The organism is Pacificoceanicola onchidii (genome assembly GCF_004804335.1).
GTDB lineage: Bacteria > Pseudomonadota > Alphaproteobacteria > Rhodobacterales > Rhodobacteraceae > Pacificoceanicola > Pacificoceanicola onchidii.
The window spans coordinates 281,365-338,059 of record NZ_SRXY01000001.1 but is presented as its reverse complement, the minus strand read 5'-3'; the positions used below and the strand labels follow the sequence as shown (position 1 = coordinate 338,059).

Annotated in this window: 48 protein-coding genes (2 of these 48 running past the window's edge); 20 read left to right on the top strand and 28 right to left on the bottom strand. The window is 63.8% G+C overall.

Annotation, left to right across the window (positions count from 1 at the left end; all coding sequences use genetic code 11):
- The 5 genes from E4662_RS01575 to msrA all read left to right on the top strand — a co-directional run.
- Positions 1-1,422 carry the 3' portion of a tetratricopeptide repeat protein gene (locus E4662_RS01575; protein ID WP_136439488.1) on the top strand. 225 nt of this gene lie to the left of the window's left edge, so the window shows 1,422 of its 1,647 coding nt (coding positions 226-1,647); its start codon lies off the left edge, out of view; its stop codon occupies positions 1,420-1,422.
- A 175-nt stretch (positions 1,423-1,597) separates the two neighbouring features.
- Positions 1,598-2,263: an FtsZ-binding protein FzlA gene (gene fzlA / locus E4662_RS01570; protein WP_136439487.1), complete on the top strand. Its 666-nt coding sequence runs from the start codon at positions 1,598-1,600 to the stop codon at positions 2,261-2,263.
- 78 nt (positions 2,264-2,341) lie between these two features.
- Positions 2,342-3,382 carry a tRNA epoxyqueuosine(34) reductase QueG gene (gene queG, locus E4662_RS01565; protein ID WP_240705086.1) on the top strand — a complete coding sequence of 347 codons (1,041 nt, stop codon included), beginning with the start codon at positions 2,342-2,344 and terminating at the stop codon, positions 3,380-3,382.
- A gap of 61 nt (positions 3,383-3,443) precedes the next feature.
- The gene (msrB, locus tag E4662_RS01560; RefSeq protein WP_136439486.1) at positions 3,444-3,893 is read left to right on the top strand and encodes a peptide-methionine (R)-S-oxide reductase MsrB; all 450 of its coding nucleotides are present in this window, start codon (positions 3,444-3,446) and stop codon (positions 3,891-3,893) included.
- Positions 3,893-4,399 (top strand): peptide-methionine (S)-S-oxide reductase MsrA, encoded by a 507-nt coding sequence (gene msrA, locus E4662_RS01555; protein ID WP_136439485.1) that lies wholly within the window; start codon positions 3,893-3,895, stop codon positions 4,397-4,399. Before msrB ends, msrA begins: the two co-directional genes overlap by 1 nt.
- Positions 4,400-4,575: 176 nt before the next feature.
- On the opposite strand, the gene E4662_RS01550 is transcribed toward msrA, so the two are convergent.
- Positions 4,576-6,330 (bottom strand): diflavin oxidoreductase, encoded by a 1,755-nt coding sequence (locus tag E4662_RS01550; RefSeq protein ID WP_136439484.1) that lies wholly within the window; start codon positions 6,328-6,330, stop codon positions 4,576-4,578.
- A 27-nt stretch (positions 6,331-6,357) separates the two neighbouring features.
- Positions 6,358-8,100: a NirA family protein gene (locus tag E4662_RS01545; RefSeq protein ID WP_168797863.1), complete on the bottom strand. Its 1,743-nt coding sequence runs from the start codon at positions 8,098-8,100 to the stop codon at positions 6,358-6,360.
- An 895-nt stretch (positions 8,101-8,995) separates the two neighbouring features.
- Here E4662_RS01545 and E4662_RS01540 point away from each other — a divergent pair.
- The 4 genes from E4662_RS01540 to crcB all read left to right on the top strand — a co-directional run bounded on the left by E4662_RS01540 (position 8,996) and on the right by crcB (position 12,525).
- Positions 8,996-9,823 (top strand): formate/nitrite transporter family protein, encoded by an 828-nt coding sequence (locus E4662_RS01540; protein ID WP_136439482.1) that lies wholly within the window; start codon positions 8,996-8,998, stop codon positions 9,821-9,823.
- A gap of 79 nt (positions 9,824-9,902) precedes the next feature.
- A complete protein-coding gene (locus E4662_RS01535) occupies positions 9,903-11,633 on the top strand; it encodes a bifunctional protein-serine/threonine kinase/phosphatase (protein WP_136439481.1) in 1,731 nt (576 codons plus the stop codon).
- Between the two features lie 34 nt (positions 11,634-11,667).
- Entirely contained in the window at positions 11,668-12,129 is a 462-nt protein-coding gene (gene cynS / locus E4662_RS01530) for a cyanase (RefSeq protein ID WP_206080244.1), read from the top strand.
- Positions 12,130-12,147: 18 nt separating this feature from the next.
- Positions 12,148-12,525 carry a fluoride efflux transporter CrcB gene (crcB, locus tag E4662_RS01525; protein ID WP_136439480.1) on the top strand — a complete coding sequence of 126 codons (378 nt, stop codon included), beginning with the start codon at positions 12,148-12,150 and terminating at the stop codon, positions 12,523-12,525.
- A gap of 125 nt (positions 12,526-12,650) precedes the next feature.
- On the opposite strand, the gene E4662_RS01520 is transcribed toward crcB, so the two are convergent.
- From E4662_RS01520 to pepN, 3 genes are read right to left on the bottom strand one after another with little or no spacing between them, the layout of a single operon-like run.
- On the bottom strand, positions 12,651-13,082 hold the full coding sequence (locus E4662_RS01520) for a hypothetical protein (protein ID WP_136439479.1): 432 nt from the start codon (positions 13,080-13,082) through the stop codon (positions 12,651-12,653).
- Positions 13,079-13,822: an SDR family oxidoreductase gene (locus E4662_RS01515; RefSeq protein ID WP_136439478.1), complete on the bottom strand. Its 744-nt coding sequence runs from the start codon at positions 13,820-13,822 to the stop codon at positions 13,079-13,081. The genes E4662_RS01520 and E4662_RS01515 overlap by 4 nt, the downstream gene beginning before the upstream one ends.
- Entirely contained in the window at positions 13,819-16,368 is a 2,550-nt protein-coding gene (gene pepN / locus E4662_RS01510; protein WP_136439477.1) for an aminopeptidase N, read from the bottom strand. The genes E4662_RS01515 and pepN overlap by 4 nt, the downstream gene beginning before the upstream one ends.
- A 66-nt stretch (positions 16,369-16,434) precedes the next feature.
- Between pepN and E4662_RS01505 the strand changes: the two genes are divergently transcribed.
- Positions 16,435-16,641 (top strand): DUF2256 domain-containing protein, encoded by a 207-nt coding sequence (locus E4662_RS01505; protein ID WP_240705085.1) that lies wholly within the window; start codon positions 16,435-16,437, stop codon positions 16,639-16,641.
- 276 nt (positions 16,642-16,917) lie between these two features.
- On the opposite strand, the gene E4662_RS01495 is transcribed toward E4662_RS01505, so the two are convergent.
- Together E4662_RS01495 and E4662_RS01490 are read right to left on the bottom strand one after the other, a co-directional pair.
- A complete protein-coding gene (locus E4662_RS01495; RefSeq protein WP_136439475.1) occupies positions 16,918-20,778 on the bottom strand; it encodes an efflux RND transporter permease subunit in 3,861 nt (1,286 codons plus the stop codon).
- Positions 20,775-22,607: an efflux RND transporter periplasmic adaptor subunit gene (locus tag E4662_RS01490; RefSeq protein WP_240705084.1), complete on the bottom strand. Its 1,833-nt coding sequence runs from the start codon at positions 22,605-22,607 to the stop codon at positions 20,775-20,777. The genes E4662_RS01495 and E4662_RS01490 overlap by 4 nt, the downstream gene beginning before the upstream one ends.
- Positions 22,608-22,961: 354 nt before the next feature.
- Between E4662_RS01490 and E4662_RS01485 the strand changes: the two genes are divergently transcribed.
- From E4662_RS01485 to der, 3 genes are all read left to right on the top strand, one after another.
- On the top strand, positions 22,962-23,639 hold the full coding sequence (locus E4662_RS01485; RefSeq protein ID WP_136439474.1) for a hypothetical protein: 678 nt from the start codon (positions 22,962-22,964) through the stop codon (positions 23,637-23,639).
- An 80-nt stretch (positions 23,640-23,719) separates the two neighbouring features.
- The gene (locus E4662_RS01480; protein ID WP_136439473.1) at positions 23,720-25,054 is read left to right on the top strand and encodes an outer membrane protein assembly factor BamB family protein; all 1,335 of its coding nucleotides are present in this window, start codon (positions 23,720-23,722) and stop codon (positions 25,052-25,054) included.
- Positions 25,055-25,168: 114 nt separating this feature from the next.
- Positions 25,169-26,653 carry a ribosome biogenesis GTPase Der gene (der, locus tag E4662_RS01475; protein ID WP_136439472.1) on the top strand — a complete coding sequence of 495 codons (1,485 nt, stop codon included), beginning with the start codon at positions 25,169-25,171 and terminating at the stop codon, positions 26,651-26,653.
- A 4-nt stretch (positions 26,654-26,657) separates the two neighbouring features.
- On the opposite strand, the gene E4662_RS01470 is transcribed toward der, so the two are convergent.
- A complete protein-coding gene (locus E4662_RS01470) occupies positions 26,658-26,990 on the bottom strand; it encodes a hypothetical protein (RefSeq protein ID WP_136439471.1) in 333 nt (110 codons plus the stop codon).
- A 384-nt stretch (positions 26,991-27,374) separates the two neighbouring features.
- Positions 27,375-29,048, bottom strand: coding sequence for a chloride channel protein (locus tag E4662_RS01465; RefSeq protein ID WP_136439470.1), 1,674 nt, complete (start codon positions 29,046-29,048; stop codon positions 27,375-27,377).
- 79 nt (positions 29,049-29,127) lie between these two features.
- Here E4662_RS01465 and E4662_RS01460 point away from each other — a divergent pair, with 79 nt between their 5' ends.
- A complete protein-coding gene (locus tag E4662_RS01460) occupies positions 29,128-30,501 on the top strand; it encodes an FAD-binding oxidoreductase (RefSeq protein WP_136439469.1) in 1,374 nt (457 codons plus the stop codon).
- A gap of 295 nt (positions 30,502-30,796) precedes the next feature.
- Here E4662_RS01460 and E4662_RS01455 read toward each other — a convergent pair whose 3' ends face one another.
- From E4662_RS01455 to E4662_RS01430, 6 genes are all read right to left on the bottom strand, one after another.
- The gene (locus tag E4662_RS01455; RefSeq protein WP_136439468.1) at positions 30,797-31,525 is read right to left on the bottom strand and encodes an amino acid ABC transporter ATP-binding protein; all 729 of its coding nucleotides are present in this window, start codon (positions 31,523-31,525) and stop codon (positions 30,797-30,799) included.
- Positions 31,525-32,343, bottom strand: coding sequence for an amino acid ABC transporter permease (locus E4662_RS01450; RefSeq protein ID WP_136439467.1), 819 nt, complete (start codon positions 32,341-32,343; stop codon positions 31,525-31,527). Before E4662_RS01450 ends, E4662_RS01455 begins: the two co-directional genes overlap by 1 nt.
- Positions 32,344-32,454: 111 nt before the next feature.
- Positions 32,455-33,270: an ABC transporter substrate-binding protein gene (locus tag E4662_RS01445; protein ID WP_136439466.1), complete on the bottom strand. Its 816-nt coding sequence runs from the start codon at positions 33,268-33,270 to the stop codon at positions 32,455-32,457.
- A gap of 67 nt (positions 33,271-33,337) precedes the next feature.
- Complete coding sequence (locus E4662_RS01440) at positions 33,338-34,111, bottom strand: OmpA family protein (protein ID WP_168797862.1); 774 nt, start codon at positions 34,109-34,111, stop codon at positions 33,338-33,340.
- A 158-nt stretch (positions 34,112-34,269) separates the two neighbouring features.
- Complete coding sequence (locus E4662_RS01435; protein ID WP_136439464.1) at positions 34,270-36,639, bottom strand: DUF4384 domain-containing protein; 2,370 nt, start codon at positions 36,637-36,639, stop codon at positions 34,270-34,272.
- Between the two features lie 35 nt (positions 36,640-36,674).
- Complete coding sequence (locus E4662_RS01430; RefSeq protein ID WP_136439463.1) at positions 36,675-38,912, bottom strand: SH3 domain-containing protein; 2,238 nt, start codon at positions 38,910-38,912, stop codon at positions 36,675-36,677.
- 841 nt (positions 38,913-39,753) lie between these two features.
- On the opposite strand from E4662_RS01430, the gene E4662_RS01425 reads away from it, so the two are divergent.
- The 4 genes from E4662_RS01425 to E4662_RS01410 all read left to right on the top strand — a co-directional run bounded on the left by E4662_RS01425 (position 39,754) and on the right by E4662_RS01410 (position 43,696).
- The gene (locus tag E4662_RS01425; protein ID WP_206080243.1) at positions 39,754-40,410 is read left to right on the top strand and encodes a dihydroxy-acid dehydratase; all 657 of its coding nucleotides are present in this window, start codon (positions 39,754-39,756) and stop codon (positions 40,408-40,410) included.
- A gap of 50 nt (positions 40,411-40,460) precedes the next feature.
- Positions 40,461-41,246, top strand: a complete 786-nt coding sequence (locus E4662_RS01420) for a DUF6478 family protein (RefSeq protein WP_240705083.1) — start codon at positions 40,461-40,463, stop codon at positions 41,244-41,246.
- Between the two features lie 16 nt (positions 41,247-41,262).
- The gene (locus tag E4662_RS01415; protein ID WP_136439462.1) at positions 41,263-41,637 is read left to right on the top strand and encodes a hypothetical protein; all 375 of its coding nucleotides are present in this window, start codon (positions 41,263-41,265) and stop codon (positions 41,635-41,637) included.
- Between the two features lie 391 nt (positions 41,638-42,028).
- A complete protein-coding gene (locus E4662_RS01410; protein WP_136439461.1) occupies positions 42,029-43,696 on the top strand; it encodes a Y-family DNA polymerase in 1,668 nt (555 codons plus the stop codon).
- A gap of 114 nt (positions 43,697-43,810) precedes the next feature.
- Here E4662_RS01410 and E4662_RS01405 read toward each other — a convergent pair whose 3' ends face one another.
- The 3 genes from E4662_RS01405 to glyA form a co-directional block, all read right to left on the bottom strand.
- Positions 43,811-45,769, bottom strand: coding sequence for a bifunctional 2',3'-cyclic-nucleotide 2'-phosphodiesterase/3'-nucleotidase (locus tag E4662_RS01405; RefSeq protein WP_136439460.1), 1,959 nt, complete (start codon positions 45,767-45,769; stop codon positions 43,811-43,813).
- A gap of 198 nt (positions 45,770-45,967) precedes the next feature.
- Complete coding sequence (locus tag E4662_RS01400; protein ID WP_136439459.1) at positions 45,968-46,573, bottom strand: class I SAM-dependent methyltransferase; 606 nt, start codon at positions 46,571-46,573, stop codon at positions 45,968-45,970.
- Positions 46,574-46,694: 121 nt separating this feature from the next.
- A complete protein-coding gene (glyA, locus tag E4662_RS01395) occupies positions 46,695-47,990 on the bottom strand; it encodes a serine hydroxymethyltransferase (RefSeq protein WP_136439458.1) in 1,296 nt (431 codons plus the stop codon).
- 166 nt (positions 47,991-48,156) lie between these two features.
- Between glyA and E4662_RS01390 the strand changes: the two genes are divergently transcribed.
- A complete protein-coding gene (locus E4662_RS01390) occupies positions 48,157-48,918 on the top strand; it encodes an NAD kinase (RefSeq protein ID WP_136439457.1) in 762 nt (253 codons plus the stop codon).
- 54 nt (positions 48,919-48,972) lie between these two features.
- Here E4662_RS01390 and E4662_RS01385 read toward each other — a convergent pair whose 3' ends face one another.
- The 8 genes from E4662_RS01385 to E4662_RS01350 form a co-directional block, all read right to left on the bottom strand.
- Positions 48,973-50,154, bottom strand: coding sequence for an MFS transporter (locus E4662_RS01385; protein ID WP_136439456.1), 1,182 nt, complete (start codon positions 50,152-50,154; stop codon positions 48,973-48,975).
- Positions 50,151-50,909, bottom strand: coding sequence for a DeoR/GlpR family DNA-binding transcription regulator (locus E4662_RS01380; protein WP_136439455.1), 759 nt, complete (start codon positions 50,907-50,909; stop codon positions 50,151-50,153). The genes E4662_RS01385 and E4662_RS01380 overlap by 4 nt, the downstream gene beginning before the upstream one ends.
- A gap of 138 nt (positions 50,910-51,047) precedes the next feature.
- A complete protein-coding gene (locus E4662_RS01375; protein WP_136439454.1) occupies positions 51,048-51,527 on the bottom strand; it encodes an enoyl-CoA hydratase in 480 nt (159 codons plus the stop codon).
- Between the two features lie 10 nt (positions 51,528-51,537).
- Entirely contained in the window at positions 51,538-51,726 is a 189-nt protein-coding gene (locus tag E4662_RS01370; protein WP_136439453.1) for a hypothetical protein, read from the bottom strand.
- Positions 51,727-51,738: 12 nt separating this feature from the next.
- Positions 51,739-52,140: a hypothetical protein gene (locus E4662_RS01365; protein ID WP_136439452.1), complete on the bottom strand. Its 402-nt coding sequence runs from the start codon at positions 52,138-52,140 to the stop codon at positions 51,739-51,741.
- 21 nt (positions 52,141-52,161) lie between these two features.
- A complete protein-coding gene (locus E4662_RS01360) occupies positions 52,162-52,623 on the bottom strand; it encodes an anthrone oxygenase family protein (protein WP_136439451.1) in 462 nt (153 codons plus the stop codon).
- Positions 52,624-52,629: 6 nt separating this feature from the next.
- Positions 52,630-53,892, bottom strand: a complete 1,263-nt coding sequence (locus E4662_RS01355) for a ferredoxin reductase family protein (protein WP_168797861.1) — start codon at positions 53,890-53,892, stop codon at positions 52,630-52,632.
- Between the two features lie 25 nt (positions 53,893-53,917).
- The gene (locus tag E4662_RS01350; protein WP_136439449.1) at positions 53,918-54,409 is read right to left on the bottom strand and encodes an EF-hand domain-containing protein; all 492 of its coding nucleotides are present in this window, start codon (positions 54,407-54,409) and stop codon (positions 53,918-53,920) included.
- A gap of 166 nt (positions 54,410-54,575) precedes the next feature.
- On the opposite strand from E4662_RS01350, the gene E4662_RS01345 reads away from it, so the two are divergent.
- A complete protein-coding gene (locus E4662_RS01345) occupies positions 54,576-55,016 on the top strand; it encodes a MarR family winged helix-turn-helix transcriptional regulator (protein WP_168797860.1) in 441 nt (146 codons plus the stop codon).
- A gap of 64 nt (positions 55,017-55,080) precedes the next feature.
- Here E4662_RS01345 and E4662_RS01340 read toward each other — a convergent pair whose 3' ends face one another.
- Together E4662_RS01340 and prpE are read right to left on the bottom strand one after the other, a co-directional pair.
- Positions 55,081-55,776: a Crp/Fnr family transcriptional regulator gene (locus E4662_RS01340; protein WP_136439447.1), complete on the bottom strand. Its 696-nt coding sequence runs from the start codon at positions 55,774-55,776 to the stop codon at positions 55,081-55,083.
- Between the two features lie 474 nt (positions 55,777-56,250).
- A protein-coding gene (gene prpE, locus E4662_RS01335) for a propionate-CoA ligase PrpE (RefSeq protein ID WP_136439446.1) crosses the window boundary here: on the bottom strand, positions 56,251-56,695 show its final stretch. 1,448 nt of this gene lie beyond the right edge of the window; only the last 445 of its 1,893 coding nucleotides appear in the window; its start codon lies off the right edge, out of view; it ends in the stop codon at positions 56,251-56,253.

Sequence of the window (56,695 nt, the reverse complement as noted above, 5' to 3'; positions counted from 1 at the left end):
CACCTGACCGGGTTTTCCTTTGGCGTTCAGGCCGCATTTGCCACGGCGCAGGCGCTGCTCCGGCGCGGGCAGGCCGTGGGGGTTCTGGCGATGATCGACGACGACGCCGATCTGCACCGCCGCCGCTTTGGTGCTTTGGACAATGCACCGCCCGGCCCGGAGGCCTCCGTCGCCGCGATCGAGGCGCTCGATGCCAAGCTGCTGGAGTGCTATCCCGGACGCATCCTCGCCTTTCGCGCCGATATCTGGCCGGGGTTGCGCAGGCCGGGGGAGGGGCTCGATTGGGAGTATTTTGCTGAAGGCGGCATGGACGTTCTGGCGCTGCCCTGCGCGCATATGGAGCTGGTCGAAGACCGCTGGATCAAACGCTGGGCCCCGGTTCTCAACGCCGCCCTGCACGGTCGCAGGCTGCGCGGGGTGCGCGATTTGCCGTCCCGCGTGGACGCGGTGCCCATGGCCGCATTGGAGGCTTTCGAGGCGAACAAGCGGGGGCAGCTGGAGGCGGAAATCCGGCTCTATCGCGCGGCGCTGGACGAGAACCCGGATAGCCCGGACTGGATCTGGATCAACCTGGCGCAGGCGCTGAACCAGAGCGGCGCCGTAACGGAAGCCATTGATCTGTTGCAGAAGGGCGCGGCGCGCTGGCCGGGCCTGTGCAACGGGCATGTGGAGCTGGTGCGCATGCTCAAGGCGGCGGGCCGGGGCGGGGAGGTGCGCGCGCTCGCGCAGGGCTGGGAGCGGCTGAAGGTCTTTTCGGCCACGGACTGGCACCTGCGCGGGGTGCTGTTTCAGGAGGCGGGAATGCCGCTCCGGGCGGATCAGTCTTTCCGCAAGGCGCTGCGCAAGTGTCCGGAGCTGACCAGTAGCCGCGGGCGGCTGGTGCGCGTGGTGATGAGTGCGGGGCGCTTTGATGAGGCGTTGGGCCTGATCCGCGCGGGGTTGAAGGTCACACCCGGCTCGCTGTTTTTGCAGGTGCTGGAGGGCGAGGTGCTGACCCGGATGGGGCAGCGGCGCGAAGCCGAGGCGATCCTGCGCGCCGTGGTGGCGCGCGATCCGTTGCAATGGCGGGCGCTTTCGCTGCTGGCGGAAATGCAAAGCGGGCCGGAGGGGCTGGAGGCGCTGCTGCCCCGCATCGAGGAAGGTTGCGCGCGCGCACCAAGCAACCACGGCATGTTCCTTGTTCAGGGGGAAGTGCTGGCACGGCTGGGCCGGGCGGAAGCGGCGGAAGCGGCGTTCCGGCAGTCGCTCGACAAGCAAAGACGCGATCTGCGCGGCTGGCTGGGGCTGAGCCGAGCGCTGGAGGCGCAGGGGCGGTACGCGGTGGCGCTGGACTGCCTGTGCGGCGCACCGCAGGCGCTGCGCGCAACGGCCGAATTGCGCCGCCGGTTGGGCGAGATCGTGCTGGCGGCGCGCGGCTTGTAAGAGTTTACCTTCGCGCGGTGGCGGGTCGGAGCCCCGCCCTACAGGTATGTCTGCGCGGGTCCTTGCCGTTTCACGCAGAGAGCCGGTAGGGCGGGGCTTTGCCCCGCTTGCCTGCTTGAATCCGGCGCGCTTTCGCTGCAATTAGGGAGGGCATTCATTCTCCCGCAGGTTCCAAATGGCCGAGCTTTACCACGTTCCCCTGTCTCCCTTTTGCCGCAAGGTGCGCCTGAGCCTTGCCGAGAAGAAGATCGAGTGCAAACTGCACGAGGAGCGGTACTGGGAAAAAGACGCGGATTTCCTGCGCCGCAACCCGGCGGCGAAAGTGCCGGTGCTGAAGATCGACGGCAAGACCATGGCCGAAAGCGCCGCCATTTGCGAATGGATCGAGGAGAAATACCCCGAGCCGCCCTTGATGCCGAAAAGTGCCGATGCGCGCTACGAGGTGCGGCGGCTGGTGGGCTGGTTCGACGACAAGTTCCACAATGAGGTCACGTCGAAGCTGCTCTACGAGCGGGTGAACAAGAAGGTGATGAAGGCCGGGTTCCCGGACAGCGGCAACGTCAAATCGGGCGCGCGTGCGATCAAGTATCATCTCGATTACATGGCCTGGCTCCTGGATCACCGGCGCTGGCTGGCTGGGGACAGCATGACGCTGGCGGATTTCGCCGCTGCGGCGCATCTGTCTGCTTTGGACTACATCAGCGATGTGGACTGGAACCGCTCAGAGGTGGTCAAGGATTGGTACGCCAAGATCAAATCGCGCCCTGCCTTCCGGTCCATTCTGGCCGACCAGGTTCCGGGTTTCCCGCCGCCTGCGCATTATGCCGATCTGGATTTCTGATGCCTACATGCGGGAACGAGGGGCGCGGCCCCTCGCGCTCCCCGAGGTATTTTTGGCCCAAAGAAGCGGGGGTGTGGCGTGTCTGATCTGGCCACAGCGCTGAAGGCCGAGGCGGCGGCGGTCGGGTTTTCCGATTGCCGTGTGTGCAGGCCCGGGGATGTGCCCCAGGTGGCGGAGCGTTTGGCGCAGTTTGTTGCCCAAGGGTGGCATGGGCAGATGGGCTGGATGGCGGAGCGGATGCATTGGCGGGGCGCGCCGGATGCGCTTTGGCCTGAGGCGCGCTCGGTGATTATGTTGGCAGAGAATTATGGTCCGGAGCATGATCCAAGGGCGATTTTGGCGCAGCCGGATCGGGCGGCGATCAGCGTTTATGCGCAGCACCGCGATTATCATGATGTGGTCAAGAAGCGGCTGAAGCGCCTGGGGCGTTGGCTGATTGAGCAAGCGGGGCCTCAGACCGAGATCAAGGTTTTTATCGATACTGCGCCTGTGATGGAGAAGCCTTTGGGCGCGGCGGCGGGGCTGGGCTGGCAGGGCAAGCACACCAATCTGGTGAGCCGCCGGTTGGGCAGTTGGTTCTTTCTGGGCTGTATCTTCACCACGGTTGATTTGCCGGCGGACGGGGTGGAGGTGGATCATTGCGGGTCGTGCCGGGCCTGTTTGGATGTGTGTCCCACGGATGCTTTTCCTGCGCCTTATCAGCTCGATGCGCGGCGCTGCATTTCTTACCTCACGATTGAGCATCATGGTCCCGTGGCGGAGGACTTGCGTGCGGGTTTGGGCAATCGGATTTACGGCTGTGACGATTGTCTGGCCGCCTGTCCGTGGAACAAGTTTGCGCAAACGGCGGCGGAGGTGAAATACCACGCGCGGGAAGATCTGCTTGCGCCGGAGCTGGCAGAGCTGGCGGGTCTCGATGATGCGGGATTCCGGGCGCGGTTTTCCGGCTCGCCGATCAAGCGGATCGGGCGGGATCGGTTTGTGCGCAATGTCTGTTATGCGATTGGCAACTCGGGGCAGGCGGCTTTGCGCCCGGTGGTGCAGGCTTTGTGCGAGGATGCGGATGAGACGGTGCGCGATGCGGCGCGCTGGGCTGTGGGGCGGCTGACGGCTTTGTGAGGGTGATTGCAATTCGCCTGATTTAACCCATCTAATGGGCATGGACATCAGGAGGACGCGCATGGCCAAGTATGAACGCCGCACCGAGGTGATCGAGAGCCTCAGCCCCGAGCAATACCGGGTGACGCAGGAGAACGGTACGGAACGCCCAGGCACTGGCGCATACCTCGACAACAAGGAAACCGGGATTTACGTCGATATTGTCTCCGGCGAGCCTTTGTTTGCCAGCGCCGCCAAGTACGAGAGCGGCTGTGGCTGGCCCAGTTTCGTCAAACCGATTGAGCCGGACAATATCGTGGAGCTTCGTGATACGACGCACGGGATGATCCGCACCGAGGTGCGCTCGGCCCATGGCGACAGTCATCTGGGGCATGTGTTCCCCGATGGGCCGATGGATCAGGGTGGCTTGCGGTATTGCATCAACTCCGCCTCGCTGCGGTTTATCCCGCGCGAGGAGATGGAGGCCGAGGGCTACGGCCAATATGTGGATCAGGTTGAGGAGGTGAGCTGATGGAGCGGGCTGTTCTGGCAGGAGGTTGTTTCTGGGGCATGCAGGATCTGATCCGCAAGCTTGATGGCGTGGAGAAAACTCGCGTGGGCTATACCGGCGGCGATGTGGCCAATGCCACCTACCGCAACCATGGCACCCACGCGGAAGGGATCGAGATCGTGTTTGACCCGGCGCGGATTTCGTATCGGGACTTGCTGGAGTTCTTCTTCCAGATTCATGATCCGACCACGGTGAACCGGCAGGGCAATGACCGGGGGATGAGCTATCGTTCGGCGATCTACTATGTCGATGACGCGCAGCGGGCCTGCGCTTTGGAGACCATCGCCGATGTCGAGGCCTCCGGGCATTGGCCGGGCAAGGTGGTGACGGAAGTGGAGCCTGTGGGCGATTTCTGGGAAGCGGAGCCGGAGCATCAGGATTACCTGGAGCGTATTCCCAATGGCTACACCTGCCATTTCCCGCGCGCGGATTGGGTTCTGCCGAAGCGTGCGGTCAAGAGCGCGTAAGCGTTTGCGGCGTGGCGTCTGTGGGGCAAGAACGCGGATTTCTTGGGTTTGGCTGCGACCGTTCCCCGTCTCCTCAGGCGCGACTTATACTTCAGCCATGAGGTCCCGGATCAAGTCCGGGACGGGTGTGATCTCCGCCCCCTTCGGACCCAAAGACACCGCCTGAACGCCGCGGCTCAATACACATCCCGCTGATAGCGGTGTGTGGCGGTGAGCTGGTCCATATAGGCAGCGACCTCCACATCGGTTTTGCCGCCGTGCTCTGCGATGATCTCGCGCAGGGTGCGGTCGACATCTGTGGCCATGCGGCTGGCGTCGCCGCAGATATAGACCGCCGCGCCGCTCTCCAGCCATTCGAACACCGCCTTGCCATCCTGTTTCAGCAAAGTCTGCACATAGACCTTGTCCGCAGTGTCCCGTGACCAGGCGAGGCTGGCCTTGTCCAGAACGCCGTTTTCGATCCAGCCTTCGATCTGCTCCCGGTAGAGGTAATCGCAGGCCTCGTGCTGATCGCCGAAGAACAGCCAGTTCCGACCGTCCGCGCCGCGCGCCTCGCGCTCTTCAAGGAAAGCCCGGAACGGGGCGATGCCGGTGCCGGGGCCAATCATGATCAGGGGCACGCTGTCGTCTTCGGGGATATGGAAATGCGCCGATTTCTGCACGTAGACGCCAAGGCTTCCGCCCACGGCGAGCCGCTCGCCCAGGTAGGTTGAGGCCACGCCTTTGCGGTCGCTGTCATGCATCGCATAGCGCACCTCGCCCACGGTCAGATGCACCTCGCCGGGGTGGGCCTTGGGGCTGGAGGAAATCGAGTAGAGACGGGGTTGCAGCGCGCGCATGCCGTCGGCCAGAGCCTGCGCATCAAGGCCCGGACCTGCCTGCAACAGGTCGATGATATGGTCATCGTCGGCCTTTTTCTCCACGCCCCAGGCCTCCAGTGTCTTCGGCGTGACGGTTTGCAGGTCCAGCCGGGTCAGCAGGGCCGCGCGCAGTGGCGCGGGGCCGGTCTTCAGCGTCACGGTTTCCTTGCCGCTCAGCCCCGTCGCGTCCAGAACCTGCTGCACCTCGCGCGGGCAGTTCATCGGCCAGACGCCCAAAGCGTCGCCCACCGCATAGTCCAGATCTTCGCCGCCCCCGGCCAGCGACAGCTCGATATGATTGACGCATTTGGCCGAAGCCGCCCCGCTGAGACGGTCCGAGGCGATCAAGGTCGCCATGAAGGGATGAGTCTTGTCAAAGGCCGGACCGGCGGTGGTAGGCTCGGGCGCGGAAGCGGCCCCGGCGGCGGATTTGAACGGCGTACTGGCAAAGGTGGCGTCGCGCCAGGCGGCGAAGTCATCCTCGAAATCCACATCGCAGAACACCGCGTCTGCCGCCCGCGTTGCGCCCAACTCGCCCAGGCGGCGGTCAATGTCGCGCGCGGTCTGGTTGAAGTCTGCATAGCTGGAATCGCCAAGGCCCAGAACGCTGAAGTTGAGAGTTGCGGGCAGCTCCGGCGCGGCCTCGTCCATCAGGGCGGCATAGAACTTGACCGCATTGTCCGTCGGCTCGCCCACGCCAAAGGTGGCCGCGACGATCAGCAGGTGGTTGATGGCGGACAGGTCCGACACCTGAAGATCGTCCAGCGCGGTGACCGTGGCGTCAAAGCCTTGGGTCTTGGCGAATTTGCGCAGCGCCTTGGAGAGCACTTCGGAATTGCCCGATTGCGACCCATAAAGAATGGTCAGCGCAGTGCCTGTCTCCGCCGCAGGGCCGCCGCTCGCCGAGGCCGAGGCAATCGCGTGGAGCCCGCTGAGCAGGCCATTGAGCCAATGCCGCTGGGCCTCGTCAAAGGGGGCGTCCTCGGGGATGAAGGTGGCCGGAGTTATGCCGTGGGTCTGGCCAATGGCCGTGGCCAGGTTTTCGAGAATTTTCGGGTCTTGGGCGGTCATGATGCAATATCCGGTTGGGTCTGGAGGTCAGCTGGCGATGGCCATGTCCTGCGGGACAAGGCTTTGCAGGGCCTCGTCACTGAGGCTGCGGGTGTAGTCGAGGAAGGTCTGATCAGGTGCGCGTTCGGCTATGTAGCGCCCGATGACATGGTCCAGGATGCCGATGACCGCATCGCCGGGAACCGGGCCGCAGAGAGGGCGGGCCAGCCCCTGATCCATGTCAGAGCCGCCGCCCAGAACGATGCTATAGCCCTCGCCGCCGCCCGGCGTGGCTGTGCCGACAAGGCCGATGTCACCGATATAATGCTGGGCGCAGGAGTTGGGGCAGCCGGTCAGATGGATGTTGATCGGGGTCTCAAGCGTGAACTTGTCTTCCAGATGCCGCACAATCGCAAGCGCGTCAGCCTTGGTATAGGCCTGCGCGAGCTTGCAGGCCCATTTGCCGGTGCAGGCCACCGCGCCCGCCGCAAAGGACGAGGCCTCATCGCTCAATCCAACCGCCGCCAGCGCCGCGCGCAGCGGTGGCAGGTTTTCATCCGAAACGCCAAGGATCAGCGGGTTCTGCCAGACCGTCAAACGCAGGTCATTGTCGCCATAGGTCATCGCGATCCGGCCCAGTTCGCGCATCTGCTCGGCGGACATGCGGCCCAGTTCCAGCGCCACGCCGACGTAATTCAGCCCGTTCTTCTGTTTGTGAATGCCGATATGGGCGCGGCGATCTATCGGGGGGCGCGGCGCGCCCAGACTGTCCGGCAGCCTGTGCAGCGCCACGCCGCGCGCCTGTGCATCGAGCTTTTCCTGGGTCATCTGGCAGAACCACTCGACCCCTTTGCCATCAAGCAGGTATTTCAGCCGCGCCTTGGCCCGGTTGCGGCGGTTGCCGTGTTCGACAAAGACCCGCAGCATCGCCTCGGCCACATCAACCGCCTCCTCCGGGCGGCAGGCCAGCTCGGTGGCCCGTGCGAAATCCTTGTGGCCGGTGATGCCGCCAAGCGCGATGCGCAGCCAGATGCCCGGCTCGATCCCCTGTTCGTTCTCGCCGATCTCTACCGCCTGAAAGCAGATGTCGTTGGTGTCGGAGACGCAGGAGATATGCCCCGCGCCGTCAAAGGAGATGTTGAACTTGCGTGGGATGCCCTGCAATTCGCGGGTGCGCAGGATGCGCAGGCTCAGCCGCGCCACCTGCGGGCGCAGGTCGATCAGTTCCAGCGGATCAACCCCGGCGAGGGGCGAGACGGTCAGGTTCCGGGCGCTGTCGGCCCCGGTGCCCTGTGCTGTCAGGCCAACCGCCTGCATCTTCTCGATGATCGGAATGATGTTGCCGGGCATGATCTCGCGCAGTTGCAGGCTGCCGCGCGTGGTGACGTGGGAATAGCCGCCCGCATGGGCTTCGGCGATTTCGCCCATCACACTCATCTGGTCGCCGCGCAGGATGTTGCCGGGGCAGCGCATCCGCATCATGTAGCCTTCCTGAGCGGGGCGGACGTCAAAAAACCCCAGATGCCGCAGGAGGAAATTGTCGAGACCGGCGGCCTGATGCCCCTCTGCCTCCCATGCCTCGACCATGTGCCACATGTCGAGCGGGTGCATGTTGTATTTCGCAACCTCTTCCTTCGCCAGATCCTCCAGCGGCACGCCGTAGACGGTGGCCTCCTCGGCCGCGCCGGACCCGCCGCCCGCCTGAAACGCCTGGTTCAGATTGAGCTTGGTGAGAACGTCGATCAGGTAGCTTTGCTGTTCGCTGGTAAATCCTGTCGCTGCTTGGGACATGTTCCTGCCTCCGTGATCCACGGGCAGACCGGCAAGGCCGCAAACCCGTGTGTTGCTGGGGACGCGCGTGGGCGCGGGGAGAAAGATGTGCGTGTGGGCCAAGGGGCGCAGAGCCTCTGCCAACACGGGAACCGGACGCCACTGTCCGAAATCAGGGCCGCGCTTTGTGCGCTGCGCCGGGCCTCGTTGCCCGAAGCGCACAAGTGCGCGTCTTGAACAAAGCAAAGCACAGCAATCCGGGGAGGCAAGCGTGGCGCAGGCAAAAACCGGGCTGCTGCGCGGGTTCCGCGGCGGGAAGACTGAATAATATGCAAAAGCGGGCAAAATGCGGGCGGTCTGTGGGTGTTGAGCGCGCGCCCCGCGCCCGCACAAGGCCGGGAACGCGCTCGGATCCCATTCCGATTCTGCGGCGCGGCATAGAATCATTTCTGCGCTGCAGCATCATATTGTGGTGAAATAAGCGCATTGCGTGCCGGAAATTGCCTAAATAGTCATCAATTTCTGTCCAGCCGTCCCTTTTTGCCGGGGGCCTTTATGGAAAACAGTTTGACAAGTTTTATCTCCACCCGCTCTGCTTGAAATGCGACTGGCGATGAAGTCAGCGCCTAACGGCCAAAATCAGGCCCGCGTTTGGTTATACACGGGCCGGGTAAACGACCGCAGCAACGGCGCTGCGTGCCAGAATACTTAGATTTCTGCGATTGCACCTGCGGGTGTGTCTTGTTCCCCCTATGCGATCAATCACCGCGTCATGCGGGTTCTAAATCTGTGTCTTCCGGCACGCATAAATCGTCTCGGATCGTCTGAAATACGGGCTGCCCGTTTTCAGCAATTCCATCCAAGCCTGCTCCCTTTCGTTAGGCCAGGATACTCACAAAAGAGGAACTGAACTGAAATGTCATATGTAACACCTGCGGAGTTCTCTGCTCAAATGGTAGACGCCGGCGCGAAGAAAGCGCTGATGTCCACCAAGGATACGCTGATCCGGTCATATATGGCAGGCGCGATCCTGGCACTGGCCGCGGCCTTTGCTGTCACCATCGCCGTTCAAACCGGTCATTTCATCATAGGCGCGCTGCTGTTCCCGGTCGGCTTCTGTACGCTCTACCTGCTGGGCTATGACCTGCTGACAGGGGTTTTCACGCTGGTTCCTCTGGCGGTCATCGACAAACGCCCCGGCGTGGACATGAAAGCGCTGTGGCGCAACTGGGGCCTTGTTTTCGTCGGCAACTTTGCCGGGGCCTTTACCACGGCGGTGTTCATCACCATCACCCTGACCATGGGCTTCACCACGGAGCCGAACGCGGTCGGACAGAAGCTGATGGACATCGGGCACGCGCGGACCGTGGGCTATGCCGAAGCGGGCGGCGGCGGTATGCTGACGCTCTTCATCCGCGCCGTGATGTGCAACTGGATGGTCTCGACCGGCGTGGTTGCCGCGATGATGTCGACCTCCACCTCCGGCAAGATCATGGCCATGTGGATGCCGATCCTGATCTTCTTCTACATGGGCTTCGAGCACTCCATCGTGAACATGTTCCTGTTCCCGATCGGTATCCTGATGGGCGCGGATTTCACCTGGGGTGATTACCTGCTCTACAACGAGATCCCGACCGTGATCGGCAACCTTGTCGGCGGCCTGACCTTCGTGGGTGCGATGCTCTACTCCACCTACTACAAGACCAGCCCGGCGCGTGAGCCCAAGGGTGTTCCGGCGGAATAAGCCCGAACTCTCGCCAACCGGCCGCACGGATTTCGGTCCGTGCGGCCTCGCTGATCCGGTGCCAATGCAGAGCCTTGCCATGCCCAAAGACGGGACCCCGACATCCGCCCTCTCCGTTCAGATCGGCCAGTTTACGCAGGCCGGGCTGAAGGGTCAGAGGAACCAGGACTTCTTTGGCGCCACCGTCCCGACAGGCCGGGCGCTGCGGCTCAAAGGTGTGACCGTGGCGATTGCCGACGGGATCACCCCCAGCCCGGTCAGCCACGAGGCGGCGGAGCTCGCCGTCAAAAGCCTGATGACCGATTACTACGCCACCTCCGATGCCTGGGGCGTGCAGACCGCCGCCAGCAACGTGATCGCGGCAACCAATGGCTGGCTTTACGGTCTGAACCGCCGTGCCATGCCCGAACGGGCAGAGCTGGGTCATATCTGCACGCTCAGCGCGTTGATTTTAAAAGGGCATTCCGCCCATGTCCTGCATGTCGGCGACAGCCGGATCTGGCGGGTTTCGGGCGCAGGCCTTGAGCCGCTGACACAGGATCACGTTGTACCCGTGCCCGGATCCGGAACGCAATTGAGCCGGGGGCTTGGCCTCGATCAGACCGTTGCGGTGGACTACCGCGAGGTGCCTTTGCAGGTGGGAGACGTGTTTGTTCTGACCACGGACGGGGTGCATGAACACTGGAAACCCGAGGTGGTGGTGACCGCGATCCGCAGCGCGGACACGCTGGACGCCGCCGCCGAGGGCATCGCCAGTGCCGCCCGCGACGCCGGCAGCCGCGATGACCTGACCATTCAGATCCTGCGCGTGGAGGCGCTCCCCGAGGCGGATCCTTTGGCCGAACTGGTGGACGGCGGTCTGCCGCTGCTGCCTTTGCCGGAGCCGGGCGATACGCTCGACGGCTTTCGGATCGTGCGCAAGATCCATGAGAACAACCGCAGCCACATCTTCCTTGCCATTGCGCCGGACGGGCAAAAGGTGGCCCTGAAATTGCCCGCAAGCGAGACCCGATCAGAGCCGCTTTTCCTGCGCCAGTTCCTGATGGAAGAATGGATCGCCCGGCGGCTGTCCTCGCCGCATGTTCTGCGCGCCGCGCCTGCGCCGGAGACGCGTTCCGGCCTCTACGTGGTCACGGAATACATCGAGGGCCTGACGCTGCGGCAATGGATGCGTGACAATCCGGAGCCGACGCTCGATGAGGTGCGCAGCCTTGCCCGTCAGATGATCCAGGGCCTGCGCGCCTTTCACCGAAAGGACATGTTGCATCAGGATTTTCGGCCTGAAAACATTATGATAGATTCCTTAGGCACGCTGAAGATCATTGATCTCGGCGCGACCCGCGTGCAGGGCGTCGAAGAGGGCAAGGCCCGCCCCTCGGACGCCATCCTCGGCACGCTGCAATACACCGCGCCGGAGTATTTCGTCGGCGATCACACCGGTCCGCAGTCGGATCAGTTCTCGCTTGGTGTTGTCCTCTACGAGATGCTGACCGGGCGTCTGCCCTATGGCGCCGATGCTGCCCGCGTCAGCAATCGCCGCGATAGAGCCCGGCTGCGCTATCGCTCTGCAATCGATGGCGAAAACGCCGTGCCTTACTGGATTGACGACACGCTCAGCCGCGCCACGCATCCGCTTGGCCACAGGCGCTTTGCCGCACTGTCCGAGCTGGAAGCGGGCCTGACCGCGCCGCCCGAGGGCAGCCGTGGCCGCGCCAAACGCCCGCTGGCCGAGCGCGATCCGGTGCGCTTCTGGCAAGCAATATCCGCGCTGCTGTTTGGCCTTGTGCTGATCCTGCTGGCGCTCCCCTGACACCTCCCCAATCTCCAACCGAAAGGACAAAATCATGGACATGATCACAACCACGATGACGCGCGAGGACGTGACCGCGATGATCATTCAGGCCAAGAAACAGGGAAGCCTGACCTGGGAAAGCATCGCCGAAGAAATCGGCATGTCGCCGGTCTGGACGCATTCGGCCTGCATGGGCATGAACGCCATGCCCGCCGAGAAAGCTGACGCGCTGGTCAGCACGCTGGGCCTGCCGCCGGAAGCCTCTGCCATCCTGCAGGAAAGCCCGACCAAGATCTGGGAGCAGACCGTCCCGACCGATCCTTGCATCTACCGGTTCTATGAAATCGTCGGGGTTTACGGTCCGACGCTCAAGGCGCTGATCCACGAGAAATTCGGCGACGGCATCATGTCCGCAATCGATTTTGACATGACCGTCACCCGCGTTGAGAACTCCAAGGGTGACCGGGTGAAAGTCGAAATGTCGGGCAAATACCTCGCCTACAACGCCTGGTAATCCGGGTCCCGGCAAGAGATGGTCTCGACTGTCCTGATGGTCGCTGCGGGTGGCGCAACGGGGGCCATGGCGCGCTACGGGGTTGGGCTTTTCATGGCCCAGACCGTGGCGGCCAGCCTCCCGCTGGGCGTCATCGCGGTCAATATCCTCGGCTCTTTTGTAATGGGCGCGTTTGCGAGTTTTGCCGCAACTCGCGACATGCTCCATTTGTCTCCTCTGGTCATGACCGGATTCCTGGGCGGTTTCACAACCTTTTCGGCGTTTTCGCTGGAGGCGGTGACGCTGTTTGAAAAAGGCCAGATAAATCACGCGCTGCTTTATGTGGCGTTGTCCGTTCTTGGATCAATTGGTGCGCTGATCCTTGCTGCAATAATGGCGAGAATGATTTGGGCCTGAGATATCAAATTAAATAGTGTCGTTTATATACGCAGGGCAGAATATAAGAGGTGGTTGGGAAAAGAAATGCACCGGGCAAATCGCAAACTGCCCGGCATAATAAAAGTTGGCGCGTCTCGCGCCCGTCACATCAATGAAAAATAGTGCCGTTTGACAGGCACGCCGCGCGCTTCCAGCTCCGCCTGCAAGTCCTGATGCGGTGGCAGAGCGTCCTGCGGGATCTGCACGCGGCGGGCGGCGGGGCCTTTCAGCACCAAACGCACCCGAACGGACAGATCCAGCCGCGTGTCAAATCGCACATGGTCAATCGCGGAGAGCCGCGCATCTCCCGTATGGCGCCCGCTCCACCAGCGGATCTGCGTCTCGTCCATCTCCAGCCCGGCGGCGCGGTTCCGGATGACGTCCCAGAGCATCGGCAATGTCACCGCAAAGAGGCCGCCAACAATCCAGAGCGAGGCGCTCAGCCACAGCAGGCCCAGCACAAGGCCCCCCCAGATCACGCCGAGTGTCAGAATGGCGGTCAGGTTGCGGCCGGCGCGCTCGAACTTGTAGCTCACCGCCCGCCCGCGACATCAAGGAAAGCGCCGGAGACATAAGACGCCTCATCCGACAGCAGCCACAGTGCAGAGGCGGCGATCTCTTCGGCAGTGCCTGCGCGGCCCAGCGGGATCTTGTCGCCCATGCCCTTGAGCCGGTCCGGCTGGCCGCCCTTGGCGTGAATTTCCGTCTCGATCGGGCCGGGACGCAGGCAGTTGACGCGAATGCCCTCGGGGCCAAGTTCCACGGCCATGCCTGTGGTCATCGTGTCTATCGCCCCTTTGGCGGCGGCGTAATCGGTGTACTCATTCGGCGCGCCGAGCCGGGCGGCAACGCTGGAGATATTCACGATACTCCCGCCTTGCCCCCAATCGCGCATTTGCCCGACAGCACGGCGGCAGACCTCCAGCGCGCCAAAGACATTCACCGCAAAGACATGATGCACCCGCTCCGGCGTCAGATCGGCAATGCCCGCCTTTGGGGCCACGATCCCTGCGTTGTTCATAAGGTGCAGCGGGGCAGGGGGCAGCGCCGCGATTTGCGCGAACATCGCCGCCACCGCTGCCATGTCCGCCACATCCGCGCCGATCACATGAGCCTTGGCGCCCGCGGCCTCGACGTCCTTTGCCACCGCCTCGGCCCCCGCCAGATCCCGGCCATAGTGGACCACCACATCCGTATATCCTTTCGACGGCGCCATACGCGCGGTCGCGGCCCCAATACCGGCGCTGGCGCCGGTGACAATCAGGGTTTTGCTCATGAGAGAATCCTCGTCACCATCTCGTTGACGTCCCGGCTGAGGTTCGGCTTGGCCTTGATCCGCTCCAACGCGGCCTTGGCATGGGCCTGCCGCCCGGCGTCATAGCGTTTCCACGTCTGGAAGGCGGCGCACATGCGGGCGGTGGTCTGCGGGTTCTTGTCATCCAGCTTTATCAGCCAATCGGCAAGCAGCGCATAACCCGCGCCATCGGCCCGGTGGAAGCCCGCATGGTTGCCAATCAGACTGCCCAGCACCGAGCGGAAGCGGTTCGGGTTGGTCCAGTCGAATTTCTCATGCTCTGTCAGAGCTTTGGTCACCTCAACGGCGCGCGCAGGGGAGGCCATGCCGGCTTGCAGGCCAAACCATTTGTCCATCACCAGCCGGTCATCCTGCCATTGCTCATAAAACGCCTGCAGCGCGCCCTCGGCCTTTTCGGCGCGCAACAGCGCGGCGAGGGCGGAGAGTTGCAGCGTCATGTTGTCGGCCCCGTCAAACCGCGCCTGCGCCGCCTTGCCGCCATCGAGACGGCTGATCAGATGCATGACCCCATTGCCAAGCGCGCGCTTGCCGGTCTGTTCGGCATTCGGGGCGTAGGGGGCGGTGACAAGCGCCTCTTCGGCCAGCTTCGGCAAGAGGTCCGCCCAGCGTTCGGCGCGGAACTGTTGCAGGGTTTGCAGCGCGTCATAAATCGCGTCCGGATCCGGGGTGTGGCCGCGCTCGTGCAACTCCTGTGCCAGTTGGCCCTGTCCCGGCAGATCGAGCATGGAGGCGCGGAAGTCCGGGTCAAGCGTGCTGTCGCGCAGGAGTGTTTCCAACCCGTCGAGCCAGAGCGTGTCGGGCGTGGCCCCGTCCGTGATCATGCCCAGCAGGCATTCGCGGGCGAGCACATTGCCCGCCTCCCAGCGATTGAACGGGTCCGTGTCATGGGCCAGCAGAAACGCGCGATCCTCGCGGCTCATCTCGCGGGTCAGCACCACGGGGGCGGAGAATTCTCGCAGGACAGAGGCCATGGGCCGGGCGCTCAGGCCTTTGAACTCAAACGACTGTTTCGCCTCAGTCATTTCCAGAACGGTGGTAGGCTGTATCTCATCCCCATTCGGCGACAGCAGCCCCACGGCGATGGGCAACACCTGCGGCAGCTTCTCATCCTGACCGGGGGTGGGCGGCGTGTGCTGCTCGAAACTCAGGGTAAAGGTGCCGTCGTCCCAGGCCTCCGTCACCGACAGGCGCGGGGTGCCGCTTTGCGAATACCAGCGCTTGAACTGGGACAGATCGCGGCCCGTGCTGTCTTCGAACACGCGCAGCCAGTCTTCGATTGTCGCCGCATCGCCATCGTGACGGTCGAAGTAGAGGTCCAGTGCCGATGAATAGGCCTCATCCCCGACAAGCCGTTTGAGCATCCCGATGACCTCGGCGCCTTTCTCATAGACGGTGGCGGTGTAGAAGTTGTTGATTTCCTGAAAGCTTTCCGGGCGCACCGGATGCGACAGCGGGCCCTGATCCTCGGGGAACTGCCGCCCGCGCAGATCACGCACATCGTTGATCCGTTTGACCGCCGCCCCGCGCATGTCGGAGGTGAACTGCGCGTCGCGGAAGACGGTCAGGCCTTCCTTGAGGCAAAGCTGAAACCAGTCGCGGCAGGTGATGCGGTTGCCGGTCCAGTTGTGGAAATACTCATGCGCAATGATCGCCTCGATGCGTTCGAAGTTGTCATCTGTGGAGGTCTCCGGGGAGGCAAGCACGCAGGAAGAGTTGAAGATATTCAACCCCTTGTTCTCCATCGCGCCCATGTTGAAGTCATCCACCGCGACGATGTTGAACACACCCAGATCATACTCCCGGCCATAGACGTCCTCGTCCCATTTCATCGACGCCTTGAGCGCTTCCATGCCAAAGGCGCATTTGCCTTCATCACCGGGGCGGACATAGATGTTGAGGTCTACCTTGGTGCCGGATTTGGTGGTGAAGGTATCGGGGTGATTGCGCAGATCGCCCGCGACCAGAGCAAAGAGGTAAGCCGGTTTTGGCCAGGGATCATGCCATTCGGCAAAACCGTCCCCCGCCGCGCCGGGATTGCCGTTCGAGAGCATGACCGGCATGTCCGATTCCACGCGAACGGTGAAAACGGACATCACATCGGGGCGGTCGGGATAATAGGTGATCTTGCGAAACCCCTCGGCCTCGCACTGCGTGCAATACATGCCCGACGACATGTAAAGCCCTTCCAGTGCGGTGTTGTTGGCCGGGTCAATCTCCACCTCCGCTTCCCACAAGAACGCGCCGCTCGGCACGGGGCAGGTGATGCCGCCGTCCGTTTGTTCGGGCGTGACTGTCTCGCCATTGATGGCCGCGCGGATCAGGGTCAGCTCTTCGCCATGCAGGAAAAAGTCCTGCTCCGGGGCGTTTGGGTTGGGGGAGAAGTGGATTTTGGCGATGACCCGCGTGGCATGCGGGGCAAGGCGGAAGGTCAGATGCACATCCTCCACCTGCCAGCCAAAGGGGGTGTAGTCCTTGAGATAGATGGTGGTGGGGGCGGCGTCTTTCATGGCGGACCTTTCGGGGCGAATAGGGTGTGTCAGAACAAGTGTTAGGCGGGTGTGGGGAGGTCTGCAATGGCGCAACGTATTGGAATTGAGGTGGAGCGATCTACGTCCCTGTCCATGAAGCAGCGCAAGAAATCCGACCTGCCGAGCAAGACCTGCGCCACCTGTGGACGGCCGTTTGTCTGGCGCAGGAAGTGGGCAAAGGTCTGGGAAGAGGTGCGCTATTGCTCGGAGCGTTGCAGGCGCGATAGGCAAAAGCTGCGTATGGAGGGTTAACGCTCTCTCAACGCCCGCTTGCTACTCGTTAACCACGCCAAAACTGGCGTGGAAAGGAGTAGACATGAAGGAAAACACATTCCGTGTACTGACCATCACTTTGATGGTTCTGACCATAGCAGTCATGATTTTCATGGGCTGAAAAAGGTCGCCCCCGGCGTGCTGCAACACGCCGGGGGCATTTAGAAATGGAGCGTTCATGAACGTCCACAATCCGTGTTCTCAAAACATATCACCCCACCCCGTTAATTTCAAGTTAACGGAACGGGGAGGGGGCTACTCCGCGGCGCGCAGAGGGGCCCCTTTCGGCGCTTCCACCACCTCGTCGGTCCAGACAATTTCCGGCGCCTTGGTGCGGGCAGCTTCGCGATTCAGCGCCCAGTTGCGGGCCGCTTTGCTGGTTTTGCCCAGTGAGAGCTTGGCCAGCAGGCGGGCGAACCACAGCGCGTAGGTCGTGGCCCAGACCCGCAGCGCCAGCATCGACGGGGTGAAGACCAGCGTCAGCACCGTCGCGATGCCAAGGCCGAAGACCACCGCCGTGGCGAGGTTCTTCCACCACAGCGCCGTCGGGCTGTCCACGGAGTAGCCGCCGCCAAAGAAGTCCACCGACAGGCCGAACATCATCGGCGCAAGGCCCGCCATGGTGGTGATCGTCGTCAGCAGAACCGGGCGAATGCGATCCTCGGCGGTGCGCACGATGGCTTCGATCCGGGGCATGAACCGCGAATAATCCTGATAGGTGTCGATCAGAACAATGTTGTTGTTCACCACGATCCCCGCCAAGGCCACGATGCCCGTGCCGGTCATGATCACCGAGAAGTACTGACCCATGACCAACATCCCGATCAGCACGCCCGTGGTCGACAGGATCACGGCAAGCAGCACCAGAACGGAGTTGTAGAAGCTGTTGAACTGCGCCAGCAGGATGATGAACATCAGCCCCAGCGCCGCGCCAAAGGCCTGCCCGAGGAAGGCCTGGCTTTCTGCCTGGTCTTCCTGATCGCCGGTCCATTCCCATGTCACGCCCGCAGGCAGCGGGTTGGCTTCGAGCCATGCCGTTAGCGTGGCGATGCGTTCGTTGGCCTCGATCGGGGTCAGGCTGAGCGCGCTGATCTCCGCCTTGACCGCGTCGAGCGTGCGCCCTGCGCCAAGCTGTACCAGCTCCAGCGGATCACCGTTCGGCGCGGCGAACTCGGCCCCGCCCTGCGACGGCGCATCGTCCAGACGGCGCACCGTGGCCCAGATCGCGCCGTCCTCATCGGTCAGCTTGGACAGGCCCGCAGCCACGCCCGCCTTGACGTCGAAGTAGCGCTGCTGATCCACGCGGTTGATCTCCGCCAGCTTCTCAACCGGGGTGCGGGTGATGAAGTTGGCGAGCGGCACAAGGCCGCCCTGGGTGCGGATCTTCAGCGTGTCGAGCGTCGACATCACGCGGTCTTCTTCGGGCAGGCGCACGCGGATTTCGATCTCCTCGTCCGAGCTGTCCACCCGCATGGTGTCGAGCAGCACGCCGCGCGTCACCAGCTGCACCATCGCGCCGACAGTGGCGACGTTTGCGCCATAGCGGCCCGCCTTTTCCACGTCCACGTCGATCTGCCAGTCGATGCCGGGCAGGGGGCGCGTGTCCTCGATCTGGGTCAGGCCGGGCAGGGCGGCGAACTGATCCGCCGCAAGACCGGTGGCCGTCAGAAGCTCGTCCCAATCGTTGCCCTTGATGCGCAGGTGCACGGGTTTGGCGCTGGCCGGGCCACGCGCCTGCGCAAGGATTTCCACCTTCACGCCGGGGATCTGCTCAAGCTGTGCGGTCAGCTCGTCGATGATCAGATCGCCGTCGTAATCCGGAGCCTTGATCGCCTTCATCACCGTGTGATTGATGATCGGAATGGTGAACCACGGCTCGCTTGCGTCCGGGCGATCATCCCATGCGATGGTCTCGAACTGGACCTGACCGATGGTGTCCTTGGGCGGCTGCGCGCCGCCAGTGTTGTTGTCGAGCCCGCCTTCACCGGCAAAGGCAAAGGCTGTCCAGATACCGGGATGCGCCATGACCATGCGCTCGGCTCGCTGCACCAGCGCGTCTTTCTCGGCCAGCGAAAGGTTGCCGCGCGCACGGACATAGACGATGCCCTGTTCCGGCTCGCTTTCGACGAAGAAATCAACGCCGTTGTTGTTGTTGCCGTAATAGATGAAGACCGAACCGACCATGACAAAGACCGTCGCCACAATCACCAGCGGCCCCGCCGGGTTGGTGGCAAACAGCGCGATGAAGCGGCCGAACAGGCTGCGGCGATAGCCGGACTTGATCGCCTTGGGCTTGGGCCGACCAAAGACGCGGTAACGCAAAGCCGTCAGACCGTCGCCGATGCGCGCCGGAATGGCGGCAAGGCTGAGCATGAAGGTCAGCGCGCCCCCCAGCGCCAGCGCCGCGAGGAAAACCACGCCAAGCGCCAGCAGGAAGACGGTCAGGAAGGTCGGCACAACCGAGCCAAGGATGTTCGCCCCGTCCATGGTGCCGAACTGACCCCCCATGAGCGTGAAGAGCTGCGGCACCAAAGCGCCCGCCGCCACGATTGGCAGCGCAGCGATGATCAGCAAGCCCACATGCGCCAGCAGCGGCAGATGCGCGATCTGGGTGATGCGGTTCTTGAACCAGCGTTCGGTACGGCCAAGCACGCCGCCCATGACCGGCAGGTAGACCAGCGCCACCACCAGCGAAGCGGACAGAACGAAGATCAGCGTCACGGGGAGCATCCCCATGAACTGCCCCGGCACACCGGGCCAGAAGAGCATCGGCAGGAAGGCGCAAAGCGTGGTCGCGGTCGAGGAGACCACCGGCCAGAACATGCGGTGCGCGGCTTCGACATAGGCATGCATCGGGCCAGTGCCTTCGGCAACGCGCTTGTCCGCGTATTCAACCACAACAATGGCCCCGTCCACGAGCATCCCTACCGCAAGGATCAGGCCGAACATGACGATGTTGGAAATCGTCACACCCATCAGCGCCAGAAGCAGGAAACACAGCAGGAAGGAGGTCGGAATGGAGAAACCCACCAGCAGCGACGGACGCAGCCCCAGCGAGGCCAGCACCACCAGCATCACCAGTGCGATGGCGGTCAGAACCGACCCTTCAAGCTGGCTGACCATGCTCTCGACCTGACGGCTCTGATCGTTCGAAGCCCCCACGTCCAGCACCGCGCGCAGCTCTTCGGGCCAGTCCTTTTCGGCCTCGGCAATCACTGCGCGCACCGCTTCTGCGGTGTCGATGATGTTGAAGCCCTTGCGCTTGACCACCTGCAACGCAACCGTGGTCTCGCCATTGAACCGGGCGGTGCCCGCGCGGTCTTCGAAGGTCAGGTTGATCGTGGCCAGATCGCCCAGCGTGACCACGCGGTCACCGTTCACCTTGACCGGCAGGTCATAGACGTCCTGCGCCTCGTCAAAGCTCGACGGGATCTTGACCGCAAAGGCCCCCTGTTCGCTCTCCACCTCACCGGCGGCGATCAGCTGGTTGTTGTATTGCACTACGTCGATCAGTTCGGCGGCGGTGACGTTGTAGCTTTCGAGCTTGAGCGGGTCGATCAGCACTTCGAGCATCTCGTCCCGGTTGCCCGCAATCCCCGCCTCAAGCACCGCGTCAATCGCCTCAACCCGGTCCTGCAGGTCCTTGGCGACGCGGTTCATCGTGCGTTCCGGCACCGGGCCGGTGAGGTTCACGATGATGATCGGGAACTCGGAGAAGTTGATCTCGTTGATCGAATACTTCTCGGCCCCATCTGGGAACTCCGCCTCGGCGGTGTTCATGGAATCGCGCACGTCGGCCATGATCTTGGTCTTGTCCCAGCCGAACTCGAACTCCAGCGCCAGACCGGCATAGCCTTCGGCGGCGGTGCCGGACATGCTCTTGAGCCCGTCGAGATCGGACAGTTCCGTCTCCATCGGCTTGACCAGAAGCGTCTCCGCATCGGCGGCGGAAATGCCGGGGAAGGGGACCGAAACAAAGAGCGCCGGAATCTCGATGTCCGGCTCGCCTTCTTTCGGCAGGCTCACGTAGGAGTATCCTCCAACGATGATCGACAGCACAATGAAGGCGACGATCATCCGGGCGCGATCGGCAGCCCAGTCGATGATTCCGGTCATTGGGTGACCTCCTCGTACACCGGCTCAACCCGCACGCCTTCGGTGACGTACTCCTGGCCGATGGTGATGACGTTGACCGTTTGCGGCATGTCGCCCAGCAGCACCCCGTCGCGTGTGTCGCGGATCAGGGTGACGGGCTGGAACCGAACGTGGTTCTCCGCATCCACCGTGCGCACCCCCAGCTTGCCCTCATCGTTGAGCGCAAGCGCGGATTGCGGCAGCAGGTGCGCAGGCGCGCCTTCGGCTTCGATGGCGATCTCGGCGGTCTGGCCGTCCCGGATCGACAGATCCGAGTTGTCGACGGTCAGCTCTACAAGGAACGTGCGGGTGACCGGATCGGCGCTGCGCGAGACAAAGCTGACCTCGCCAACCACCTCGCGCCCATCCACCAGCCGCGCCCCGGCGCGTGCGCCAAGCATCACGCGGGCCACGTCCTGTTCCGGCACATAACCTTCGATCTTGATCGGGTTGAGCTGGATCACCGTGGCGCAGGCGCCGCCGGTCTGCAGCAGCGCGCCAAGTTCCGCCGTGTCGCTCTCCAGAACGCCCGCGAAAGGCGCATGGATGCTCAGGCGCTGGATGTCCTTGCCCACCGTGGCAAGCGCCGCTTCGGCACTCTGGATGCCGCTCAGGGCGTTCTCTTCCCCAGCCTTGGCCGTTTCGATCCCGGCGCTTGCGCCTTCCAGCGCCGCCTTGGTGGAACTCACCGCCGCGCGCGCGCCCTCAAGGCGGCTCTTGGCGGATTCAACGGCGGCGCGGGCGCTCTCGATATTGCTGCGCGCGCTTTCGATGCCGGCCTTGGCGTTCTGGATCTGGCTTTCGGCGGCGCGCACGGAGGCGGCTGCGCTTTCGACCTGGCTGCGGGCCGATTCGACCTGCGCCTTGGCCCCTTCAAGGTTGCCGCGGGCCTGTTCCACGGCGGCCTCGGCGCCTTTGACCCCGGACAGCGCGGTCTGCTCTCCGGCCTTGGCGCTCTCGAAGGCGGCTTCAGCAGAGGCCAGCGCAATCTCACCGGCAAAACCGCGCTGGTTCAGCTTGGAGTTGGCGTTGAGGCTGATTTCCGCCTCGCGCACCCGTGCCTGCGCCTCTTTGAGACGCGCTTCGGCTTCGGGTTTGCCCGCTTCGGCCTGCGCCAGCGCGGCTTCGGCGGCGGGCACATTGGCCAGCGCCTGGTTCAACGAGGCGGCTGCGGCGGGAATCATGGCCTTCGCCTCTTTCAGGCGGGCCTCCGCTTCGGGCAGGCGGGCCTGCGCTTCGAGCAGAGCAGCTTCGGCGGCGGGCACACCGGCGTGTGCCTGCGCAAGGCTGGCTTCGGCGGCTGGCACACCCGCTTCCGCCTCAAGGATCGACGCGCGGGCTGCGGGTTCCTGCGCCACAGCCTCGGCAAGGCGGGCACGGGATTCGGGCAGGCGAGCCTTGGCTTCGGCCAGCCGGGCCTGCGCTTCCTGCAAGGACACGCCGCGCGTGCCGGGGTCAATCTCGCACAGAAGCTGGCCTTCCTCGACCAGCGCCCCGCGCCGCAGCGGCTCGTTCACCACCTTGCCCGCGGTCTCGGCGCGCACCTCGACCTGACGCAGGGCGGCGGTCTCGCCGCGCAGGATCACCGCGCTGTCCACTTCGCGCGCCTCGGAAACCACGGCCATCACCCGGATCAGCGGCGCGTCATCACCGCCAGTCTCTGCCGTGGCCGTATCCGCCGGAGCCTCCTGCGTTGCCTCCGGCTCGGCGCTGCCACCGGAAAGCGCCGCGTTCAGCGTGTCACGCTCGATCACCACCATGTAAAGCAAGCCGGAGACGGCGATGGCCGTTGCTATGGGAAGTACCCGCATTGTTGTCTCTCAATCCTTGCCCCGCGATCAGACCAATCAGATGCGGGGCCTCTTGTTTCCTGCGCGCAAAAGGAGACTCAGCCCCCGGCGACTTTCCTGAACCGTTTGGTTCAGTTTAGTGCGCCCCTGAAGGGCCTTCAAGGCGCAGAGCGCCGCAGAACATGGTGTTTTGTGTGAAAACATGGCGGTTTGTTGCGCATAGGCGCACAATTCTCTGTGCGCGCCGGGATTTTGCGCATCTCGCTTCGTGAATTTCCGCCGATCCGCGCGCGGCCTATGCCTTGGCAGTCCCGCTTCCGCGCGATAAGAGAGGGCAACCAGGCCCGCGTGACGGGCGCGAATGGGAGCCGCCCTGTGAGCGATACCGACAGTTTCATTGACGAGGTGACCGAAGAGGTCCGCCGCGACAAACTCTTTGCCACGATGAAGAAATACGGCTGGATTGCCGTTCTGGCCGTGGTGGTTCTGGTGGGCGGCACCGCCTGGCGCGAATACAGCCGCGCGCAGGCCGAGGCGCAGGCGCAGGGCTTTGGCGATGCCATCACGGCAGCGCTCGAAGCCTCGGAGCCGGACGCGCGTATCGCCGCACTGGACGAGATTGCCACCGATGAGCCGGGCGCGCGCGCCGTGCTCGACATGCTGATCGCCGCCGAGAAAGGCGCGGCTGGCAGCGACGTCGAAGCCGTGCGCCAGTTGCAGGCGGTGGCGAACAACGCCGATGTGCCGCAGATCTACCGCCAGATCGCCAGCTACAAGGCGCTGTCGCGCAGCGCCGATGCGCTGACGGTGGACGATCGCCGCGCCGGGCTTGAGGCGCTCGCGGTGCCTGGCCAGCCGCTGCGGCTTCTGGCCGAGGAACAGCTTGCGCTGATCGACATCGAGGTGGGCAATCCGGACGCGGCTTTGGAGCGGCTGAAAAGCATCGCTCAGGATTCGGAGGCAACGGCAGGCTTGCGCCGCCGCGCGTCTCAGTTGATTGTGGCCTTGGGCGGGTCTTTGGACGATCTGACGGTCGACGTTCAGGACAGCTGAACGGGTAGGTATTTCAAGCCGTCTCCGGATCGCCGCGAAAAATCGGCGGCGCATGGGGCGGCAAGTGAAGGGGGCAGGATATGCTGCGCACGGCAACTCTGGTCACGGGCCTTGGCCTGATCGCGCTCGCAGGCTGCGAAGAACGCGAGGAAATCCTGCCCGGTGAGCGCCTTGGCGTGCGCGACGTGCTGGAAACCCGGATCGACCCGCTGGCCGACACCGCTGAGAACCTCGCCCGCGCCGTTTCGCTGCCCGCGCAGCAAAGCAACGCCGACTGGGCGCAAAGCGCGGTCTCGCCCTTTGCCCGCACCGACAACGCCGCCTTCTCCGGCAGCTTCCAGCCGGTCTGGGAAGTCAACATCGGGGCAGGGGACAGCCGCCGCAAACGTCTCAACGTGGACCCTGTGGTCGCGGGCGGGCGCGTCTTTACCATGGACAGCGAGTTTGTCGTGCGCGCCACCACCACCGCCGGCGCGCCGCTGTGGAGCCATGATCTGACCCCGCTGCGCGAGAAGAACTATCAGGCACAGGGCGGCGGCATCGCTTATCATGATGGCCAGCTCTACGTGTCCTCCGGCTTTGGCACCGTCACCGCCTTCGATCCGTCGAACGGCACGGAGATCTGGACCCAGCGCCTTGGCAACACCGCCACCGGCGCGCCTTCGGTGCGCGGCGGGCTGGTCTATCTCGTCTCCGGCGACGCCCTTGCCTGGGCGCTTGAGGCGGACACGGGCCGCATCCGCTGGCAGATGGACGGCACCGGCGACGTGGGCAATGTCGCGGGCGCGCCCGCCCCGGCGCTTGGCGCCAAACGCGTGGTCTTTGCCTTTGGCAACGCCTCGGTGCAGGGCGCTTTCCTGCAAGGCGGCCTGAAGCTCTGGACCGCGGAAATTCTCGGCCGTCGCAACGGTGTGGCGCTTTCCAGCATCGACGACATCACCGGCGATCCGGTGATCGTGGGCGATACGGTTTACGCGGGCAACCACTCGGGGCGCTTCGTGGCGCTTTCGGTGGCCAACGGTGATCGTCTGTGGACCGCACGCGAAGGCGCGCTTGGGCAGGCCTGGCCGCTTGGCAGCGATTCGATTGCCTTTGTCAGTGACCGCAACGAACTGGTCCGTCTGGACGCCACCACTGGCGAGACGATCTGGGCGGTGGACCTGCCGGGCTATGTCCCGACGCGCCGCAACCCGCAGCGCCGTCGCGATGCGGCCTTTGCCAACCACGGCCCGATCCTTGCGGGCGGGCGTCTGATCGTGGCCAGCTCAGATGGCTTTATCCGCAGCTTCAACCCCGAAGACGGCGCGGAACTGTCCCGTGTCGAGATCAAGGGCGGCGCAACCACGCGTCCCGTGGTCGCGGGTGGCACCCTGTATGTGATTTCCGGCAACGGCACGCTGCACGCCTATCGGTAAAGGGTCAGGCGGCGGCTCGGGGCTGTTCCAAAGAATCCGGCCTCACCATCGCGCCCCCTTCCATCGCCAACAGAATTCCTGTAAGCCGCGCGACTTGAATGCGGAGCAAGCCTCATGTCCTTTTCCCTCGCCATTGTCGGACGCCCCAACGTCGGCAAGTCGACCCTGTTTAACCGCCTTGTGGGCAAACGCCTCGCGTTGGTCGACGACCAGCCCGGCGTAACGCGCGATTTGCGCGAAGGCGAAGGACGTCTGGGCGATCTGCGCTTTACCGTGATCGACACCGCAGGGCTTGAGAACGAAACCGACGACAGCCTGCCCGCGCGTATGCGCCGCCTGACGGAGCGCGGCGTGGACATGGCCGATGTCTGCCTGTTCCTTGTGGACGCCCGCGCCGGAATTTTGCCGGATGATCAGGTGTTTGCCGAGATCCTGCGCAAACGCGCCAAGCACATCATCGTGGCTGCGAACAAGGCCGAAGGCGCTGCCGCAGATGGCGGTGTGATCGAGGCCTACAGTCTTGGTCTGGGCGAGCCGATCCGCCTGTCTGCGGAGCATGGCGAGGGTCTCAATGACCTCTATTCGCAGCTACTGCCGCTCTCCGAAGAGTTCGAAGGCCGTGCCGCCGCCGAAGCGCCCGAAGTGGAAGTCTCGCTGAGCGAGGAAGAGGCCGAGGAAGGCGATGACGCCGTCCCCATGCCGACCGAAGCCAAGCCGCTGCAAATCTGCGTCGTGGGCCGCCCGAACGCGGGCAAATCCACGCTGATCAACCAGATCCTTGGCGAAGACCGCCTGCTCACCGGCCCCGAGGCCGGGATCACCCGCGATGCCATCTCGGTCAAGCAGGAATGGGGCGGCGTGCCCATGCGCATCTTTGACACCGCTGGCATGCGCAAGCGGGCCAAGGTGCAGGAAAAGCTTGAGAAATTGTCTGTCTCTGACGGCATCCGCGCGGTGAAATTCGCCGAAGTGGTGATTGTGCTGCTCGACGCGGCCATCCCGTTTGAAGTGCAGGACCTGAAGATCGCCGACCTTGCCGAACGCGAAGGCCGCGCCGTGGTTGTCGCCGTGAACAAATGGGACATCGAGGACAACAAACAGCAGAAAATGCGCGATCTGCGTGAGAGCTTTGAACGCCTTCTGCCGCAGCTGCGTGGCGCGCCGCTGGTGACGGTCTCGGCCCGCACCGGCAAGGGCCTCGACCGGCTGCAACAGGCGGTCATGGATGCCTATACCGTGTGGAATCGCCGCGTGCCGACAGGGCAGCTCAACCGCTGGCTCGCCTCCATGACAGAGCGCCATCCGCCCCCCGCGCCGCAGGGCAAGCGCATCAAGCTGCGTTACATGACCCAGGCCAAGAGCCGTCCGCCGGGCTTTGTGGTCATGTGCTCACACCCGGACAAACTGCCCGCGTCGTACTCGCGTTATCTGGTCAACGGGCTGCGCGAAGACTTCGACATGCCCGGCACGCCTATCCGGCTCAGCATGCGCGGTCAAAGCGATCAGAACCCGTTCAAGGGACGCCGCAAGAAGAACGCCGGGGCGCTGAAAAAGCACCTTGGCGGCTTGCAGTCCAAGAAGGGCGGCGAGCGGAGTTAATCCCTTATTTCGGCGTGGCTTTTTCGAGCGCCAGCCCGTCGGCCCACGTGCCGTGCAGGGTGCCGTCTGACATGGTCACGTAGATCACCGGCGGCTGGCCCGGCGCCCAGTTGATCGTCAGCACCCGACCCTCCAAAGGGCCGTAGCCGGAGTAGGCCGTGCCGCCCACCAGCCAGTCGGCGGCAACGGTCATGCCGTCCTGGCTCAGAGCCAGCGTGCCTGTGTAGGTCGAGCCATCCGCATTGCGCCCGGCAACGGTGTACTGACCGGTCAGATCGGCTGCGGCGAGTGTCGGCAGGGCGGCAAGGGTCACGGCGGCAAGAGGGCGCAGGAACATCGGTCAGTCCTTTTGTTGGCAGCGTCTTGCCCAGCCTAGCGGCTGGTCGCGACGTTGGGCAAGGGCTTGACCCTACCCGCCCCGGAGCTGATCCGGGGGAGCTCCAGCCCACCGCACGCTGCCCTAACCGATTGTTCACAAGCAAAAGGCAGGCTTGCCCGCGGTACCAACTGAACTTCGGATTGATCCGCATAGGCTCTGACAAAGCCAAAGCGGCAGCCCCAACGGGGGATGTTCGATCTGATCAGACGAATACGCCGGGAGATAAACGCCCCGGCCATGAATATCCGTATCTTGGCGGCCGCCTTTTTCAGGCTCTCACATCACATATAAGGCAAACCCCTGTCCGGCAGACCCCGCCGTGGCGGGCCAAAGCGCAGCGCTTTAAGAATGCTCCTCGGCCGCCGTTGCGGCCAGCGCGCGGTTGTAGGCCTTGAGCGCATCCACGTGGAACAGCGCGCCTTGCAGGATCGGCAGGCCTTCTTCGTTCAATGTCACCACCGGCAGGAACGCCACGCCGCTCTTGTCAAACAGCGGCAGGGCGGTTTCCAGCGTGGCCGAGGACAGCACATAGAGCCCCTGATCGATCATGTCGAAACAGGCCTGCTCGTCCGCCGCCTGCTTGTCATCGGGCTTGCGCATGACCCCCTGCACCCGGAACATGGCGAGCAGATAGGCCTGCGGTCCAGCGGCCAGATGCACGTTGCGGCGCTCAAGCTGGCTGAGGAAGAAACTGCGATCCACCAGACGCGAGGCCAGCGCCGTGGACATGGAGACAGAGACCATCACCGCCAGCCCGGTCTGCCAGTCGCCGGTCAGCTCAAAGACAATCAGCGTGGTCGAGATCGGCGCGCCCAGCACCGCCGCCGCAACCGCGCCCATGCCGGCCAGCGCATAAAGCGTAAAGGCCGACGAGGCTTCCGGGAACAGCCCGGTTGCGATATGGCCGAACACCAGCCCGGTCAGGGCACCGATCATCAGCGAGGGCGAGAAGATACCGCCGCCCATGCGCCCGGCGAGGGTGATGGCGACAGCGGCGACCTTGATCACCGCAAAAATAAAGGCCTCGTGCAGCAACAGCCCGCCGGAGAGTGCGCGCGAGGTGGTCTCGTAGCCGACCCCGATGATATGCGGAAACCAGATCGCCAGCGCTCCGAGCAGCAGCCCGGCCACCGCAGGGCGCAGCCAGCGCGGCAGACCCATACGGTCCTGCAATGCGCTTTCGAAGTCATCGGCAAAGAACACCGAGCGCATGGTGATCACCGCCACCAGCCCGCAGACAAGGCCCAGCAGGAAGAAGGCGGGCAGTTCGAGGTAGAACTCCACCGTGGTGGTGCCGGGCAGCACAAATTCCGTCACATCGCCATAGAACAACCGGTTGATCACCGTGCCCGCCGCGCTGGCCACCACAATCGGGGCAAAGGCGTGCAGGGCGAAATGGCGTAGCACCACCTCCAGAGCGAACAGCGCGCCGGCGATCGGCGCGTTGAAGCTGGCTGAGACAGCGGCGGCCACGGCACAGCCCAGAAGATCGCGCCCGGTGATGCCATCGACGCGCAGCGTGTTGGCAACCCAGCTCGACAGCATGGCGGCGATATGCACCACCGGTCCTTCGCGGCCCGAACTGCCGCCGCTCGACAGGGTCACAAGCGCGCAAAGCGCCGAGGCGATCCCGGCTTTCTTCTCGACCCGCCCGTCGCCAAGCGCCGCCCCTTCGATCACGTCGGCTACGGTGCGCACCCGCCCGTCCGGCGTCATGGTCTGCAGGATGATGCCCACCACAACCCCGCCGACCACCGGGATCAGAAGCACCCAGACCCAGGGCAGCCCTTCGGCAAAGCTGTGCAGCATGTTGACGTCTTCGGTGCCGTAGATCCACGCCTGCAGCGTTTCAATCGACCAGCGGAACAGGATGGCGGCAAAACCGGAGGCGATGCCAAGGCCAAGCGCAATGAACCAGAACTGGATCTGCGACGGGCCTTTGTGGCGCAGCAGATCCCAGCCGCGCGAGGAACTTACCGCGGCAAGGTGTACCTGTTTTCTGACGAAGCCCCACAAAAAGGCATCCCCTTATCCCGCGACTTCCCCCTGCCGCGTGGGACCGCTACAGTGCGTTAACACATTTGGAGAGACAGTCATGCAGATCACGCAGGCATTGGAAGACCTTTCCCATGTCCTAGGCGAACGCCTGAGCCGTTCCAAGTCCGATCTGGCACAGCATGGCCAATCCGAGAGCTATTTTCCCGAAACCTTGCCCGATGCGGTGGTTTGGCCCGAATCGGAGGCAGAGCTGCGCCGGATCGTGCAGATTTGTGCGCGACATGATGTGCCGCTGGTGGGCTGGGGGGCGGGGACGTCTCTGGAAGGGCATGCTTTGGCGGCGCGCGGCGGGGTGGTTGTCGATTTTGCCCGCATGAACAAGATTCTTGAGATCCGGCAGGCGGACATGGATGTGACCGTGCAGCCCGGTGTCACCCGCGAGGCCCTGAACGAGGAACTGCGCGCCACGGGGTTGTTCTTTCCGGTCGATCCCGGCGCTAATGCCTCTCTTGGTGGCATGGCCATGACCCGCGCTTCGGGCACGACCACGGTGCGCTATGGCACCATGCGCGACAATGTCATGGGGCTGCGCGCGGTTCTGGCAGACGGGCGGGTGATCCACACCGGCACGCGGGCGCGCAAATCGGCGGCGGGCTATGATCTGACCGGGCTGTTTGTCGGCTCCGAAGGGACGCTCGGCCTCGTGACGGAACTGACCCTGCGCCTGCACGGCATCCCCGAGGCCACCAGCGCCGGCATCTGCGCGTTCCCGGACATGGGCAGCGCCGTGGAGGCGGTGCAGGAGACCATCCAGATGGGCATTCCGATGGCCCGCATCGAATTTGCCTGCGCCGACACCGCCCGCGCCTTCAACGCCTACGCGGGCACCTCCATGCCCGAAGCGCCGCATCTGATGGTGGAATTCCACGGCTCGCGCGAGAGCACGCAGCAGGACGCGAACCGCTTTGCCGAGATCGTCGCCGATCATGACGGCTCGCGGTTTGAATGGTCCGCCCGCGAAGAGGAGCGCCGGGCGCTCTGGGCTATGCGGCACAACGGCTACTATGCAATCCTCGCCTCGCAAAAAGGCGCGCGGGCGGTGGTGACGGACATCTGCGTGCCGATTTCGCGGCTGGCGCAGGCGGTGGAAGAGACGCAGATGGACATCGCGGCCTCGCCCCTGAACGGGCCGATCCTCGGGCATGTGGGGGACGGGAACTTCCATGCGATCCTGCTCGTTGACCCGGAGGATCCAGCGCAGCTGGACGTGGCCAAGGCGCTCTCGCACCGCATGGCGGAACGCGCACTGATGCTGGGCGGCACCTGCACCGGCGAGCATGGCATCGGCATGGGCAAGACCGATCTGATGGAAGCCGAGCATGGCGCAGGCTGGGACGTGATGGGCGAAATCAAACGCGCGCTTGACCCAAAGGGGCTGATGAATCCCGGGAAACTGGTTCGCGGGAATTGAATTGGGATAGAGCTTTTCAGCAGAGTTCTAGGCACCTTTGCGCGGAATCAAGCCCGAAGGGCGCCGCGCCATCGACGGGCCGTCCCGTCGCACCAAAGGTGCGCCGACATGATCTCGGTACGCCTCTGGCGTGGCGGCACGGCGATTGGGTGGTCGTATCGAGCTACACCGGCCTAGCGCGCTGGTTGCTACGATAAATCGAGGGGATCAGAGGGAAGATCGCCGCACCACGGCCCGTCAATGGCGCGGCTTGTGCGTTACAGTCAGGCGCTGAAAGGCGGGTTGCCAGAAGGCATCACAATACCCGCGACAAAAACGCCTTTGTCCGCGCTTCTTTTGGTGCGCCAAAGAGTTGCTCCGGGGGACCCATCTCCAGAATGCGGCCCTGATCGAGGAAGCAGACCACATCCGCCAGCTCTCGCGCAAACCCCATCTCATGGGTGGCCAGCACCATGGTCATGCCGTCATCCCGGAGACTGCGCAGCACGTCCAGAACCTCGGCCACCAACTCGGGATCAAGCGCCGAGGTGATCTCGTCAAAGAGCATGATTTCGGGGCGCATCGCCAAGGCGCGGATGATCGCCACGCGTTGCTGCTGGCCTCCCGACAGCTGGTCCGGATAATGTTCCATCCGGTCGGCAAGACCAAAGCGCTCGAACAGCGCCGTGACCTCGGGGCGCAGGGCGTCCCGGGACAGGCTCTTGATCCGGCGCGGGGCGAGCATGACGTTTTCGATCGCGCTCATGTGCGGGAAGAGATTGTAGCTCTGGAAGACCATGCCGATGCGCTGGCGCACTGGTTGCGGGTCAAGGCCCGGCTCGGAAATGTCCTGCGCACCCAGCACGATACGCCCGTCATCAATCGGCTCCAGCAGGTTCATGCAGCGCAAGAGCGTCGACTTGCCGGAGCCCGACGCGCCGATCAGGCAGACCATCTGCCCCGGCTCGATCACCAGATCAATGCCGTCCAACACGCGGTTCGCGCCAAAGGCCTTCTGCACGTTTTCCATATGCAGCCGGTCCATTACGAGCGCGCCTTTCGCTGCTTGTTCATCAGGTGATCGGCATAGCGCGTGGCGGGGATGGTGATGGCGAGAAAGATGATCGCGGCGCCCACGTAAGGGGTGAAATTGGCCATGAGGGACTTGTAGACGCCCGCCTGCCGGAAGATCTCGACCGGGCCGATGAAGCTCAGCAGCGCCACGTCTTTTTGCAGCGCGACAAAGAGGTTCATATTGGCAGGCACCACCCGGCGCAGGGCTTGGGGCAGGATCACGAAACGCATCGTGTCGGTCTGGCTGAGACCGAGCGAGAGAGCGGCGGCCCGTTGGCTTTGGTGAATGCTCTCGATGCCGGAGCGGATCACCTCGGCCACATAAGCGGCATAGACAAGGATCAGCGCAAGGCTGCCCCAGAGGTAAGGCGAGTTCCACGGGCGCGGCAGGCCAAGACCGGGGATGCCGAAGCCGATGAGGTAGATCACCAGGATCACCGGCAGGCCCCGGAAGACGTCCGTATAGAGGATGGCCACAAGGCGCAGCGGGTAGAGCGCCGGGCTGCGGATGTCCCGCATCAGGGCGACGATCAGCCCAAGCGCGGCGATGAGCGGCGCGCACCACAAGAAGATGGCGACATCCATGAGGAAGGCCTGCGCGAGACCGGGAAAGGTCTTGGCGAAAACCTCGGCGTTGAAAAAGCTGCGTTTGACCGCCGCCCAGCCCGGGGCGAGCGGGATGACCGTGATCAGCGCAAGGATCACCGCGCCGGTGGAGGCGGCGGCGATGCGCGTGGCACGGCGGCGTTGTCTGGCCTCGAAGGCCTGGCGGCGGGTTGGGGTGGTCATCTGCTCGGCAGGGGAAAATTTCTCGGGGGAAATTTTGTTTGGGGCGCTGCCCCGCCGCGGCCCGTTGGGCCGCGACTCCCCGAGGTATTTAGTGGCCCAAAGAAACCGGGATTACTTGATCACCGGCACGGCGGTGGCCTCTTCGAGCCATGTGGCTTCGATTTCCGCCAGTTTACCGCTGTCCTTGAGCGCTGTGAGCGCGGCGTCGACGCAAGGTTTCAGGGCGCTGCCTTCTTCCATCAGAATGCCGAACTCATCGGGGTTTTCTGTGCGCGCCGCCGGGAACTGACCGAGCAACGTGCCGCCGTCGACGACAACCGCCGAGAGGTAGAGCGCGGTGGGCAGATCGAAGAGGGCGGCGTCGATCTGGCCTGCCTGCAGGGCGGCGGTGACATCAGCGTTGTCACCGTAGAGCAGCGGGTCTTTCTCCGGCTGGATCAACTCGCCCAGCATGGGCACGGCGGTGGTGTTGGCGTCTGCGCCCCAGATCAGTGATTTCAGGCTGTCCGGGGTTGCGGTGGCGCCTGCCTCGACGACTTTCTTCGTTGTCAGGACGGCCATGGCGGAGGCGTAGTAAGGTTCGGAGAAGTCGACCATTTTCTCGCGGTCTTCGGTGATGGAGAACTGCTGGAGGTTGAGGTCGAAGTCCTTTGCGCCGGGCTGGATCGCCTGATCGAAGGAGGTACGGGTCCATGTGACCTGATCGGCGGAGAAGCCCATCTCGGCGGCCAGCGCATAAGCGACGGCGGCTTCATAGCCTTCGCCGCTTTCCGGGGCATCGTTCATCACCCAAGGGTAGTAGGCCGGGTTGCCGGTGGCGATTGTCAGCGTGCCGTCCGACAGGGTTTTGCCTGCGGCACAGTCGTTTTGTGCCGTGGCGGCGGTGGCAAGGACAAGCGCGGCGGCGGTGGTGATCCAGAGTTTCATGAGGCAGCTCCCGTTGGCTTTTGCCCCAGAGTTGCGCCGCCCGCCTGTCTTGTCCAGTGGATTCGCCTCAATAGCCGCAGACGGAGCCCGCCGTGGCCAAAACCTGTTCAGGGTAGGCGGGCAGGCGCATGAAGGTCACGCGGCGGTTTTCCGGCGCGCGCGGATCATAGGTGTTTTTCAGCACATGTTCGCCAAACCCCACCGGATAGAGCGGCAGGGTCACGTAACCGCCGGTCAGCGCGGCGGTGACAGAGGTCGCGCGCCGGTGTGACAGATCACAATTGTAGGCGTGCGAGCCGACGGCGTCCGTATGGCCGATAATGGCGTAGGATGCGCCGCTCAGGGCCGGGTCCTGAAAGGCGGTGATCAGGCCAGCCAGTTTGCCGATCTGGTCAGCGCGGACATGGGCGCTGTTGTAGTCGAACTCGATGGTGACGGCGACGGCGGGCAGGGCGATTTTGCCGTGGTCCGGCGGAGGTGCCGTGTAGTCGGGCGCGTGCTGGGGGGGCTCGGGCTGGGCGGTCACATGGCCGTCGTTAAGATCGAGCACGAGCGTTTCGAACTGGATGGCGGAGCCTGTGGCGCTTTCAAAGGCCAACCCTTCGGCGCTGTCCGAGACGGCGGCGCAGTTGGCCGCTGTTGGTTCGGACAGGCAGGCGGCGAGGGCCGATTGCGGGGCGGCGGGAGGCTGCATCACCTCGCTTTGGCCGGGGATGAAGATTTCCCCGGTTTGGGCCTGAGCCATGAAGGGCAGCAGCGACAGGATGAGTGCGCCAAATGCAGAGGTGAAGACGTTTCTTGGGTCTCTTGTCTCCGGATCGCTTGTCGATCCGGTTCGCACCCGACCTCGCCCCTCAGGGCGGGTGCGAAGTGGCGCAACCCCTGAATAGCCGCAACGTGGGTGCATTTGAGCGATGTCTGTGCCGAGTTCCTGACCCGCCCTCGAGGTCGGGTGCGAACCTGTTTTGTGCTCAGAGAAAACTATCATGCCACCCTCCCTCAATGCGCCGTGACGGGCGCGGAAATTTGCGCTTTGGCCACATGGGGATTGTGCGAGGAGACCGCCTTGAAGCTTGCGCCGCTCAGGGTCTGGTGCTCATCACCCAGATCCAGCGCCAGCACTTCGTTCACGATGGTCTCGTAGGCACCGACACCCTTGGCGTTCTGCGAGACGTCGCAGGAAACCTGCGAGGTGTCGCGCGTTTCGGCGTGGATCGCGTGGCTGTCGCCGTTGCAGATCGCCAGAATGGTTTCGACCCCGACATATTGCGTCTTCAGCGAGCCGCGCGGCGGGAAGACATACTGGCTGCCGCCGGGGATGACATCGTCTGGCAGAGCCGGATGCGGGTAGAGCACGCAGGACCGTTTGTGATCGTCGATGTTGATCAGGGTCAGGCGACAATCATGCTTGGGCTCGACGATGATCTTGAGACCTTCGCCCACCTTGTAAGACGGCTTGTCGGTGTAGACTGTCAGATGGCTCTGCTGCGGCGCGCTGTGCTGGCCGGGATCAAACGGCGGCGCCTTGGCGGCATCATCATAAGACGTGGGCACATGGGCCGGTTTGTGTGCCGGGGGCGGGGGCGGCGGCGGGGTGTGGCCCGCACCGGTGATGACCTTGGAGACCGAAGCGGTCAGATGCGCGGGCTTCGGCTTGGACAGCGGGATCGGGCGGTACTCTGTCACCTTCTCCAGCAGCACCGGATAGGCCGCTGTCCATTCGTCGCGGGCAATGGGCGACTGGTCAAGCCGCAGGATCAGGCTCGCCATGTCATGGCCGACAAACCCGGCGCGCTGGCGCAGCATGTCTTCGCTCATACCGAGCTCATTGGCGGCCTGGGCGAAGTTGATGAAACGGTCGACGTGATAGACAAAAAGGCCCCGCACCGGCTCAAGCCCGCCTGCGGTGATCTCCGGGTCCAGCCCGGCGCTGCGCATGGCGCCAAAGAACTGCTCGGTGTCGGCGGCGAGGTATTTGGCCACCTCATCCTGACCGGGGTAGATCTGATCGACGATCTGGCGCGATTCCGGGGAGAGCGAGAAGTCGGCCATGGCCACGTCACGCACCTTGTCCTCGTTCAGGCGGATGCCCTTGGAGTGACAGGAAATGCAGGAAATGCCGTTGACCACCTCACCGGTGCCGTCGCTGTAATCGTCGTCGCGCACGATCGAGGTCGGGCCAACATCAAGACGCGCGCCGGTTTCGGTGTTCAGGTAATAGGCGTGAAAGCCGTTCGGCAGGGTAAAGATCGACTCCCCGCCGTCATGCTGGAAGGCCAGCTCTTCGCCAAAGGCTTCCTTCGGGCCAAGCGGATACTCGAAGAAGCTCTGCCGTTCCTTCGAGCCGGCGAAATCATAAGACGTCCAGAAGAACCCGGTGCTGAGCGCGTGGCGCTCGATCAGGCGGTTGTTGGTGGACACACCCGAGTTCTGGAACCCGGCGCGGATCACCTGGCCGCTCTTGATATTGGCCACCATGCTCAGGCCCAGCTTGGCCTCCAGCCCCTGCACCGTGTCGGGCAGACCGAGCAGGTCATAATAGAGCGGCGAGACAGAGGCCGTCGCGGCGAACCAGTCGGCGCGGATGATCGGCACATGGGATCCGGCCATGTGCTGAAGCTGGCTCAGGTTCGGGTCCGTGCCGCTGTTCATGGCATAGGGATATTGCGCGGCGAGATGCTCCCACGTCTCTGCGGTCCAGTCGATTTCCGGCAGGTAGATGCGCATCAACACGCCATGCGGGTCCACCGGTTCAAAGCGGTAGGGCGTGGGGTTCCACGACAGGGCGTTGACCAGCTTGACCGTGGCGGCGGTGTAGCCTTCGAGGTTCTCGGCCGTGACGTCCGTGTCATTGTGCAGCGTGCGCAAGCTGAGGTAGCGGATCTGGTCGCGGCGGTTGGTGGGCTGTGCGGCAAGGTCCGCCTGGGCCAGCGCGAACATCTCTTCCATGGGCACAAACTCCCGCGCGGGCGGCGCGGCGTTGGCCAGTTCGGTGATCCAGTCAGAGACCAGCTTCATCTCCGCATCGGTCGGGAAGCATTCGGACATGGTGCAATCGTCCGGCATGGCCGGGAAGCTGTATTCGCCAATCACATCATAAAGCTTGGAGCCGATGGGCTGGCCCTGGATCACGTATTTCGTGTCCTGCGCGAGGCGTTTGAGATCAAGCACATGGCCAAAGCCGGACTTGGCCTTGTCCATGCCTTCCTTCAGCGCGCCATCCTGGTGGCAGCGCGCGCAATGCTTGTCGAGCACCGCGTAGGCGGCCTTGTCCAGATCGCTGGCCATCTCGGGCAGCGGCATGGCGTCATTGGCAAAAGCCGGGGCGCTCAGCAGGGCGAAAACGGAGGCGTACAATGGGGTTTTCATGAAGTCTCTCCTGTTGGCTACTCAGCCGGGAAATGTCAGTTGCACTGAATTCTCAGATATTTCTTGGAGGCCCAGCCGGTGGCTCCGGCGATGCCCCGATACGGGCTTTTGCACTGGCCGGAGGCGCAGCGGACCATGGCCCAGTTGCCGCTCTGCCGCAGCACGGTCACGCGGTCGCCGAGGTACAGCTCGGTCAGGCGGCGACCGGTTCTGGTGTTTGGCTCGCTGCGCACCGACAGGAAGCCTGCGCCGGTGCTGGTGTTATACTGCGAGATCGGGCGCAGCCCGGTGACCCAGCCGGTGCAGGTGCGCGTGGCCGAAGGGCGGTTCGAGGTCAAAAGCGGCGAGTAGACCCAGCCGCGCGTGCCGCCCTTGGTGATGATGTTCGACCATTTTCCCGAAGAGCCGACCACGGTGACGGTCTGGCCCGAAGGGATTTCCGTCACGATCCGGTTCGAGGTGCTCGGCCCGCTTCGCACGTTGAGCGACATGTCGGAGTTGTTGTCCACATACATGGTGTAGCCCGACGGCGCGGGCGCACCGCCACCACCACCGCCACCACTGCCATAGACGATCTCCGCCACATAGCGGCTGCCGACAGAGCAATAGCTGTCGCTGGGGATCGTGCCTTGGGACTTCAGCTGCGCCAGCCGCGCGTCGGCGCGGGACTTCGAGGTGGTCTCATAAACAACGCCGTAATAGCCGTTGGACGCATGGAAGATCCGCGTGCCCGTGTGCCGGGGGAACCATTGCGCGATGAAACGCTGGGCCTCGGAGACGGAGGTACGCGAGGCGGTCACGATGTAACATTGGTTCGAGCCAAGCGTGTAGTTGCCACGCACGGAGCGATAGCTGCCGGTATTGGTCGGCGGCGGCGGGGCGGGCGGGTTGTTGAGATAGGTGATCCGGTCGAGCACAACCCGGCTGATACAGGAGGTGTTGCTGCCGCAGGCGTCCCGCGTACCGGTGCGCCACGACCCCTGCTGGCTCGCGGAGGTGTGGCTCTGGCTGGAATAGGCGCGCGACATCTGCTCATCGAGACCGGCAAGATAAGCATCGTTGCAGATCGCCCACTCGGTGTTGTTCAGGTTCGCACTGCTGCACCACGGGCGCAGGTAGGTCGGCGTTTGCGGCGGGGCGGGCGGGGCCGGGGGCGTGGGATCGTGGGTCACAACGTTCTCACCGCCGGTATCGCCGCACTGGCTGGCCACATAGCCTTGGGCAAAGACCGCGTAGGGGTGGCCTTCGCAGAGGCTCAGGTAGGCGTCATAGGCAAAGCACTGGTTCAGATCCTTGGCCTCGGCGTAAAGCCCGTCGCACATGGCGGTCTTGTCTGCCCCGGCGGTGTCTTCGGTGGGCGGGGGCGTCTCGCCGCCACCGCTGGCGTCACTCACCACCCCGGAGCCAAGCCCGGCCACAAGCACTTGCGAGCGCTTGAGAATATCCTTCATCGGAATGGCAAAATTGACCGCATCGCGCTTTGAGCCCGCGTGGTGCAGACCAATCACCTGCCGCAGCGAGGTGTCGATCACCGGCGAGCCGGAGTTGCCCGGCAGCGTATCACAGGTGTGCAAAAGCTGATGACCGGACAGGGCAGGGCGGTTGGCGCGGCACTTCTCGCGGCTGATGCGCTGGGCCTCGCCCATGGGGTGGCCAATGACCCAATAGGGATCGCCGTCCTGCGGCACGCCGCCTGACAGCTCCAGCATTCCGTATTCCGCCGAAGGGTTGCCGAGCACTTCGAGCACCGCGTAATCGAGATCTTCATGCGCCTCCACCGGGGCGGGTGAGACCGTGTAGGTGCGCGTGCCTTCCTCCACACCCTGCTGAACGTACCCGGCGACAAACTGCACCGCGTCGATGCGGGTCGCGCCGGTCTGCGTGTTGTCGAGGATACCCGGCACGCAGTGATAGTTTGTCAGGATATGTTTCTTGGAGACGATAAAGGCGGTGCAGGGGAAGATGCCCGCATCGGTCAGAATATCGAGCCGGCCCACCGAATGGCCCATGGTCGCAAAGACGCTCTGCGGCGAATAGTTCTGAATGCTTTCGTTGTTGTACTGGCCGACGGAGAGTTCAAACTGCATCCCGCCCGCCCCGGCGCTTTGCGTGCGCTTGAGCACGACGCTGCCATAGCTGTCACGGTCAAAGCCGATGATCTCCTGCGCGCTGGCAGGTTCGGGCAGGCTTGTGGCCGCAAAGGCGGCGGTCAGGGCAATCAAATGGCGCACGGTGTCCCCCCCGGGCAGATCGGTTGACGTAATGTCATACATGATCACGGCGCACCCCCGCGTCTGTCAACGCGGGAAAACCGGACCCTAGGCGGCGTGGGCTTACGGATGGGGGGAGGCAGAGGGGGCTGTGGAACGTCTGGCGAATTCGACTATTGCGTCAAAACGGGTTCAAAATCTGAGAAATAGCGCATCCAGAACTTGACGCAGAACGCGGCTAAAGGGGGAAGAGCCCAGAGTGCCGAGTTTGGGTTCGGGAGGATCCGGCTCAAAGAGCCTTGAGTAGTCATTCCCCTCACCATAAGCGCGGAATCAAGCCCGAAGGGCGCCGCGCCATCGACGGGCCGTCCCCGCGGCACGGCGATTGGGTTGGTGCTGGGCGCAATGTCTAGCTAGCGCACCAGTTTCTGATATAAATCAAGGGGATCAGTGGTGGGATCGCCATGCCACGGCCCGTCAATAGACGCGGCTTGTGCTCTAGCCATGAGGCCCCGGATCAAGTCCGGGACGGGGTGAACTCAATGACTGCTTAAGGCCATTCCACATCGGGATCGCTCACTGCCAACGCCCGCTTCGTCCGGCATGCAAACCACGCCAGCTAGCCCGCGGAATAGCCGGTCTGGGTCAGAGATGCTTGGCATTCGGGGCAGAATTGCGCGACGTGGCCCTTTGGTCTGGTTCAGGAATTTTGAACATCGAGCCAACGATGAACGATGTTCCACAGCCTAATCCCTTTGCGAGATAAGCCCGGCGGTCAAGCGTTTCTTCAACGCTCGCAAACACTTGCCCCCCAAAGCTGGCTTCGCTATTGCTTTGGAACTGACGATTTGTGGGAGGTCATCGCGGCGCGATGCGGGTGAGAAACGGGTTAACAAAGGCGGGCGTGGCGGCTGTTCTGGCGCTGGGGCTTGCGGGCTGTCTGCCGCTTCCGGGCGCGCAGAGCGGTGCGAAAAGCGATGCTGCGCCGATAGCAGAGGCCAAGCTGGCCAGCGGTGCCATCACCGTGTCCGGGCCGGAAGGCTACTGCATTGACCCAAAGACGCTCGACACCGGCGGCAGCCGGGATTTTGCGCTGATCGCTTCCTGCATGAGCCTTTCGGACGGCGAGGTTGGCTACTTTGTCGAGCCTGTCCTGATCACGGTCACCGTTGGCCCTGCCGGTCCTGACGCGGCGCTGCCCTCGGCGCAGGGATTTGCCGCCGCCGCCGGGGCGGAGCTTCTGGACGAAGGCGACGAGCGCGGGCTGATCCTTGCCAACCTGAGCAGCGGCGGCGATGGGCCGGAAGGCGTGGCCGCGCGGCATTGGCGCGGGGCGTTCCTGCTCAAGAACCGCCTTGTTCTGCTTGCTCTTTATGCGCCCGAAGGCAGCGATTATGTCGGCGCGCGCGGCGGGCGGATGCTGGGCCGGGTGCGCGACCAGATCGTGGTCCTGAGCAGCGCGCGGGGCGATAGCGCTCCGGCGCCGGAAGCCAGCCCCGCCACAGCTGAGAAAAAACCGGGCGGATTGTTCGGACGTTTATTCAATCCGAAGGATTTGTGATAATACTGCCGCAATTCAAGCGGTGATGTGACCCCGGAACGAGGCAGAGCATGGGACAGCCAATGACCGGCGAAAAGCGCAACTTCCTGACCCGCGCGCTGCATTTGGGGGCGCTGCGGCGCTGGACCCAGATGGCCAAATCCGCGCGCGAGACGGAGCTGCCGGAACTGCGCCGCCAGCGCGGCATGGCCCGCAAGGTCAAGGCGCAGCTGGACGAGCTGATCCATGTGGCGGACGCCCGGCTGGCGCTGCCGGTGATCGGCAATCAGGCTTTCCCGCGCCCGCCGGATGCGGATTGGGCGTGGCGGCCTGAGCTGTGGTGCGGCCCGCTGCCGCGTCCGGGTCTGTCTTCTGTGAAATCGAAAAGCATGCTGGGCGATCAGGTCACGCTCTTTCACGACTGCGCCGCCTCCGAACTGACCCTGCGCCAGCTGCGCAACATGCGCGCGGCGGATCTGGCGGCCTACGGGCTGCGCATGGACGTCTTTCGCTTTGACGGATCGTATCTCAGCCTCGCGGTGGATCTGCCGGAATCGGCGCATATCGGTCTCTCGCGCCAACATCTGATCCGCGTCGATACGATTGTGGAGATGGAAAAGCGGCTGGAGATTTTCGCCCGTCTCAACATCAAACACGGGCCGAACACGGAACAGATCGTGCGCGAACTGCCGCTGCATCAGGATGAGATCCGGGTGGAGTTTGATCTGGCCTACACGAAACTGAACGAAAAGCGGATCGAGCGCATGTGGCTCGACCTGATCTTTGAAGGGCCGCAGATGAACCAGGTGGTGCTGCGCGATCTGACCTTCAGCCGCCGCAAACGGGCGGAACTGTGACCGGGGATAGGGGCCGATGAGCAATTTCGAACTGACCAAGACCCGGTTCCGCGAGGGCATCTGGGAAGGGCTGCTGACCACGCAGGTCAAGGACGCGGGCGCGCCGGATATTTCGGTGACCCTGCGCGATCAGTCTTTGCACGGGGTGACGGTGACCGAAGCGGGGGAGACCTCCTGGGTGGTGGAAATCCCGGTGCCTCTGGAGGCTTTGGGTGACGGGGTGCAGACTTTCCTGATCACCGACGCCAATACGGAGGTTCTGCTGGACAGTTTCACCCTGATTGCGGGGGAGGTCATGGGCGATGACATCCGCGCGGAGGTGGAGCTTCTGCGGGCTGAGCTTGACATGCTCAAACGCGCCTTCCGGCGGCATTGCCTGGAGACGACTTAGGGGGCGTTTGTTCTTTGCACCCCTGCGCGGAATCAAGGCCGCAGGCCGCCGCGCCATCATGCTGGAAGCATGTCTCGGACATGACGGGCCGTCCCGTCGCACCAAAGGTGCGCCGACATGCTCTCGGCACGCCTTTGGCGTGACGGCACGGCGATTGGTTTGGCGCTGGGCACCACACCAGCCTAGCGCGCCAGTGACAGGGATAAATCGAGGGGAACAGAGATCGGATCGCCATGCCAGGGCCCGTCAATGGCGCGACTTGTACTCTTCCAGGAGGTCCCGGATCAGGTCCGCGCCCGGGTGCGCGCAACGACCCCCGTCACCCCGCCCGGACTCGACTCCCCCGCCCAACCGCACTAGAACATAAGAAGAACATTCTGCCGGTTCCCTTATGCCTCACCGCCGTGTCCTTTCGCTCTGGTTCCCGCGCCTTGGCGCTGAACGCCTGATCCGGGCGGAGCCCTGGCTTGCGGATGCGCCTTTTGTCACCGTGGCCGAGGAAGGGCAGGCGCAGCTTGTCGCCGCGCTCAATAAAAAGGCCAGCGCCGCAGGGCTGTATCAGGGCCAGCCGCTGCGCGACGCCCATGCCATGTGCGCCGATCTGCTCACCCGCGCCGCCATCCCGCACCGCGAGGCGCTGTTTCTTGACGTGCTGCACCGCTGGGCCGGACGCTATTCCCCCTGGGTCCGGGCGGAGCCGCCGGATGCGCTGGTCATTGATCTGACCGGCTGCGCGCATCTCTTTGGCGGAGAGGAGGCGCTGGCGGCGCAGGTCGCGCTCGATTGCGCCGATCTTGGCCTCACCGTCCGGCTTGGCATCGCGGACACGCTCGGCGCGGCTTGGGCGCTGGCGCGTTATACCCAGCAGGACGTGGGCAACCACCGTTCCGGCGATGCCATTGATCAGGAGGCCCGCGCCACCCGCGCCCGCGCCAGCAAAGGCAAGCGGCGGCATTGGGAGCGCGGCGGCACCCCCCCCGGCGCGCCCGCGCGGGAACTGCCGGAGGGGCGCATCGCGGACATTGGCAAAAGCTGGTCCGCGATCTCGCCGCTGCCCGTCGCGGCGCTCAGGATCGACAGTTACACGCAGAACCAGCTGCACCGCCTTGGCCTGCGCACCGTGGGAGATCTGATTGGTCAGCCGCGCGCCGGGCTGGCGCGGCGCTTTGGGCGGGGCCTCGTGGATCAGCTTGATAAAGCCACCGGCAGCGCGCCCGAACCGGTCAGCCCGGCGGTGCCCCCCGAGCGGTTTTCCGTCCGGCTCTCCCTGCCGGATCCGATTGGTCTGGCCGAGGACGTGGAGGAGGCGCTGACCCGCATGGCAGAGGCGCTTTGTACGCGGCTCAAGGACAAGAGCCGCGGCGTGCGCGTCCTGCGGCTGGAGGCGCACCGGGCCGATCACACCATGCAGTGGCTGACGCTGAAACTCGCCGTCGCCGGGCACGATCCGGCCCGCATCCTGCCGCTTCTGAAGTTGAAGGTCGAAGAGATCGACGCCGGTCCCGGCATCGACATGCTGCGCATGGAGGCGGTGGTGCATGAGGTCATCCACGCCCGCACCATCGCGGGCCACGCCGAGGCCGCCGCGCGGGGCGCGGCACGGCAGGCAGGGGGGATCGGCCCGGCGCGGGAGGATCTGCTCAACCGGCTGTCCGCACGCATCGGCATGGAAGCCATCACCCGCCGCCATCCCGGCGACAGCCACATCCCGGAAAAGGGTGCGCAGGTGGTCATGGCGGCCTGGACCGAGCCCGCCGAGGATTGGCCGGATGTGGGTGTGCCGCGCCCACTGATGCTCTGGCGGCCCGAACCTGTGCACGCGCCGGACAAGCCCCGTCTGGGGGCGGATTTCCGTTGGCGCGGGCGGGTGTACCGGGTTGCGGGCACGCGCGGGCCGGAGCGCATCCTGCCCGAATGGTGGCTCGAAGACCCCGAATGGCGCTCGGGCCCCCGCGATTACTGGGCGGTGGACACCGAAGACGGCGCGCGGCTCTGGCTGTTCTACGCCCACGGCGGCGCGCTGTCGTCTGGCTGGTTCTGTCAGGGGGAGTTTGCGTGAAACGGGGCCGCTCTTCGTACGAAGAGCGGCCCCGCGTGGCGACGCGCGTCAGCGCGGCGCAAAACCTCAGGTCAACAGGCCCCGGATCAGGTCCGGGGCGGGGTCAGTTCTGGGTCACAGATCAATCCGGAACCGCGCAAACCCGTCCGCGCCATCCCCGGCTTCCTGGATCTTCACGCCTTTGACATCCGATGCGAAATCCTTCGCCTTCGGTCCGGTGTCAAACAGCACGGAGGTGCCATCCATCGGCGCAAACCCCCAGTTGGCGTCGGCCTTGGGATCAATCGTGCCTTGCTCGACGATATAGCGCACGATCACGTCCCGGTTGGTGTCGGGCGCTTCGAAGATGATCGTATCGCCCGTGCCGGGGAAATTGCCGCCGCCCGAAGCGCGATAGTTGTTCGTGGCAATGACAAACTCGGCATCCATATCCAGCGGCGCGCCGTTGAAGGTCAGGTTCAAAATGCGGCTCGCATCCGGGTTCTCCAGTTCCCCCTTCGGGCCGAACTTCGACGGCTGCGACAGGTCGATCTCGTAAGACACCCCGTCGATCACGTCAAAGTTGTAGGACGGGAAGGAGGGGTTGAGCAGAACCTGATCAGTCTCACCAGGGGTGATCTGGTTGAACATGCCCGCAGAGCGTTCGAGCCAGTCCTTCACCTGCGCGCCCGTCACCTTCACCGCGCGGGCGGTGTTGGGGTACAAATAGAGGTCCGCCACGTTCTTGATCGCCACGTCGCCCACCGGCACATCGGTGTAATACTCCGGTCCGCCCCGGCCCCCGGCCTTGAACGGCGCAGCCGCAGAGAGCACCGGCAGCCCGGCGTATTCGGAGCCTGCAAGCATCTGTTCGATATACCATTTCTGCGCAATCGAGACGATCTGCACCGACGGATCATCCGCCACCAGCGCGAAATAGCTGTGCAGCGGCGCGGCCGTCTTGCCCACGGCCCGGCGCACATAGGCCAGCGTCTCGTCATGCTCCTGTTGCACCGAGGCCAACACCGCCTCGTCACTCTCGACCAGCGCCGTAACCGACCGGTCCTCGTTGCGCTTGGAGATCGGGCGTGTCGCGCTTTCTGTTGTCACCACACGCCAGCCGCCGCCATCGCGCTCCAGCATCAGGTCAATCACGCCAAGGTGCGAGCCCCAGAAACCGCCCATCACCGCCGGTTTGCCGTGGATCAGGCCTTTGTCTGCGTCAACACCGGCGTACTCCGCATAGGTTGCCGAGGGGAAGACAAGGTGGCTGTGACCGGTGACCAGCGCGTCAATCCCGTCAACCGCCGCCAACGGCACCGAGGCGTTTTCCATGCCATCCGCATGATCCGCCGAGCCAATCCCGGAGTGCGACAGGGCCAGGATGATATCCGCCCCGGCTTCGCGCATCTCCGGCACATAGGCCTTTGCGGTCTCGACGATGTCACGCGCCTCGACATTGCCCTCCAGATGCTTGCGATCCCAGTTCATCACCTGCGGCGGGGTAAAGCCGATGATGCCGACCTTGATCGGATGCGTCTCGCCGGAGCCGGTGGTCAGTTCGCGCTCCAAAATCACATACGGCTTGAACAGCGTCTCATCTTCGCGCGGGTTCGCGCCCTTGGTCTTGGCAACGTTGGCCAGAACAATCGGGAACTCTGCCCCGGCGGCGGATTTCATCAGGAACTCGATGCCATAGTTGAACTCATGGTTGCCGACGGTCGCCGCATCAAAACCAACCGCGTTCATCGCCGCAATCACCGGGTGCATGTCCCCCTCTTTCATGCCGCGCTCATAGGCGATGTAATCGCCCATCGGGTTGCCTTGAAGGAAGTCGCCATTGTCCACCAAAAGCGTGTTGGTCGCCTCGGCCCGGATCTCGTTGATATGCGCCGCCGTCCGCGCAAGGCCAACCGTGTCCACCGGGCGGTCGCCATAATAATCATACGGAAAAACATGCACATGCAGGTCCGTGGTCTCCATGATGCGCAAATGCGCCTGCGCGCCCTGGGCCTGGGCCGAGAAAGGATGCAGCGCCACGAGGCTGGCAGAACCCGCGATGAAAGCGCGGCGGCTGGGTCTGAAGAGGGTCATGGAGAAATCCTTTCAAGCGAAGTGTGAGTCCCTGAACGAGCAGTAAGGCACCAGTGTAACACGGATGCAATAAAATCCCGCGGGCACCGACCACACGGCTTTGTGAAGCGCGCCGCGCAGAGGCACGCCCCCGGTTTCTTTGGGCCCAAAATACCTCGGGGAGTCGCCGAAGGCGGCGGGGCAGCGCCCCGAAAAACCTCAGCCTTTGCGCGCCACCACAAAATGGCTGGGCAGGCTGGCGGGGTAGTCGCCGGTCTCAAGGATCTCGAAACCCGCGTCCCGGATCAGCGCTTCCAGCGCGTCGGTTCGGAAAAAACCGATATCCGGCGGGGCTTTGCCGATCCAGCGCAGTCCGGCGATCAGCGGGCGCAGCCAGCGTTTGTGCCCAAGACACGGCGTTTTGGAGATCAAAAGCCCACCCTCGGGCAGCGCCGCAAACACCGCGCGCAAAAGCCCCGGCAGGTCCGGGATCAGGTGCAGAAGGTTGAAGGCCAGAACCACATCCGCGCCGCCGTCCAGCGCTGCGGACGCATCGGCCTGAAGGAAGCTCAGCCCCTCCGGCGCCTGTTTGGCGGCAGCGATGCGGATCATCTCGCCGGAGACATCCGTGCCGGTGTAGCTGGCCACGCAGTCCGCCAACCGCAGCGCCGTGGAGCCGGTGCCGCAGCCCAGTTCCACCGCCCGCATTTGCGGCTCCAGCCAGTGGCGGCAGCGCTCCAGCGTCGCTTCCCAGAATTCCGGTTTGCTCAACGGGCGCGCGGCGTAGCGCTCCGCGATGCCATCCCAAAAATCCGCCTGTGCCATGCGTGTCTCCCATGTGCTCGGCGCAGTCTATCCCAGCGGCCCGGGGATCAACACTGCCGAAAAACGCAAGCGGCCCATGCATCGCTGCATGGGCCGCTCCCTGTTCAGATCCCTCAGAGGATCAGAGCTCGGGGTAGATCGGGAAGCGGGCGCAGAGCGCTGCAACCTCGGCTTTCACCTTGGCTTCGACCTCGGCATTGCCTTCTTCGCCGTTTGCCGCGAGCCCGTCGACCACTTCGATGATCCAGTCCGCGATCTGGCGGAACTCTTCCTCGCCAAAGCCGCGGGTGGTGCCTGCGGGCGATCCAAGGCGGATGCCGGAGGTGATCGTCGGCTTTTCGGGGTCAAACGGCACGCCGTTCTTGTTGCAGGTGATATGGGCGCGCCCGAGGGCCTTTTCGGTGGCGTTGCCCTTCACGCCCTTGGGGCGCAGGTCAACCAGCACCACATGGGTGTCGGTGCCGTGGGTCACGGTGTCCAGACCGCCCTTGATCAGCTGATCCGAGAGCGCCTGGGCGTTCTTGATCACCTGTTGCTGGTAGGTTTTGAACTCCGGGCGCAGCGCTTCGCCAAAGGCCACGGCCTTGGCCGCGATCACGTGCATCAGCGGGCCGCCCTGGATGCCGGGGAAGATCGCGGAGTTGATCTTCTTGGCGATGGCCTCGTCGTTGGTGAGGATCATGCCGCCGCGCGGGCCGCGCAGGGTCTTGTGCGTGGTGGTGGTGGCCACATGCGCGTGCGGGAAGGGGGAGGGGTGCTCACCGGCGGCCACAAGACCGGCAAAATGCGCCATGTCCACGTGCAGGTATGCGCCGACCATATCGGCGATCTCGCGCATGCGGGCAAAGTCGATCTGGCGCGGGATGGCGGAACCGCCAGCGATGATCAGCTTCGGCTGGTGTTCCTTGGCGAGCGCTTCGACCTGGTCATAGTCGAGCATGTTGTCCTGCTGGCGCACGCCGTATTGCACCGCGTTGAACCACTTGCCGGACTGGTTCGGGCGGGCACCGTGGGTCAGGTGGCCACCCGCATCAAGGCTCATGCCGAGGATGGTGTCGCCGGGCTGGATCAGCGCGGTAAAGACACCCTGGTTGGCCTGGGAGCCGGAGTTCGGCTGCACGTTGGCAAAACCGCAGTCAAAGAGCTCCTTGGCGCGCTCGATGGCGAGGTTCTCGGCCACGTCGACATAATCACAGCCACCGTAGTAGCGACGCCCCGGATAGCCTTCGGCGTATTTGTTGGTCATCACGGAGCCCTGGGCTTCCATGACCGCACGGCTGACGATGTTTTCGGAGGCGATCAGTTCGATCTCGTCGCGCTGGCGGCCAAGCTCGCCGGTGATCGAACCGAACAGCTCGGGGTCACGGGAAGACAGACTTTCGGTAAAGAAACCGTTGTCGCGGATGGATGCGTTCATCGTCCTTGCTCCTTTGGAGAATCCGGGAATTTGACGCTCATGTAACGGAAACAAGAATGGGCGCAAAGGCTCTAAACCGACGCAGCAGATTTATCTTACGCCATCACTGGCGCTGGACGGGGCTTTGTGGTTGTTTTGGCTTCAATCGGAGCACACAGGAAACCTCATGTCACTCAGGATCGCCTTTTGCGCCTCGCGGGCGGATATCGCGCAATCGGCGCTGGCCGGGCTGACCCGGCGCTATGGCGATCATGCCGAGGAGGGCGCGGATGTGATCGTGGCGCTGGGCGGCGACGGCTTCATGTTGCAGACCCTGCACCGCACCGAAGAGAACCCCGCGCCGGTTTATGGCATGAACCGCGGCACGGTCGGCTTTTTGATGAACGAGTATTCCGAGCACGGTCTGGTCGAGCGGCTGGAGGCGGCGGAAGAGGCGGTTCTGAACCCGCTGACCATGCGGGTGATCTGCACCTCCGGCAAGGAACGCCGGGGGCTTGCGATCAACGAGGTTTCGCTGCTGCGTGCGGGCCCGCAGGCGGCCAAGCTGCGGATTTCCGTCGATGGCAAGGTGCGTCTGGCCGAGCTGGTCTGCGACGGCGCGCTGGTCGCCACACCTGCCGGTTCGACCGCGTACAATTACAGCGCCCACGGGCCGATCCTGCCGATTGGCGCGGATGTGCTGGCCCTGACGGCGGTGGCCCCGTTCCGCCCGCGCCGCTGGCGCGGCGCGCTGCTGCCCAAGGGGGCAGAGGTGAGTTTCGAGGTGCTGGAGGCGGACAAGCGCCCGGTCATGGCCGAGGCGGACAGCAACGCGGTGCGCGACGTGGCGCAGGTGCACATCCGCTCCGAGCCGAGCATCGCGCACAGGGTGCTGTTTGACCCCGGTCACGGGCTGGAAGAACGGCTCATTCGCGAGCAGTTTGTCTAACGGATGAAGCGCCCGCGTGCTGCGCGGCAAGCGGGCACTCCCAAGACGCCGGGATCAGGGCACACGGGCGACCCAGTAGGCCGACAAGGGCACGGCCAGTATGAGCAGGGCCAGCAGGACAAACGCCGTCACCAGCGAAGAGATGTCCGAGACGAACCCGATCATCGCCGGTCCAAGCAGGATGCCCGCGTAGCCGGTGGTGGTGACTGCGGCAATGGCGATGCCCGGTGGCATGATCGATTGCCGGCCTGCGGCGCTGAACAGGACAGGCACAAGGTTTGCCGCGCCGAGCCCGATCAGCACAAATCCGAACAGGGCGATCGGGACAAAGGAGGCCAGCAGCACGGTCAGTATCCCCGCCATCGTGGCCAATCCGCCGAAGACCAGCGTGGCGAACCCGCCGATCCTTGCAACAAGGCGGTCTCCGGTGAGACGGGCGATGAGCATCGCAACAGAGAACAGGATGTAGCCGACACCCGCGTTTTCGGCGGTGGCAAGGTCCCTGTCGATGATCAGCAGGGCGCCCCAGTCCAGCACGGCCCCTTCGACCAGAAAGGTGATCCCGGCAAGCACCGCCAGCAGCAGAACGATGCCGCGTGGAATTGCGAAGGGTTCAGGCTCTTTGCCGGAAACGCTCAGAAACCCTGACCGCGCCGCCAGCATGGCGACCAGCGCCGTGGCAGCGCCAAGGGCTGCGCAGACCGCCACGGGCACGGCAAAGGACAAAAGCACGGTGATCAACCCGGCTCCAAAGAAGCCTCCGATGCTCCAATGGGCGTGGAAGTTCGACATCAGGGGCCGCTTTTCGATGCCTTCGACCTCGGCCCCATGGACGTTCATGGCCACATCAATTGTCCCAAGCGCCGCCCCAAAGACAAAGAGCCCGGCGCCGAGGGCCCAGGGCGATCCGGCCAGCGCCAGAAGCGGCAGCATGACAATCAGCCCGTACCCGCCCAAGAGGATCAACGGGCGCGCGCCGCGCCGCGCGGCCATCACGCCGGTCAGGGGCATTGCGAGGATCGACCCCAGCCCGAGGCAGAGCAGCAAGATGCCAAACTCTGCCTTGTCCGCCGCGACATTCGATTTGAAGAAAGGGAACAAGGGCGCGCAACAGGCCATTGCAAACCCGGCAGCAAAGAAGGCCAGCCGCGTCGCGAGGCGCGCTTTTGCCGTGGCTGCGTGGTCCTGTGCGCGCAGGGCGGCTGCGGAGGGTCCGCGATCTGTTGTTGATGTCATGGGTTCAGGACCAGTCTTGTAGAGCAAGGGCGCAAAGCGCGGGCGGTGTCCGGGCTTGCGTCGGACACGATTGCGTCGATCTCGGACAGGGGCAGCGTGCGATGGCGGGCGCGCCGTCCGATCTTGGCGCTTTGCGTGACGATGATCGTGCGCCCGGCGGCCTTGTGCATGGCGCGTTTCATCTGGGCTTCGTCAGGGTCGTCGGTGCTCAGGCCGAAATCCCGATCGAGTCCACAAGCGCCCAGAACAGCTACATCCGCCGAGACCCCGGCGGTGCGATCCAATGCCAGCTCTCCGGTTGCGATCCCGCCTTGGGCGCGCAGCGATCCACCGAGCAGGAAGACATCGATCCCGGCGTTCTGACAGGCAACGGCGACCCAGGGCGAGGGCGTGATCACCAGCCGTCCGTCCTGAGCGGGCAGGTTTTCGACAACGGCCAGCACGGTGCGCCCTCCGTCCACGATCAGGGTCTGCGCATCGCCGATTTCTGCGAGCGCCGCTGTGATCAGGCTTGGACAGATCGGGGTTTCCGCCGCGAGGCGCGCAGGAAGAGGAGCCGCAGGCGTGGCAATGGGCACCGCCCCGCCGCGCACACGCTGCGCCTTGCCCTCTGCCTCAAGCGCTAGGATGTCGCGGCGCACCGTGTCAATCGAAACGCCGTATTCATTGGCCACATCCACCGCCACGATCTGATGGCCGTTGCGCAAACGTGCGGCAAGCTCCGCTTGTCTTGTGTCTGGAATGTTGAGGGGCATGCAAATTCCTGCAAAAAGCTGCAAGAACTTGCATAGAGCGATCTTCTGAACCGGTCAACAGGGATTTCTGATGGGGCAGACCGACGAGGCGGCCCCTGCGTTTGGCCCGCCTCGCAGGCGGTCTGCCCGCAGCTGACCTCAGGCCATCGCACGTTCCTTGCGCGTGATCCGAGGCTTATACGCCCCCATCAGCATTTCGATGATCAGGGGAAGGACGTTGGACATGCCCACCAACTGCTCCCGCCCTTCCAAAGACAGGAACGCTTCGCTCAACGCGCCTGCCGGAACCGAAGCCTCGGCCAGATCCAGAAGCTCCGGCATCATCGGGACGAGAAACACAAAGGCATTGACCGTCAGGAACGCCGTGCAGGCCAGCTTGATCCGCATCCACCACGCACGCTCGCCATAAGCGGACCAGAGGATCAGATCCGTTACGATCTTCAGGCCAAGTCCGGGCAGAATGAGGATATAGGCGCTTTGCAGTTTGTAGATGTAAACCGTGATCGTCGTCTCGGGACTGCTGTGCGCAAAGAGCGCGCCGATCACGATATGGGACAGGATACCGCCCACGTACATAATTGTCGCGAGTTCATGGATGAATCCGATTGTCCGTTTCATGCCAACCGTCCTACTTTCTGATGTTCATGCGTTTGTAGACGAGGAAGGCCGCCGGGATCGAAAGCACTTGGCCGATCAAAAACGCGTAGAGAAAGTTCATTCCGGTCGCCATGTCCTGCGTCAGGATGACCACGAACAGGGCGAAGGTGATCATCACCGAAATGACCGCCTGAATGATGACGAATATCCAGATGTTCATGGGTTTTTCCCCTTAGCTGCGGCTGGAGACAGCGACATAGAAAATGACGATCAGGCAGGTCTGCACGATCAGGCTCGCGACGGCGCCCATCAGAAAGCCAAGGCTGTAGAACTCACTCAGGCTGAAGGCATAGGCGATGCCGGCTGCGATCACGGCGGCGATGGCAAGGCGCACCGGCAAGGAGAAGGCCATGGGCGATTTGCCGTCCGCCCCTTCAAAGCTGGCGGCGCTGCCAGCCACGCCCTGGCGGATCAGCGAGGCCAGTGGGACGGGCAGCCACCCGGCCAGGAAGATGCCCCAGAAGTCGGTGAGACCCATGGCACTGAGGATGGCACCCCAGAGGCCGCCCGCGACAAGACCGACCCCGAGGACGGCCAGCAGGACAGTTGTGATGTTGAATGGTGCGTCTTTCATGGTGTTCTCCCTATGGGCCGATCAGGCCGCTTTTGCTGGCCAGATGACCGGCTTGCACATCGCGGCGAAGGCGAGCCCGTCAGCGATTGTGCGAATGATTTGATAAAGGCCCCAGCGGTGAAGCAGGTCCGGGGCCTGGCTTGCGAGGTTTGGATCCGTGGCCTCGATGAAGGCGAGGTTGATGGGCATCAGCAGAAACATCGTGACCGGCAAGCTCACGAGCAGCAGGGCGATGGCGATCAGCCAGAACCGGTCTTTCGAGAGAAAGAACAGGATAGCGCAGGCCACCAGCGCGATGTTGGACACGATGATCTGGCTCATGCCAATCTTCAGGATAAGGCCTTGAAACATCGGCAAGAAGGCTTCGAAAGGGGCCGCGGACCAAGCCGGATGCGCGAGGAACAGAAGGTAGTAGGCGGTTCCAAAGGTGACCGCCCCACCAAGCAGGGCGATCAGTTGCAGGACAGGTTCGAACCGTTTCATGACATGTCACCGGAATTCGAAGGCTTCGGTGTGGATGCTCTTGCGGCTGACGCCTTCTTTTTTGAGGTCCTTCATCAGGCCGTCGATCATCGGCTTGGGCCCGCACATGAAGTACTCGTAGGTGCCAAGGGGATCGGGCAGGTTTTCCTTCATCTTGTCGACGCGCGCGAAGTTGCCTTCTTCGGAGAAGAGCGGGATGAGTGTGACATTGCCCAGCTCCGCCGCGCGGGCCTTCAGCTCGTCGAGGAAAATCGCATCCTGTTCCTCGCGCGCGGCATAGACGAGGTGGATGTGCCGGTCGTCGCCGGGCTGCATTGCGCGCAGCTTCGACAGGAAAGGTGTCAGACCGATGCCGCCGGCCAGCCAGATCTGTTTGCGGCCCGCCGCCCGTGCCGCATCGAAACGCCCATAGGGGCCGCGCACCATGACTTCCCCGCCCGGCTGCAGCTCTTCACGCACCTTGCGGGTCCAATCCCCAAGGACTTTCATGGTGAAGCGCAAGCGATCCTCACCCGGCGCGCTTGAGATCGTGAACGGATGGGGTTCTGACCAGCCCTTGCCCTGCACCTCGACAAAGGCGAACTGGCCGGGCTTGAAGTCGATCATGTCGCCCACGGGCTTCAGAACGACTTCCGTGGCCCGCTCCAGCGCGTTTACGGCTTCGATGGTGAACGGCACCGCGGTGCGCCGGTTCATCCCGAACAGCGAGTAGACCAGCGCGACCATGCCGATCGCCGCCGCGATGATCAGCAGAACACCGGAGGCGCTGAACCGTTCAAAGAAAATGGCGGGGGCGGTCATGAAATGGCCGATGACCAGAACATAGACAAGGGCCATGACCTTATGAGTGGGGCGCCAGCGCGAGTAGCGGATTTTCCGGTTCAGCGCGACGAAGAGCCCGATGACCAGAAAGATCAGCCCCAGCATTCCCAAAGGCGCCGACGGCACCAGCGCGTTTGCAACCGGATCCATGCCCTCGGGCAAGTCCTTCGGCACGCCAAAGAAATGAACCAGCGCGAAGACGGCCGCGAAGGTGCCTGCCACGCGGTGCACCTGATACATGCGATCCAGCCCGCCGAAGAGCTCTTCGAACAGGTCCAGCCGCGTGGACAGGACGACAGAGGCCGTCATCAGCAGAAATGCAATGCCGCCCAGCATCGTGGTCCCCGTCGTACGCGGCCCATGCGCGTCCGGCGGAAAACCCAGATGCAGGATTATGAAAAGCGCCAGCACTGCGGCAATGGCGAGAAGTCCCTGTTGGCGAAGCATGGGGCAGGCCCTCCTTTGGCTACGGTTACTCTGCGGGGGGTGGGTTGATGGCGGCGCGCGCCGCGACATTGACGGAGAAGCCGAGCAGGAACTCTTTTTCGGTCAACACGGCGTCGTCGTTCGCGTCGGCGCGGGCAAAATCTGCCAGAAGGGACCGGCGGTGTTCCGTGCGGGTGATCTGATTGTCACCGTCACGATCCCAAAAGGCGAAAACCACGCGCAACGCGGTCTCATATGCCTCGGCCCGGCCTGCCTTTTCGGCCACCTGATCCAGGCCAAAGTCCCAGGACAGGAACTCGTCCAGGGACAGTTTGTCGTTTTCGTCGAAGTCCATCGAGACAAAGACGTCGCTGCCGAAGTTCGTGAACTCGCCCTGGTCGATGTAGCCGCGCTCCGCGTTGTCCACCGACCGGAAAGCCAGTTTGGCAAGGTCGCGCCCTTCGCTGGATTGCGCCAAAGCGCCAACCGGGGCCGCCAGCGCGGCGATCAGTAGAGCCGGGATGAATGATGTCCGCATGAGTATGTCCTCCCTTGGAGTTTGAGTGCCGCCAGGCGCGACTCGCCCGGCTTGACTTGCATACGCATAACTTGTAATTGCAACTATTGTAAACACAAATATGCAATTGCAACACTTGCAACGAACAAGTCACGGAGTTATGGCATTGAGCAGGAGGCACTACGTCATGACCCAAGTCCCTGAATCAGATGGGATCCGAGAAAACAGTTTCGGATTTCTGATTCAGACGCTGGCGCGGCGTATCGATGCTGACATGAAGGAACGCCTGAAGGCCCATGGCGTCGATTTGAAGATCTTTTCCAACCTGATGTTCCTGTCCGGCAAGGATGGCGTGACGCAGCGGGAGATCGGGAACAGCCTCAACTTTCCGGACTACTACACCAGCAGAAACGTGGATGCGCTCATCAAGGCAGGCTTTGCGGAACGGCGGCCTGACCCGAACAGTCGCCGCACCACGCTGATCTTTCTGACAGACAAGGGGCGCAAGAAAGCCGCCGAACTCCCGCAGGCCATCCGGGCGTCAAACGAGAAGTCGCTGGCCGGTCTGAGTGCAGACGAGCGCACGCAGGTGATGCATCTTTTGCAAAAAGCGGCGGGACTGGGGTGAGATCATCCCCGCTGGGCGAGGCGATCCCCTGAATGGGCGAGGCTCCAGAGCGTAGAAGGCCGCGCTATTGCGCCAACCCTTCCAGCGCCTCTACATCGGTCAGGATCAGCGTCGCATCCACCCGGCGCAGGATGCCCTTGGTCTCCCAGGCGCGGATATTGCGGTTGACGGTCTCGCGGGTCAGCCCGGTCATGTCGCCGAGGTCCGATTGCGAGAAACTCTCGGTCATGCGGATGCTGCCATCCGTCTCCTCGCGACCCCAATCGCGGAACAGCTGACACAGAAGCCGCGCCAGCCGGGTCGGCCCGTCCGTCTGCGCCTGCGAGGCCAGCCGCGCGTTGGTCTTGCGCAGCCGCTCACACAGCGTCTGGATCACCAGAAGCGCCGCTTCGGGGCGCATCTGCAAAAAGGTCTGCACCTGCACGCGGGTCAGCAAAAGGCCGGTGACATGGCCCGCCGCTTCGGCATCGGCGCTGCGCGGGCGGCCATCCAGTGCCGCCATTTCACCCACCACATCGCCGGGGCCAAGCTGGGCCAGAATGGACCGGCGGCCATCCACCGAAGTCAGGCTGATCTCCACCCGGCCGGTTTCAATCAGCAGCATAGAATCATCGTCGCCGCCCTCTGCGCAGATCTGCGCATGGGCCGGGTAATGCACCGGGCGCGCGATGCCGCGGAGTGCTGCTGCGTCCTGTGATTGCAGGGCTTCGAACAGGATGCTCGCCTGTGCCTGTTCGTGATGGCCGAAGGGTGGGGTCATGGAATCCGATGCCTAAAATGCCTGTCATTAAACAGCGTACTCTGTGATGCACGTCACATACATACACCGGATTTTCCAGCTTAGTAAGGGGGTTACCGGTTGTCGGGCTGGCATGGGAATTTTCGCTGTGCCCTTTGCGCCATTTCAACCGGTGGCGGAGTGGTATGCAGCGCGGCGCGTTTTTTTGACGTGTTGCGAAAGTTGACCTGTCGATTTGTGCGTAGAGTGGCGCGCAGGTCCGTAATTGGTTTTCTGGATTGGGTACCAGGTCACACACTCCGGCCTCGTCCGGCGGGATCACCGTCCCCATGTCTCTGGTGGCCCCGCCTGACACGGCTCCCAATTGGATTTGGGGACGGGAACGGCGCATCCTTTACCGGGTGCGCCGTTCTTCTCTTTCGGGTCCTGCCCCCAAGGCTCAAAGCAAAAGGCCCGGCGCAGGGGCCGGGCCTTTCAATTCGTGTGACTGCGGGATCAGCCCTTGGCGTAGCCGAGGCCCTGCAGCGCAACCTTGATCTCGTCGAGGATGGCCGGATCGTCGATGGTCGCAGGCATCTTGAACTCTTCGCTGTCCGCGATCTTGACCATGGTGGCGCGCAGGATCTTGCCCGAGCGGGTCTTGGGCAGGCGATCCACAACGCAGGCCAGCTTGAAGGCGGCAACCGGGCCGATCTTCTCACGGATCAGCTTGACGCTTTCCTTGACGATGTCCTCATGCGGGCGGTTTGTCCCGGCGTTCAGGCAGAGGAAGCCCATCGGCATCTGGCCCTTGAGGCTGTCGGTCACGCCGATCACGGCACATTCGGCCACGTCCGGGTGGCTGGCCAGAACCTCTTCCATGGCGCCGGTCGACAGGCGGTGGCCCGCGACGTTGATCACGTCATCGGTGCGCGCCATGATCGAGACATAGCCGTCCTCG

What these genes read in the sequence shown, in the direction of transcription:
- fzlA (WP_136439487.1), top strand. Translation starts at nt 1,598, where the DNA reads ATGGCCGAGCTTTACCACGTTCCCCTGTCTCCCTTTTGCCGCAAGGTG.
- msrB (WP_136439486.1), top strand. Translation starts at nt 3,444, where the DNA reads ATGGCCAAGTATGAACGCCGCACCGAGGTGATCGAGAGCCTCAGCCCC.
- msrA (WP_136439485.1), top strand. Translation starts at nt 3,893, where the DNA reads ATGGAGCGGGCTGTTCTGGCAGGAGGTTGTTTCTGGGGCATGCAGGAT.
- E4662_RS01550 (WP_136439484.1), bottom strand. Translation starts at nt 6,330, where the DNA reads ATGACCGCCCAAGACCCGAAAATTCTCGAAAACCTGGCCACGGCCATT.
- E4662_RS01545 (WP_168797863.1), bottom strand. Translation starts at nt 8,100, where the DNA reads ATGTCCCAAGCAGCGACAGGATTTACCAGCGAACAGCAAAGCTACCTG.
- E4662_RS01540 (WP_136439482.1), top strand. Translation starts at nt 8,996, where the DNA reads ATGTCATATGTAACACCTGCGGAGTTCTCTGCTCAAATGGTAGACGCC.
- E4662_RS01535 (WP_136439481.1), top strand. Translation starts at nt 9,903, where the DNA reads ATGCCCAAAGACGGGACCCCGACATCCGCCCTCTCCGTTCAGATCGGC.
- cynS (WP_206080244.1), top strand. Translation starts at nt 11,668, where the DNA reads ATGGACATGATCACAACCACGATGACGCGCGAGGACGTGACCGCGATG.
- crcB (WP_136439480.1), top strand. Translation starts at nt 12,148, where the DNA reads ATGGTCTCGACTGTCCTGATGGTCGCTGCGGGTGGCGCAACGGGGGCC.
- E4662_RS01515 (WP_136439478.1), bottom strand. Translation starts at nt 13,822, where the DNA reads ATGAGCAAAACCCTGATTGTCACCGGCGCCAGCGCCGGTATTGGGGCC.
- pepN (WP_136439477.1), bottom strand. Translation starts at nt 16,368, where the DNA reads ATGAAAGACGCCGCCCCCACCACCATCTATCTCAAGGACTACACCCCC.
- E4662_RS01505 (WP_240705085.1), top strand. Translation starts at nt 16,435, where the DNA reads ATGGCGCAACGTATTGGAATTGAGGTGGAGCGATCTACGTCCCTGTCC.
- E4662_RS01495 (WP_136439475.1), bottom strand. Translation starts at nt 20,778, where the DNA reads ATGACCGGAATCATCGACTGGGCTGCCGATCGCGCCCGGATGATCGTC.
- E4662_RS01490 (WP_240705084.1), bottom strand. Translation starts at nt 22,607, where the DNA reads ATGCGGGTACTTCCCATAGCAACGGCCATCGCCGTCTCCGGCTTGCTT.
- E4662_RS01480 (WP_136439473.1), top strand. Translation starts at nt 23,720, where the DNA reads ATGCTGCGCACGGCAACTCTGGTCACGGGCCTTGGCCTGATCGCGCTC.
- der (WP_136439472.1), top strand. Translation starts at nt 25,169, where the DNA reads ATGTCCTTTTCCCTCGCCATTGTCGGACGCCCCAACGTCGGCAAGTCG.
- E4662_RS01470 (WP_136439471.1), bottom strand. Translation starts at nt 26,990, where the DNA reads ATGTTCCTGCGCCCTCTTGCCGCCGTGACCCTTGCCGCCCTGCCGACA.
- E4662_RS01460 (WP_136439469.1), top strand. Translation starts at nt 29,128, where the DNA reads ATGCAGATCACGCAGGCATTGGAAGACCTTTCCCATGTCCTAGGCGAA.
- E4662_RS01455 (WP_136439468.1), bottom strand. Translation starts at nt 31,525, where the DNA reads ATGGACCGGCTGCATATGGAAAACGTGCAGAAGGCCTTTGGCGCGAAC.
- E4662_RS01450 (WP_136439467.1), bottom strand. Translation starts at nt 32,343, where the DNA reads ATGACCACCCCAACCCGCCGCCAGGCCTTCGAGGCCAGACAACGCCGC.
- E4662_RS01445 (WP_136439466.1), bottom strand. Translation starts at nt 33,270, where the DNA reads ATGAAACTCTGGATCACCACCGCCGCCGCGCTTGTCCTTGCCACCGCC.
- E4662_RS01435 (WP_136439464.1), bottom strand. Translation starts at nt 36,639, where the DNA reads ATGAAAACCCCATTGTACGCCTCCGTTTTCGCCCTGCTGAGCGCCCCG.
- E4662_RS01430 (WP_136439463.1), bottom strand. Translation starts at nt 38,912, where the DNA reads ATGTATGACATTACGTCAACCGATCTGCCCGGGGGGGACACCGTGCGC.
- E4662_RS01420 (WP_240705083.1), top strand. Translation starts at nt 40,461, where the DNA reads ATGGGACAGCCAATGACCGGCGAAAAGCGCAACTTCCTGACCCGCGCG.
- E4662_RS01415 (WP_136439462.1), top strand. Translation starts at nt 41,263, where the DNA reads ATGAGCAATTTCGAACTGACCAAGACCCGGTTCCGCGAGGGCATCTGG.
- E4662_RS01410 (WP_136439461.1), top strand. Translation starts at nt 42,029, where the DNA reads ATGCCTCACCGCCGTGTCCTTTCGCTCTGGTTCCCGCGCCTTGGCGCT.
- E4662_RS01405 (WP_136439460.1), bottom strand. Translation starts at nt 45,769, where the DNA reads ATGACCCTCTTCAGACCCAGCCGCCGCGCTTTCATCGCGGGTTCTGCC.
- E4662_RS01400 (WP_136439459.1), bottom strand. Translation starts at nt 46,573, where the DNA reads ATGGCACAGGCGGATTTTTGGGATGGCATCGCGGAGCGCTACGCCGCG.
- glyA (WP_136439458.1), bottom strand. Translation starts at nt 47,990, where the DNA reads ATGAACGCATCCATCCGCGACAACGGTTTCTTTACCGAAAGTCTGTCT.
- E4662_RS01390 (WP_136439457.1), top strand. Translation starts at nt 48,157, where the DNA reads ATGTCACTCAGGATCGCCTTTTGCGCCTCGCGGGCGGATATCGCGCAA.
- E4662_RS01385 (WP_136439456.1), bottom strand. Translation starts at nt 50,154, where the DNA reads ATGACATCAACAACAGATCGCGGACCCTCCGCAGCCGCCCTGCGCGCA.
- E4662_RS01380 (WP_136439455.1), bottom strand. Translation starts at nt 50,909, where the DNA reads ATGCCCCTCAACATTCCAGACACAAGACAAGCGGAGCTTGCCGCACGT.
- E4662_RS01375 (WP_136439454.1), bottom strand. Translation starts at nt 51,527, where the DNA reads ATGAAACGGACAATCGGATTCATCCATGAACTCGCGACAATTATGTAC.
- E4662_RS01370 (WP_136439453.1), bottom strand. Translation starts at nt 51,726, where the DNA reads ATGAACATCTGGATATTCGTCATCATTCAGGCGGTCATTTCGGTGATG.
- E4662_RS01365 (WP_136439452.1), bottom strand. Translation starts at nt 52,140, where the DNA reads ATGAAAGACGCACCATTCAACATCACAACTGTCCTGCTGGCCGTCCTC.
- E4662_RS01360 (WP_136439451.1), bottom strand. Translation starts at nt 52,623, where the DNA reads ATGAAACGGTTCGAACCTGTCCTGCAACTGATCGCCCTGCTTGGTGGG.
- E4662_RS01355 (WP_168797861.1), bottom strand. Translation starts at nt 53,892, where the DNA reads ATGCTTCGCCAACAGGGACTTCTCGCCATTGCCGCAGTGCTGGCGCTT.
- E4662_RS01350 (WP_136439449.1), bottom strand. Translation starts at nt 54,409, where the DNA reads ATGCGGACATCATTCATCCCGGCTCTACTGATCGCCGCGCTGGCGGCC.
- E4662_RS01345 (WP_168797860.1), top strand. Translation starts at nt 54,576, where the DNA reads ATGACCCAAGTCCCTGAATCAGATGGGATCCGAGAAAACAGTTTCGGA.
- E4662_RS01340 (WP_136439447.1), bottom strand. Translation starts at nt 55,776, where the DNA reads ATGACCCCACCCTTCGGCCATCACGAACAGGCACAGGCGAGCATCCTG.